At 51.6% G+C, this 57,671-nt stretch carries 51 protein-coding genes (1 of these 51 cut by a window edge); 17 read left to right on the top strand and 34 right to left on the bottom strand.

Translation table 11 applies throughout. From position 1 onward, the window contains the following. The first annotated feature begins 176 nt into the window (after positions 1-176). The 4 genes from NHAL_RS09795 to NHAL_RS09780 all read left to right on the top strand — a co-directional run bounded on the left by NHAL_RS09795 (position 177) and on the right by NHAL_RS09780 (position 5,380). Positions 177-500 (top strand): DMT family transporter, encoded by a 324-nt coding sequence (locus NHAL_RS09795; protein ID WP_013032988.1) that lies wholly within the window; start codon positions 177-179, stop codon positions 498-500. Between the two features lie 165 nt (positions 501-665). Next, positions 666-1,142: a hypothetical protein gene (locus NHAL_RS09790; protein WP_013032987.1), complete on the top strand. Its 477-nt coding sequence runs from the start codon at positions 666-668 to the stop codon at positions 1,140-1,142. Between the two features lie 695 nt (positions 1,143-1,837). Then, positions 1,838-2,281: an HU family DNA-binding protein gene (locus NHAL_RS09785; protein WP_013032986.1), complete on the top strand. Its 444-nt coding sequence runs from the start codon at positions 1,838-1,840 to the stop codon at positions 2,279-2,281. Positions 2,282-2,707: 426 nt separating this feature from the next. Further along, positions 2,708-5,380, top strand: coding sequence for a bifunctional acetate--CoA ligase family protein/GNAT family N-acetyltransferase (locus NHAL_RS09780; RefSeq protein WP_013032985.1), 2,673 nt, complete (start codon positions 2,708-2,710; stop codon positions 5,378-5,380). Between the two features lie 68 nt (positions 5,381-5,448). Here NHAL_RS09780 and NHAL_RS09775 read toward each other — a convergent pair whose 3' ends face one another. Continuing rightward, positions 5,449-5,892 (bottom strand): YcgN family cysteine cluster protein, encoded by a 444-nt coding sequence (locus NHAL_RS09775; RefSeq protein WP_013032984.1) that lies wholly within the window; start codon positions 5,890-5,892, stop codon positions 5,449-5,451. Between the two features lie 181 nt (positions 5,893-6,073). Here NHAL_RS09775 and NHAL_RS09770 point away from each other — a divergent pair, with 181 nt between their 5' ends. Genes NHAL_RS09770 through NHAL_RS09760 form a run of 3 tightly spaced genes read left to right on the top strand, consistent with a single transcriptional unit; the run spans position 6,074 to position 8,657 of the window. Then, positions 6,074-6,880 carry a hypothetical protein gene (locus NHAL_RS09770; RefSeq protein ID WP_013032983.1) on the top strand — a complete coding sequence of 269 codons (807 nt, stop codon included), beginning with the start codon at positions 6,074-6,076 and terminating at the stop codon, positions 6,878-6,880. A gap of 36 nt (positions 6,881-6,916) precedes the next feature. Continuing rightward, positions 6,917-8,074 carry a M48 family metalloprotease gene (locus NHAL_RS09765; RefSeq protein ID WP_013032982.1) on the top strand — a complete coding sequence of 386 codons (1,158 nt, stop codon included), beginning with the start codon at positions 6,917-6,919 and terminating at the stop codon, positions 8,072-8,074. 7 nt (positions 8,075-8,081) lie between these two features. Next, complete coding sequence (locus NHAL_RS09760; protein WP_013032981.1) at positions 8,082-8,657, top strand: hypothetical protein; 576 nt, start codon at positions 8,082-8,084, stop codon at positions 8,655-8,657. Between the two features lie 538 nt (positions 8,658-9,195). Here the strand turns inward: NHAL_RS09760 and NHAL_RS09755 are convergent. From NHAL_RS09755 to NHAL_RS09740, 4 genes are all read right to left on the bottom strand, one after another. Then, the gene (locus NHAL_RS09755; RefSeq protein ID WP_013032980.1) at positions 9,196-10,383 is read right to left on the bottom strand and encodes a ChaN family lipoprotein; all 1,188 of its coding nucleotides are present in this window, start codon (positions 10,381-10,383) and stop codon (positions 9,196-9,198) included. Positions 10,384-10,411: 28 nt separating this feature from the next. Next, positions 10,412-11,629 carry a PhoPQ-activated pathogenicity-related family protein gene (locus NHAL_RS09750; protein WP_238985325.1) on the bottom strand — a complete coding sequence of 406 codons (1,218 nt, stop codon included), beginning with the start codon at positions 11,627-11,629 and terminating at the stop codon, positions 10,412-10,414. A 176-nt stretch (positions 11,630-11,805) separates the two neighbouring features. Beyond that, positions 11,806-13,128: a metallopeptidase TldD-related protein gene (locus tag NHAL_RS09745; protein ID WP_013032978.1), complete on the bottom strand. Its 1,323-nt coding sequence runs from the start codon at positions 13,126-13,128 to the stop codon at positions 11,806-11,808. Next, positions 13,129-14,559 (bottom strand): TldD/PmbA family protein, encoded by a 1,431-nt coding sequence (locus NHAL_RS09740; RefSeq protein ID WP_013032977.1) that lies wholly within the window; start codon positions 14,557-14,559, stop codon positions 13,129-13,131. Between the two features lie 97 nt (positions 14,560-14,656). On the opposite strand from NHAL_RS09740, the gene NHAL_RS09735 reads away from it, so the two are divergent. Beyond that, a complete protein-coding gene (locus NHAL_RS09735) occupies positions 14,657-15,802 on the top strand; it encodes a DUF819 family protein (RefSeq protein WP_013032976.1) in 1,146 nt (381 codons plus the stop codon). A 19-nt stretch (positions 15,803-15,821) separates the two neighbouring features. Here the strand turns inward: NHAL_RS09735 and NHAL_RS09730 are convergent, their stop codons facing one another. After that, positions 15,822-16,118 carry a hypothetical protein gene (locus NHAL_RS09730; RefSeq protein ID WP_013032975.1) on the bottom strand — a complete coding sequence of 99 codons (297 nt, stop codon included), beginning with the start codon at positions 16,116-16,118 and terminating at the stop codon, positions 15,822-15,824. A gap of 122 nt (positions 16,119-16,240) precedes the next feature. On the opposite strand from NHAL_RS09730, the gene NHAL_RS09725 reads away from it, so the two are divergent. Beyond that, the gene (locus NHAL_RS09725; RefSeq protein ID WP_013032974.1) at positions 16,241-16,531 is read left to right on the top strand and encodes a hypothetical protein; all 291 of its coding nucleotides are present in this window, start codon (positions 16,241-16,243) and stop codon (positions 16,529-16,531) included. A 69-nt stretch (positions 16,532-16,600) separates the two neighbouring features. Here NHAL_RS09725 and NHAL_RS09720 read toward each other — a convergent pair whose 3' ends face one another. The 3 genes from NHAL_RS09720 to NHAL_RS09705 all read right to left on the bottom strand — a co-directional run bounded on the left by NHAL_RS09720 (position 16,601) and on the right by NHAL_RS09705 (position 19,080). Continuing rightward, a complete protein-coding gene (locus tag NHAL_RS09720; RefSeq protein ID WP_157862540.1) occupies positions 16,601-17,740 on the bottom strand; it encodes an IS4 family transposase in 1,140 nt (379 codons plus the stop codon). Positions 17,741-17,964: 224 nt separating this feature from the next. Further along, the gene (locus NHAL_RS09715; RefSeq protein ID WP_013032972.1) at positions 17,965-18,261 is read right to left on the bottom strand and encodes an Rdx family protein; all 297 of its coding nucleotides are present in this window, start codon (positions 18,259-18,261) and stop codon (positions 17,965-17,967) included. 381 nt (positions 18,262-18,642) lie between these two features. Further along, entirely contained in the window at positions 18,643-19,080 is a 438-nt protein-coding gene (locus NHAL_RS09705) for a hypothetical protein (RefSeq protein ID WP_013032971.1), read from the bottom strand. A 522-nt stretch (positions 19,081-19,602) separates the two neighbouring features. Between NHAL_RS09705 and NHAL_RS21970 the strand changes: the two genes are divergently transcribed. Together NHAL_RS21970 and NHAL_RS21965 are read left to right on the top strand one after the other, a co-directional pair. Continuing rightward, the gene (locus NHAL_RS21970) at positions 19,603-20,172 is read left to right on the top strand and encodes a helix-turn-helix domain-containing protein (RefSeq protein ID WP_083761389.1); all 570 of its coding nucleotides are present in this window, start codon (positions 19,603-19,605) and stop codon (positions 20,170-20,172) included. Next, the gene (locus tag NHAL_RS21965; RefSeq protein ID WP_157862539.1) at positions 20,111-20,671 is read left to right on the top strand and encodes an IS630 family transposase; all 561 of its coding nucleotides are present in this window, start codon (positions 20,111-20,113) and stop codon (positions 20,669-20,671) included. Before NHAL_RS21970 ends, NHAL_RS21965 begins: the two co-directional genes overlap by 62 nt. 157 nt (positions 20,672-20,828) lie before the next feature. Here the strand turns inward: NHAL_RS21965 and NHAL_RS20400 are convergent, their stop codons facing one another. From NHAL_RS20400 to NHAL_RS09665, 6 genes are all read right to left on the bottom strand, one after another. Continuing rightward, a complete protein-coding gene (locus tag NHAL_RS20400; RefSeq protein WP_013032969.1) occupies positions 20,829-21,950 on the bottom strand; it encodes an RNA-guided endonuclease InsQ/TnpB family protein in 1,122 nt (373 codons plus the stop codon). Continuing rightward, entirely contained in the window at positions 21,951-22,346 is a 396-nt protein-coding gene (gene tnpA / locus NHAL_RS20395) for an IS200/IS605 family transposase (RefSeq protein WP_157862538.1), read from the bottom strand. Positions 22,347-22,446: 100 nt separating this feature from the next. Beyond that, positions 22,447-22,590, bottom strand: coding sequence for a hypothetical protein (locus NHAL_RS09680; RefSeq protein WP_013032967.1), 144 nt, complete (start codon positions 22,588-22,590; stop codon positions 22,447-22,449). Beyond that, positions 22,587-22,817 carry an addiction module protein gene (locus tag NHAL_RS09675; protein WP_013032966.1) on the bottom strand — a complete coding sequence of 77 codons (231 nt, stop codon included), beginning with the start codon at positions 22,815-22,817 and terminating at the stop codon, positions 22,587-22,589. Before NHAL_RS09675 ends, NHAL_RS09680 begins: the two co-directional genes overlap by 4 nt. A gap of 222 nt (positions 22,818-23,039) precedes the next feature. After that, positions 23,040-23,492, bottom strand: coding sequence for a hypothetical protein (locus NHAL_RS09670; RefSeq protein WP_013032965.1), 453 nt, complete (start codon positions 23,490-23,492; stop codon positions 23,040-23,042). A gap of 87 nt (positions 23,493-23,579) precedes the next feature. Further along, positions 23,580-24,575 carry a DUF3644 domain-containing protein gene (locus NHAL_RS09665; protein WP_013032964.1) on the bottom strand — a complete coding sequence of 332 codons (996 nt, stop codon included), beginning with the start codon at positions 24,573-24,575 and terminating at the stop codon, positions 23,580-23,582. 601 nt (positions 24,576-25,176) lie between these two features. Between NHAL_RS09665 and NHAL_RS09660 the strand changes: the two genes are divergently transcribed. After that, positions 25,177-25,467 carry a hypothetical protein gene (locus NHAL_RS09660; protein ID WP_013032963.1) on the top strand — a complete coding sequence of 97 codons (291 nt, stop codon included), beginning with the start codon at positions 25,177-25,179 and terminating at the stop codon, positions 25,465-25,467. 263 nt (positions 25,468-25,730) lie between these two features. Here the strand turns inward: NHAL_RS09660 and NHAL_RS09655 are convergent, their stop codons facing one another. The 5 genes from NHAL_RS09655 to NHAL_RS09635 all read right to left on the bottom strand — a co-directional run bounded on the left by NHAL_RS09655 (position 25,731) and on the right by NHAL_RS09635 (position 35,778). Continuing rightward, complete coding sequence (locus NHAL_RS09655; protein WP_013032962.1) at positions 25,731-26,936, bottom strand: IS110 family RNA-guided transposase; 1,206 nt, start codon at positions 26,934-26,936, stop codon at positions 25,731-25,733. Positions 26,937-27,209: 273 nt separating this feature from the next. Continuing rightward, the gene (locus NHAL_RS21385) at positions 27,210-31,019 is read right to left on the bottom strand and encodes an HsdR family type I site-specific deoxyribonuclease (protein WP_013032961.1); all 3,810 of its coding nucleotides are present in this window, start codon (positions 31,017-31,019) and stop codon (positions 27,210-27,212) included. 3 nt (positions 31,020-31,022) lie between these two features. Beyond that, positions 31,023-32,120 (bottom strand): Fic family protein, encoded by a 1,098-nt coding sequence (locus NHAL_RS09645; RefSeq protein WP_013032960.1) that lies wholly within the window; start codon positions 32,118-32,120, stop codon positions 31,023-31,025. A gap of 143 nt (positions 32,121-32,263) precedes the next feature. Beyond that, the gene (locus tag NHAL_RS09640) at positions 32,264-33,619 is read right to left on the bottom strand and encodes a restriction endonuclease subunit S (RefSeq protein WP_013032959.1); all 1,356 of its coding nucleotides are present in this window, start codon (positions 33,617-33,619) and stop codon (positions 32,264-32,266) included. Further along, the gene (locus NHAL_RS09635) at positions 33,616-35,778 is read right to left on the bottom strand and encodes a type I restriction-modification system subunit M (protein WP_013032958.1); all 2,163 of its coding nucleotides are present in this window, start codon (positions 35,776-35,778) and stop codon (positions 33,616-33,618) included. The genes NHAL_RS09640 and NHAL_RS09635 overlap by 4 nt, the downstream gene beginning before the upstream one ends. Before the next feature lie 620 nt (positions 35,779-36,398). On the opposite strand from NHAL_RS09635, the gene NHAL_RS09630 reads away from it, so the two are divergent. Next, complete coding sequence (locus NHAL_RS09630; RefSeq protein WP_013032956.1) at positions 36,399-36,686, top strand: hypothetical protein; 288 nt, start codon at positions 36,399-36,401, stop codon at positions 36,684-36,686. Between the two features lie 65 nt (positions 36,687-36,751). Continuing rightward, positions 36,752-37,021, top strand: coding sequence for a hypothetical protein (locus NHAL_RS09625; protein ID WP_013032955.1), 270 nt, complete (start codon positions 36,752-36,754; stop codon positions 37,019-37,021). A gap of 198 nt (positions 37,022-37,219) precedes the next feature. Here NHAL_RS09625 and NHAL_RS09620 read toward each other — a convergent pair whose 3' ends face one another. The 3 genes from NHAL_RS09620 to sbcD form a co-directional block, all read right to left on the bottom strand. After that, complete coding sequence (locus NHAL_RS09620) at positions 37,220-37,591, bottom strand: hypothetical protein (RefSeq protein WP_013032954.1); 372 nt, start codon at positions 37,589-37,591, stop codon at positions 37,220-37,222. A gap of 66 nt (positions 37,592-37,657) precedes the next feature. Continuing rightward, positions 37,658-41,317: an SbcC/MukB-like Walker B domain-containing protein gene (locus NHAL_RS09615; protein ID WP_013032953.1), complete on the bottom strand. Its 3,660-nt coding sequence runs from the start codon at positions 41,315-41,317 to the stop codon at positions 37,658-37,660. After that, the gene (gene sbcD / locus NHAL_RS09610) at positions 41,314-42,570 is read right to left on the bottom strand and encodes an exonuclease subunit SbcD (RefSeq protein ID WP_041354827.1); all 1,257 of its coding nucleotides are present in this window, start codon (positions 42,568-42,570) and stop codon (positions 41,314-41,316) included. The genes NHAL_RS09615 and sbcD overlap by 4 nt, the downstream gene beginning before the upstream one ends. 77 nt (positions 42,571-42,647) lie before the next feature. Here sbcD and NHAL_RS09605 point away from each other — a divergent pair, with 77 nt between their 5' ends. Further along, entirely contained in the window at positions 42,648-45,014 is a 2,367-nt protein-coding gene (locus NHAL_RS09605) for a hybrid sensor histidine kinase/response regulator (RefSeq protein ID WP_013032951.1), read from the top strand. Here NHAL_RS09605 and NHAL_RS09600 read toward each other — a convergent pair. Together NHAL_RS09600 and NHAL_RS09595 are read right to left on the bottom strand one after the other, a co-directional pair. Beyond that, positions 45,011-46,453 carry an aspartate kinase gene (locus tag NHAL_RS09600; RefSeq protein WP_041355609.1) on the bottom strand — a complete coding sequence of 481 codons (1,443 nt, stop codon included), beginning with the start codon at positions 46,451-46,453 and terminating at the stop codon, positions 45,011-45,013. The two genes, NHAL_RS09605 and NHAL_RS09600, sit on opposite strands and share 4 nt — an antisense overlap. Before the next feature lie 85 nt (positions 46,454-46,538). After that, the gene (locus NHAL_RS09595; RefSeq protein WP_013032949.1) at positions 46,539-46,940 is read right to left on the bottom strand and encodes an ectoine synthase; all 402 of its coding nucleotides are present in this window, start codon (positions 46,938-46,940) and stop codon (positions 46,539-46,541) included. 217 nt (positions 46,941-47,157) lie between these two features. Between NHAL_RS09595 and NHAL_RS09590 the strand changes: the two genes are divergently transcribed. Further along, positions 47,158-47,679 carry a MarR family winged helix-turn-helix transcriptional regulator gene (locus NHAL_RS09590; RefSeq protein ID WP_013032948.1) on the top strand — a complete coding sequence of 174 codons (522 nt, stop codon included), beginning with the start codon at positions 47,158-47,160 and terminating at the stop codon, positions 47,677-47,679. Between the two features lie 47 nt (positions 47,680-47,726). Continuing rightward, entirely contained in the window at positions 47,727-48,458 is a 732-nt protein-coding gene (trmB, locus tag NHAL_RS09585; protein WP_013032947.1) for a tRNA (guanosine(46)-N7)-methyltransferase TrmB, read from the top strand. Between the two features lie 50 nt (positions 48,459-48,508). Here the strand turns inward: trmB and folC are convergent, their stop codons facing one another. From folC to NHAL_RS09540, 9 genes are all read right to left on the bottom strand, one after another. Then, the gene (gene folC / locus NHAL_RS09580) at positions 48,509-49,816 is read right to left on the bottom strand and encodes a bifunctional tetrahydrofolate synthase/dihydrofolate synthase (protein ID WP_013032946.1); all 1,308 of its coding nucleotides are present in this window, start codon (positions 49,814-49,816) and stop codon (positions 48,509-48,511) included. Positions 49,817-50,024: 208 nt separating this feature from the next. Further along, positions 50,025-50,885: an acetyl-CoA carboxylase, carboxyltransferase subunit beta gene (gene accD, locus NHAL_RS09575; RefSeq protein WP_013032945.1), complete on the bottom strand. Its 861-nt coding sequence runs from the start codon at positions 50,883-50,885 to the stop codon at positions 50,025-50,027. A 9-nt stretch (positions 50,886-50,894) separates the two neighbouring features. Continuing rightward, complete coding sequence (trpA, locus tag NHAL_RS09570) at positions 50,895-51,710, bottom strand: tryptophan synthase subunit alpha (RefSeq protein WP_013032944.1); 816 nt, start codon at positions 51,708-51,710, stop codon at positions 50,895-50,897. Next, positions 51,707-52,891: a tryptophan synthase subunit beta gene (gene trpB / locus NHAL_RS09565; protein ID WP_049780719.1), complete on the bottom strand. Its 1,185-nt coding sequence runs from the start codon at positions 52,889-52,891 to the stop codon at positions 51,707-51,709. Before trpB ends, trpA begins: the two co-directional genes overlap by 4 nt. A 37-nt stretch (positions 52,892-52,928) precedes the next feature. Next, the gene (locus NHAL_RS09560) at positions 52,929-53,549 is read right to left on the bottom strand and encodes a phosphoribosylanthranilate isomerase (protein WP_041354825.1); all 621 of its coding nucleotides are present in this window, start codon (positions 53,547-53,549) and stop codon (positions 52,929-52,931) included. Between the two features lie 20 nt (positions 53,550-53,569). Beyond that, the gene (gene truA, locus NHAL_RS09555; RefSeq protein WP_013032941.1) at positions 53,570-54,349 is read right to left on the bottom strand and encodes a tRNA pseudouridine(38-40) synthase TruA; all 780 of its coding nucleotides are present in this window, start codon (positions 54,347-54,349) and stop codon (positions 53,570-53,572) included. Positions 54,350-54,384: 35 nt separating this feature from the next. Then, positions 54,385-54,930 (bottom strand): RNA-guided endonuclease InsQ/TnpB family protein, encoded by a 546-nt coding sequence (locus NHAL_RS09550; protein ID WP_013032940.1) that lies wholly within the window; start codon positions 54,928-54,930, stop codon positions 54,385-54,387. 114 nt (positions 54,931-55,044) lie between these two features. Then, positions 55,045-55,800, bottom strand: coding sequence for a phosphatase PAP2 family protein (locus NHAL_RS09545; RefSeq protein WP_013032939.1), 756 nt, complete (start codon positions 55,798-55,800; stop codon positions 55,045-55,047). 102 nt (positions 55,801-55,902) lie between these two features. Continuing rightward, positions 55,903-57,671 carry the 3' portion of a motility hub landmark protein FimV gene (locus tag NHAL_RS09540; protein ID WP_013032938.1) on the bottom strand. Its footprint extends 925 nt past the window's final position, so 1,769 of the gene's 2,694 nt are visible here — the last part of the coding sequence; its start codon lies beyond the right edge, outside the window; its stop codon occupies positions 55,903-55,905.

Genomic DNA, 57,671 nt, shown 5'->3' with positions numbered 1-57,671 from the left:
AATAGCGCAATTAACCCGGTGCCAACGGGAACATTTCCCTTGCCTCGGTAAGCTTATTTTAAACGGGGAGTATACTTGAGAATGGCTAACGATTGGCCCTATTCCCATATTGCCCTATGTTGACTACAATCCCATCTTACCCAGGAAGGCTATAATCACTTACGAGAGGTAGGGGCATGCATCATAGTTGGCTAATGCTCGCTATTTTATTAGAGGTGGCAGGAACTACCTGCATGAAACTATCTATGGGGTTTTCGCGCTTGACCCCCTCGATTTTGATCTTTGTCTTTTATGGCCTATCTTTTACCGCCTTGACCTATAGCCTCAAAAAGATCGATCTCAGTATTGCCTATGCGTTGTGGTCAGGTATCGGAACAGGCCTTATTGCGATTATCGGCTTCGTTTACTTCAAGGAACAAATCACGTCGCTAAAGCTTGCAAGCATTGCACTTATCATGTTGGGTGTAATTGGAATTAATCTAAGCGATCTGAAACATTGAATTTTAGCCCCCCCTGCAAAAACGGCTTCTATCGTTACCAATCCAAGCTCTACAGAGAGAGTAATTTTAGTGAATTATCGATCGGCCGATAAGTTCTAAAAGCTTGCGATTACCGTTCGTAGAGTCAAAAAATCTTATAAGCACTCCTGTTCCGAGGGAAATATTATGGCAAAATTCAAGCAAAAATTCCTAGCATATCTACTCTGTCTAGCATTTTTCAGTAGCGCAACCAGCTTTCCTCTCCTCGCTAATGCGGCCGACACCTCTATGCAAAGCTATGACCGATCCCGTACTGGGTCATCCTATGCCGAAACTGAAGACGAACCCCGTTACTTCCGGATGATCGGAGATCTCCTTATCGGTCGCCCCTTGCTGTTAGTGGCCACTGGGCTAGGCACGGGTATTTTCCTGGCCAGCCTCCCTTTTAGTCTCCTAGGCGGTAATGTGAAGGAAGCTGCAGATACCCTGGTGGTTGGCCCTGCTCGACAAACATTCGTACGCTGCCTAGGGTGCCGAATGTCTGCTGTAGGATCAGGATCAAACCAACATCCAGAGACCTCTGAAACTTCAATGCAAGAGGGTTCCTCCCGCACACCCGTCAATAAGCACACGCCTTTTCACGGGATTCCCCCCACGGATTGATTGGCCCAAGTCTTGGTTGTTATCTCCAGAAGTTATTGGATAATCCCTTTATAGCTAGAGGAAATTGAATGCAGCGACCGATTTCGCCAGAAGCGAATCGGGTCGTGCGCTGCATGTCCGCAGGGTGCGGGTCAAGGATAGCCTGGGATAAATTCCCCAATTCTCCAGGCGCAAATGGGGACGTTCAAAGAATGCACGCAGGAGATGCGCCAGGGAAGACGCGTCTCCCCCAGTTTGCGGATTTCCATTTCGATGATGCCCATCGGCTATGCACCCTACTCTGATGTGACCCGTGCAAGGGAAACATTTGAAAAAATTATCCTCCCGGTGGCATCAAACACCAGGGACTATTTTTATGGGAGGAAATCGCTAAACCTATAGGGTTTAACTCCTAAGTACCCTAGCGAAAGTTTTGAGGGTTTTGTTTTCCTGGCCTCTCATCCCTCCTCTTCGTGCGCACAGCGCATGCTACTTGTCGGCTTGTAGGGGGGGTGAAAACGACCACATTCCTCCCAAAATTTTTGCCGAAATACTTAGATCACCTCAATCTTTCTCCCCTCTCCGTTACTCTGTGATATTATCTCGCGTTGTTTTAACCTCTCTTTTTTATTTAAACTAAAATTATTGGCCCTAATATTTTAGGCCTATTGTATTTGTCGTAAATATTTTGACGGCTATACCCAGTGGAGAATAATATGGCTAGGAAACCAAGCACCGCTAAAAAAACAACGACAGTTCGCAGCAAAGCAACACCAGCAGCTTCACGCACAACCACACGGGCAACCACTAAAACACTCAATAACACCGAGCGCAAACTCACTGGGCTGCGTGAACCAATGACGAAGACCCAGCTCTATGCCACCATTGCAGAAAATACCAATCTTTCCAAAAAAGACGTTGTCGCTGTGTTTGATGAACTCAATACGCTCATTAACCGCCATATTAAAAAACGTAGTGCAGGGGTATTTACCCTACCGGGACTATTAAAGATCACTACAGTAAAAAAACCTGCACGAAAGGCGCAAAAAAACGTCCCTAATCCCTTTAAACCTGGGGAGACCATGGACGTCGCTGCCAAACCCGCCAGAACCGTCGTCAAAGTACGGCCGTTGAAAAAATTAAAGGATATGGTTGCCTAGTTTTCTAGGCCAAAGCCCTTAATGGACGGCTACGTTTCAACCCCCACACGCGTAGCCGCTCCACTTTGTTAATCTCACCTATCCCTCACAAAAATTCTAAAGACTACACTTACCAAGTGCAGTCATCCAAACACCCTATCCATCCATAAGCACCTATGAATAAAATATGAGGTGTTTTAGGAGCGAGCTGGTGGTGTTCCGCAAACCCGTTTTTCCTCCCTGAAAAAAGGGTTTGCGGGGACTTCCCTGTCCCCTGGCTCGCTCCAGGAATACTTCAAAACTTTTACTGAGATACTTATCAATTTGACCTACCCCTCCCTCACAGAAGCGTTAAAAGTTGCCAAGAAAAGGTTTCCTTGCACACCCACCCATCAACACCTATAAAATCAATCAGGGTCCTCATTGTCGGCAAAGCTCAGAAGAACCATGACCACCCATTTTTTACATTCATTATTTGAACCCCAATCCGTTGCGGTCTTCGGCGCCAGTGATCGCCCTAACTCCGTGGGTATGACAGTATTTAAAAACATGCTGGAGGCCGGGTTCCAGGGTGAAATCCACGCCATTAACCCCAAGCGGGAAACAGTCCAAGGAAAACCCGCTTACCCCTCATTGGAAGCCTTAGGAAAACCCATTGACCTTGCAGTTATCACCACCCCCGCAACCACAGTTCCTGACATTATTGAAGCCTGTGGCAAACATGGCGTGGGGGCGGCCATTATCATTTCCGCAGGTTTTCGGGAAATGGGTCCTATGGGTAGGGAGCTGGAGGAAAAACTCCTATTCCAAGCGCAGAATTATGGAGTTCGACTGTTGGGTCCTAATTGTCTCGGTATTATGCGCCCCCCTCTTGGCCTCAATGCCACTTTCAATAAAGGTATGGCGCTTCCCGGCAAGTTAGCCCTGGTATCCCAATCCGGAGCTCTATGCACGGCAATTTTAGACTGGGCGACTTATAACAAAATCGGCTTCTCCTCGGTGATCTCTACAGGTATTTCTGCCGACTTAGATTTCGGTGAAATCTTGGATTATTTAGTCTTGGATCATCACACCGAAAGCATTCTTCTTTATATAGAAGGGATTCATCATGCCCGGGGGTTCATGAGCGCGCTCCGCGCCGCTGCCCGGGTAAAACCCGTTATTGCGGTAAAAGTGGGTCGGCACGCAGGAGGCTCCCAAGCCGCAGCTTCTCACACTGGAGCACTGGTAGGAGCCGATGATGTCTTTGACGCCGCCTTACGGCGCGCAGGTGTAGTACGGGCCACCACCGTGGTGCAATTATTTTCTATTGCCAGGACTTTGGCCTCAGGTTACCGCACCCGAGGCAACCAACTCGCTATCATCACCAACGGCGGAGGCCCTGGGGTGTTAGCCGCCGATCGGGCTGAGGACCTGGGCATACCACTGGCACGTTTAACCCCTTCAACCACAGAAAAGTTAAATAAAGCCCTCCCCCCTACGTGGTCTCACGCCAATCCCGTGGATGTCATCGGGGATGCTTCAGCGGAACGCTACCGAGAAGCCATTACCCTGTGTTTGCAGGATGATCATGTGGATACCCTTTTAGTCATTTTGACCCCCCAAGCCATGACCCATCCCCAAGAGGTCGCCGAAACCCTCATTAAGCTCGCTTCAGAGGATAGAAGCAAACCCATTCTCGCTTGTTGGATGGGGGAAACTCAGGTGGCTTACGCTCGCGAGGCCTTTAGTAAAGCCCAGATTCCATGGTTTCAAACCCCAGAAGCTGCCGTAGAAGCCTTTGCTTTTCTCGCCGAATATCATCGCAATCAACTGCAATTACTGCAAACACCGGGGCCCTTATCCCGTCGTGAACTCCCAGATGCCAGCGGAGCGCAGCTTATCATCGAAAATGCCCTTGCTGAGCATCGAAAAGAACTCAGCACCATGGAGGCAAGAGCTGTGTTACGGGCCTTCCGTATTCCCGTTGCCACTTGCATGATGGCCCGCTCTCCCAATGAAGCATTGGTTTTGGCGCAAGAAATTGGTTATCCCGTGGCCATGAAAATCGCCTCTGCCCAGATCACCCATAAAAGTGACGTGGATGGGGTTCGGCTTCACCTGGATAATGGGCAAGCGGTGCGGCGCGCCTATCAAGACCTTATCAATAGCGTCAAAAATCATAGACCCGACGCCCCTATTGAAGGGGTCACTATTGAGCCCATGTGTATCAAGCCCAATGGACGGGAATTGATGATCGGCATTATTCGGGATCCCATCTTTGGCCCTGCAATTACTTTTGGCGCCGGCGGCACTACGGTGGAAATACTCAGCGATCGGGTTGTGGCCCTTCCTCCGCTCAACCGAAGTTTGGTGCAAAGTATGATTGCCGGCACCCGTATCTCCCGTCTGCTAGGTCCCTTCCGTAATTTACCCGCGACCAACATGGAAGCCATTGAGCAAATTCTGCTACGCGTTTCTGAAATGGTCTGTGAGCTTCCCTGGCTTAAGGAAATGGACATTAATCCCCTCATTGTGGATGAATGTGATGCGGTGGCTGTAGATGCCCGGATAACCTTCGATTATCCGCCGCCGGCCATGACTCCTTACGCCCATATGGCGATCCACCCCTACCCCCATCATCTTGTCCAGCGCTGGCAATTACCCGACGGCACAGAAATCATGATCCGCCCCATTCGCCCCGAGGATGCGGAAATAGAACAGCGTTTTGTCCGTGGGCTCTCCGCGGAGGCACGAATGTTTCGATTTATGCAGGCTTTAAAGGAACTTCCCCCCGCCTTGCTGGCCCGTTTTACGCAAATTGATTATGACCGTGAAATGGCCTTGATCGTGGTGACCGAACAAGAAGAAGAAGTGGCCGTGGCCCGTTATATTACCCACCCTAATGGAACGAGTTGTGAATTTGCCCTCGTCGTCGCCGATGCTTGGCAACATAAAGGGATTGCCCATAGATTGATGGAAGCGCTCATGGATGTAGCGCGAGAGCGGGGTCTAGAAATCATGGAAGGGGATGTCTTAGAGAATAACTACCGTATGCTAAGCTTATGCCGATCATTGCATTTCACTATCGCACCCCATCCTGAAGATCCTGCGCTCATGCGGGTCTATCGCCGGCTATAGGGACATGGCGGGAGGGACTCTTTACCCTTTCCCCCAGAAATAGCTCAAAAGGAGTTTTCCAAAAGTTTTTAATCCTTAGCAGGCCAATCCACCACATGATCCTCCAAGTCCCGAACTTGGAATTCTAGAACTGTCCGCCCCCGTGCTGACATACCAGCCTGGTGTACGGTTTCCGGATCACCGGAAATCAAGGGATGCCAATCAAATAGTTCTTTGCCCTCGCCTATCAGACGATAAGCGCAGGTGGAAGGCAGCCACTTCAACGCCTCTGTTAACTCCTCCCGCAAGCTTAGACAATCTGATACCTTCTGAGCACGATGCTGGTAATCCGTGCAGCGGCAACTATGCAGATCCAAGAGTCGACAAGCCACATCCGTATAGAAGATCTCTCCAGTCTCTGCATCTTCTAACTTATACAGACAACATTTACCGCAACCATCACACAATGCCTCCCATTCCTCCGCGGACATGGCTTGCAAAGTCTTATATTTCCAGAATTCAGGCTCAATCATCGTATTTTCCCGTAAGGTTTGTCCCTATCCTTGTTGGCTACCGAGCTAATGGGTGACTATGATAAACAAGAACCATCGACTATTCATAGTATCCGCTAGCCTGAGGTGATGCTCACCGGAGAGGGATAACCTGCTAATTTAGCCTTTCTTAAAGGCATATTTTTTGCTTCTAGGGTATTTCATGTCGATATACTGTAGATCATTACTGCCTCCCTTTTTAATTTGGCCCTCTCAAGGTGCGGATGCCGTCCCGCAGGCAACGAACCGCTTTAATTGGATATCTCTTTTTTTTCTTGGGTTTATTGTCTTGGGAGGCTGCACCCAAACCCAAGTGCTGCGGAAAAATGAGGTTTTGGAACAACCGACCGAACCCATCCGGGTGCTCCTCATGCCTCTGGAGGTTGAACTGGGGGAATTAACCGTCGGCGGTCTGGTAGAACCCCGAGCAGATTGGACTCAAGCCGCGCAACAACACCTTACTTTGGCATTAAAAGCATTTTTATCTGCCAAGAATGCCATACTGGTGCCCTATAATCCTCCTGCACACTCTCCCCAAAAGGCGCACCATCACCATCAATTAATAAAGCTTCACCAGGCGATCACTAAGACCATTCTTAACTATAAATATAATAAACAGTCCAATCTTCCTACCAAAGAGGGAAAATTTGATTGGACTCTAGGGGAAGGAGTTAAAGCACTAGGAGAAGATTTTGATGCCGATTATGCACTTTTTATTTTTATCCACGATACTTATACCAGTGCTGAGCGCAATGTGATTAGCTTCCTGTTTTCCGTACTATTTCTTTTTCCCATTCATCCTGGCAGCGTCCAGCAAGGCATTGCCTCATTAGTTGATCTCAACGACGGCGATATTGAATGGTTCAACCGCTTCGTGAGCTATACGGGAGATCTCCGCAATGCCGGAGACGCTCAAACCGTTATTCACCACTTACTCACCGATCTACCCCTGTCAACCACCCCCAATTGAAGTGGGGGACTTCCTGGGGAGAAGCGCTATCAAACTATGCCCAAAATGCCTATCCTTCTGCTTTTGCTTGTCGGGTGCGTTGCCTGCACCTCACCCGCCCCTCGTGAAGAGCTTCCCGACCTCCGCCCTGGGCATGAACCTCCCGTGGAGACTGCCGAAGCGGGATTATGGATGCAAATGGAAAAATTTGAGCAAAACCTCAAGACTTCTGGCTTACGAGTCAGGGATCCCGCATTAAATGAATATATTAAAGATACTGTGTGTAAAATTGCCGGGCCCCATTGTGGTGATATCCGGGTCTATATCCTCCGTATCCCGGAATTTAATGCCTCCATGGCCCCCAACGGCATGATGCAAGTCTGGACCGGGTTGCTGCTACGGGCCACCAATGAAGCGCAGGTTGCCTATGTACTAGGGCATGAAATAGGCCATTTTCTCCGCCGGCATTCACTGCAAATATGGCAAGATACACGACGCAAATCCTCCTTATTCGCCTATTTCAATCTATTGAGCGCCATTATTGGTATTCCGGGCTATGCCTATAACGTAGCACAGCTAGCTACCCTAGGCAGCCTGTTTGAATTTTCCCGCGATGCCGAATGGGAAGCCGACCAACTGGGGTTTGAATTGACAACGAAGGCCGGTTATGAACCCCGAGAGGCCGCCAAGCTCTGGAGGATATTGCTCGAAGAACGAGACGCCGCCGACGAACCAACACCTTGGGTCTTCTTTTCTACTCACCCGCCCACTGAAGAACGGATTAAAAATCTTGAACGCTTAGGGAGAAAGGCAGATCCTGGAATCATTGGTGAGAAACCTTATCGTGCCGCTATTGACCCCTGGCTGGAAACTCTCCTCGACGATGAACTACAACAACGCCGTTTTGCGCGTACCCAAATTGTACTCAATCATCTATTAGAAACAAAACATAGGCAGGGAGAACTCTATTATTTTCAAGGTGAACTTTACCGCCTTCGGGATAAAGAGGGAGATGAAGAAAAAGCCGAACAAGCTTACGCCAAAGCCTTAAATTACCCCGATACCCCTGTAGAGACCTATCGGGAACTGGGGTTATTGTCTTTGAAAAGAGATGAAAACCAACAAGCGCGAATTTACCTGCAACAGTATCTTGAAATGAAACCAGAGGCCGAAGACCGGGAGATGATCCGCGCCTATCTTCAGGAACTTGAGTAAAGTTGCCATGGCTTATCTTGCTGTCACTCTTGCTTTTTTTATTTTTTTTATTATGGGGTGTGGAACTACCTCCCCTATCGCCGGGCCCGATAGAACCCAGGTTGGAGAAATTTATACCGTCGATCCCCAAATAAAATGGAGCCGATTTTATCGAAGGAACATTGAGATTTGGACAGTTGACGGACCCTCTCTGGAAGCCATTTATTTTGTTAAGGGAATCGATCCTGACGAGACATTAGTGGCCACCAATGAAGAGGAAAAATGGCCAAAGTTCGACCCCGATATGACGGCCAATGAGATTATGGAATTGATCATTGATAGCTTAGCGCGTACAGGATATACACAACTGCAACCCCACCATCTCAGACCAGAGATATTTGGTTCCCTAAAGGGATTTCGCTTTGATTTTGATTTTCTTTATCAAGATGGCCTTGAGGGGCAAGGCCTTGTCACCGGCACCATTATTGAAAATAAATTATATTTAATACTTTACATTGGCACACGCCAGCATTACTTTTCCAAATACCTAGATGAGGTTAATAAAATAATAAAGTCTATCCGCCTCTCTCTGGAAAAAAACTAAAAAATAGCTAGACGAGTTTCTTGGACAGCGGCTTCTATCGAAGGAAGGAACGATCACCCTTGCGATCCCGAAAAAAATAAGCTATTTTTTGGGATACGGTCTTCTAAATCACACTCTCTGCAGATATGGTTAACGGACTGTGATGAACAAGAACCCGTCAAATCTACTAGGCCAAATTTTATTAAGTAACAACAGTACGTCGAAATTATCTTCTTTTGTATGAACAATAAATGGATTCTTCTCGCGACGGTGGTGGCCCTCCTTAGCCTCCTGATCTTTCTATCGCCGGCCATTATGCATCTGTTAAAGTAAGACACCGGTTAAGTAGGGTGGGTTAAGGCGCATTAGCGCCGTACCCACCAAATTTTAAGGGCTTGAGGGTGAGACCATCCTTCGGCCCTGATCCACTCTTCGCTGGAAGCAAGGTTTTTTAACAACCTCTTAACCATAAAATCGGACCTTAGGAAAATCGGATATTTGGCTCCGATTTCCCAGTTCTTCTCTCTGGTCATTCCTAAAAAAATTCTTAACAGAGCAATTACCGTAGCTCTACTTTAACCTCTAGTTCCTTATCCTCACCGAAAAAAGCGCTACGGCGCACCTTGACAATCACCTCATCGCCGGGTTTTTTGTCCCACATGATTTCCTTTACATCAGACATATCGGCAACAGGATGACCGTTCAAAGCAAGGAGTTCATCTTTCTCTTTAATTCCAGCCGCCTTAGCTGCGCTAGTCTCAGAAAAAGTCTGGATTTTAAGTTTTCCGTCGGATTCCTTAAGCATCACCCCCAAAAAGCCCGCATTTGGTAGTTCTTTTTTCTCGGAGAGCAATAAATAATCCGCAATTTCCGGTTCAATAAGGCCCTCCCAATCATTCAGCACGATAGCCACACTCACCGTGTCGAGGCGCCGACTGAAGCGCTGGGGGATACCCACGCCATAGGCTAAATGGCCATTGCCTGCAAGGATCACCATGTGAGTATCAGGATGGTCCTTTAAATAGTGGGTCGCCCCCTCCGCCATGGACTCATCCCACACCAATTGAGCTTCATAAAAAGTATCGAAAGTCCCAAAATGCTGGGGATGATTTTCGAACACTTTTTTCAGGCGCTCACGGTAGTCTGCATTGGAGCGGTCAATATCGGCGGGAAGCTGCGCCCTTTCCTCTTTAGAAAGCCCCTCTAGGCCTTCCCGGCCCACCTTTTGAATGAGCTCCGTGGGAACATTGAGGGCCAGTATTGGAATGTTATTCTCTTGGGCAAACTCAAGAATCGGGGCATACAAGCGGAAATCATAGATCCAACGATCATAATATTCGGTTTTATCTAAAAACTCCCCTACACCTAATTCACCCGCAATGTATTGATCCAGATAAGGCTGAAACGGTTGCTGAAAAAACTCAACCCCAATCACCAATTCTGGATGTATGGCGTGAAGGCCACGAATGATGGCAAGCTGATTCAAGTGGTGATCAAAACGGGGATGTTGCTCCCCCACAAAGACAACCTGATAACGTGACAACTCGGGGATAAGACCGTCCAAATCCAGCAACTGCCCCAAATTTACCGCCTTGGTGGAGGGCTCAATTTTAGTGGTTTCTGGAACTTCCCTCTCTTTGACTTCCCCCTCTACGACACCTTCCCTAGGCGAAGATTGCACCAGTGGAGGGAATAAGACAATGAACAACAGCAGCAAGAAAATAGGGGTAGTTACTTGATTTTGCATCTATGGAAATCCACCTTAATAGAATCGTTTATTTAATATCATCTGGTAGGACTCGGGCTTCTGTAGAAAGTTTATACCGATGTCCTGCCGAGGTGGTCATCTCTACTTCAAACAGGTAGGCGCGATACCCCTGCTTTGGAATATCCACCTGGGCTGCCGCATAGCTGCTACCAGGCAGGATTTTTAGATTTCGGCTTGACCAACGCTCATCACGAAAATCCCGATCCGCTGAAGTGGCTGTCCAAAGCCGGATCGCCCGAGCGGTTTGATCGCCAGACACTTTAACACTCGCCTCTCCAGCAGCCCCCGGTTGTAGTTTCCATTCCATCTTCGGCAACTCCTCGCCATCCGCAATCATTTGGAAAAAAGCAGCCAGGGTCTGCATGGCTTCTTCTCCCCCCCCTAAGTGATGTCCCGCATTGGGGGTTTGAAAAACCAATTTGGGTGCCGGCAACTCATTCCAATAGTGCCGTAACGAGTCCACCACCCAATAGGGGTCATTGGTGCCAAGCAACAAGAGCTTAGGCATAGTGTAACGCAACCGGTATTCATAGGGATCGATCCAACTGCGCAGTTTTACCATGGCTGGATCATCTTGATTTTGGTGGAGATTGAGCTCGGTATAATCGCTAATTTCTTCGCTTTGCCTACCGTAGACTTTTGCACTCCAACGCAATTGCTGCTCCATATTCAGCATATCAATGACCATGGGGGCCATCCCTTTTATCCGCGGATCTAGCGCGCCCGTCAACCAAGTAGTCCATCCCCGCTTGGAGGCGCCCGCCACCACAAATCCTTCAATCTGCTGCTGAAATGCCTGTTGGACAAAAGACTGCACGGTATCCATACCCCGGACGGCGCTCTTTACCATGGGAAATAGTAAAGGCCAAGTTTTATCGCCGGTTTTTAAAAATTGAACCAGGGTAAAGGCAATTAAGGCGTCTTCTTTGAGTCCATTATAAAGGGGTTGGTTAGGAACTTGGGTGATGACGGCAGCCACCGCGCCAGCCTGTTGAGCCATCATTTTCAACCGCTCTAGGTATCTCTCACCATCACCCTCACCGGCAATCAGGAGAAGACCAATTTCAGGATTTCGGACTTCATTAGGCCGCGCCACCATCAGATGATGGCTCCAGAACTGATTACGCCAATGTTGAGAAACCAATTCCAGGTGGGCCAGTGTTCCCCAAGAGTCTTGCTTCTTTTCCGTCAGTTTCCAATTGTAATGGGGATCGGGCTGGTTCACATAATCTTCAAGTGCACCTGCAAAAGCTGGTTTTATTGCCAAAAATAGCGACATCGCTAAAAAAATTGCCTTTGAAGGTAAGGAAAAAGGGGGAAATAACATCGTTTTAAGGCCTTTAATATCCTTTAAACCTAGCATCAAAAAATGACACCACAAAAGTTTTGTTCGCCCTCCACCTAGAGGGTCAATGTAAATTGATCAACTAGTGCCCCAGGAAGCCGAAAACTCGATAAGGAACGGCGCTCGTAGGTATTCGGATCCAGGAGAAATTCCCGCTCTGCGGTAAGCCCCAACAGATTCTCACCAAACATTTGATACCAACTTTCATCGAAGCGCATAACGTTGATAGGTGCTTGGGGTTGGTCCCCCTCCACCCAAAAACAAGCATAACGGGTCATGCCCGTAATTCGGGCCTCGTTAAGATCAGAAAAATTGCTATACCATAGATTATTGATATAGATACCCTTCTCTAAGTTCTCGCAGACTTCATCCATCCTTAATCTGCCGGGAGCTAAATCCAAGGACTGGGGGATTTCGCTGCCGGCATTCACCGGAATACCATATTCCTTGCTGCTACGGGGTGAGACCAGGCAATCCTGGTATGCACCCTGGGTAATGAGTCGAACCTGCTCCGGCTTCTGAAAGCCCGCTTCTGTAAAGCAAGGGACAACACCGCCCCGAGGGTACTCGCTCAAGTTTACCAGAGGATGGAGCAGCCTTTTGCCCTGGGCCATTTTCAGGAGCGGAGTTTGTTGGGTTCGATGGTTTTTTAAGCCGAACCCGCTCCAACCCAGTAAGGAGAAAATTTCCATCAACGCCGTGGGGGCAAGATACACCCGATACCGTCCTGGAGTGAGCACCTTAGCCGGACGGTGGAGTAGATCCAACTGCTCACGCACTCCTTGCATTTTCTGCTCTAAATGGGCGGAGTCCCATTCGGTTCCGGCATACTGGGATTTGACAGCCCTATCGCCACAATGGTAACAGCTCCAATCGAAATTGAAATTACTCGTGGAATACCAGTTGCGTTGACCCAGCGAATTGGCAAACCCTCGATACAATCGACCGCCGGCCCAGAGCCCCACCAGATCCAAGCCGGCGGCGGCAGTCGCAACATCCTTGAGGACCACCTCCATCAGGGGAAGGTCATTTTCCTCCATGGTCTCGGTATTGTACCCTCCGGTAGCATAAAAGAGATAAGGATCTTCAGGGATAAAGGGGCGCTGCTCACGCAAAACCGAAAGGAGGGATTGAATGGGCGGCAGATCATGCTTCAAATCTCCCACCAAATGACAACGTCCGGTGGCATGACGATAGCCCGCGATTAGATCCAAGGAGAGTTCTAATTGCTGAGCACTGCCCGCTTGGCGTACCTGGTTCCGGTTAAAACGAATAAAATCAGAGTCTTCTGCCTCGAAGTAAAGCGTCAACACCTCCCCCGAATGCAGACTAGCCGTCAAGGTATCGGCCAGAGTGTAAAAAAACTCCCGCAGAGGCATTCAGACTCCCCCAAAGACATCCACAGCAGTGAATAGGCAGGCGGGAGAGGCATGGCCCACGTAGATGGCCTGGTTAGGTTCCCCCTTGCCACAATTGAGTGTTCCCATCAGCTCAACGGTACCGACATCCCCCACCCCCGAGAGAGCGCGCCAAAAGGTGGCGGAAATGCCACGATAATTAGGGTTCTTGACCACTTCTCCAAGTTCACCATTACGGATCAAACGACCATATTCACAGCCAAACTGGAACTTATTACGGCTATCATCAATGGACCAGGAACGGTTCGTGTCCATAAGTACCCCATACTCGACCTGGCTAATCAGCTGCTCCAGGGTGCTGTCACCCGGTTCTAGATTGAGATTGGCCATGCGGTCGATGGGCGGCCGATTCCAATCACAAGCCCGGGCATTCGCCACCCCTGACAGGTTAGCACGGTTCTGGGATATCAACCCCCCTAGGGGGCGCTTCAAAATACCCTTCTTAATCACATAGGCACGTTCGGCCAGGCTTCCCTCGTCATCGAACCGGTAGCTTGCCAACTGGGTGGCGCAGCGAGGGTCGAAGGTCACATTCAACAGTGCTGAGCCATAGGGATAGGTTCCAAACATATCCAGGGTCACAAAACTGCTTCCGGCATAGTTGCGCTCATCCCCAAGAATCCGATCCAGCTCCAGCGGATGCCCGATACTCTCATGGATCTGCAGCATCATCTGCTCGGGCAACAGCAGTAGCTCCATCCGGCCAGAGGGGCAGTTCGGCGCCAGGAGTAATTGCAACGCCTCTTCCGCCACCCGCTTGGGGGCGTTAAAAAACCCTAAGCGGTCAAGATGTTCCAATCCTCCCTGGCGGGCATGGTCATCGCCATAACTTCGAATCTGGGTCTCACTGCCCGCATTGGCTACCGCTCTAAGCTCAGGCATCAGGTAATAAAAAGACTGGGTGATTTCAGCCCCGGCACTGGTGAGGAACAATACTTCACTGGCTCGGTAACTGAGGGCGGCCGACCAATCCACGATAGCATCCGTGATTTTCAAACGCCGGCAGGTGTCCTGCAACAACTCGATTTTGGCACCCAAGTTCAAGGATTCCCAGGATTGCTCTACCGGCGTGCGGTACTGCCCGGATTGAGGGGGCCAAATGATATGCTCAGGAGATAAAAGACGGGTGTTAGCCGTGCGTTTTGCCCAGGCCGTGGCGCGCCGAAAGGCTTCCGCTAACCCGGTGGCGCTGAGATCGCTGGTCGCGGCATAACCCAGGCCCCCTTGGTCCATGACGGTAATACAAGCGCCTAGGCCATGGCGGTGAGTGATGGGCTGCAACACGTCCTGCCGCACCCCCAACCGCTGATGCCGATCCTCCACTAGGCGCAGGGACCAAAAATCAACCGGAGAGGGAACGCTTTTAAATCGCTTTGCAATCAACTCCAGCATGGCATGTAGGCGTCAAGATCGGTTTGTAGCATCAAGAGAATTTCTTTACAGTAGTTACAAAAATGATTTCGTTAGACAAGCTTAGAACAGTCACTGGATGGATGCCCTAATCACAGCGGATAATACCTGGGCCCTTTGGGCTATCCTGCTCACTGCCGCTGCCCTGGGCACCTGGGGAGAACGCACGGCTCTCGGAGCCCGGTTCTCCGGGGCGGTCATTACCTTGCTCACGACCTTTGCCCTATCCAATTTAAGGGTCATCCCGGCGGCTGCCCCCGTTTACGACACCGTCTGGACCTACCTGGTGCCACTTGCTATTCCCTTGCTGCTGTTTTCCGCCGATCTACGCCGTATCGTCCATGAATCCGGGGCGACCCTAATAGCCTTTGCCCTGGGCGCCTTAGGCACAGTGATGGGCACCATCGCCGCCTTTCATTTGATTCCCTTAGGGGAACAGGGTTGGCAACTGGCGGCTATTTTCAGCGCCACTTATATTGGCGGCTCAATGAACTACATGGGAGCCGCCGAGGCGGTAGGATTACGTACCGGTGACTTGCTCACCGCCGGTATCGCAGCCGACAATCTGATGATGACTCTCTATTTCCTGCTGCTATTTACGTTGCCCTCGCTTCGTTGGCTCCAGACATGGTATCCGACCCCTCTCCTCAGGGACACCTCCTCCCTAGAGGGTGCATTGACTTTGGAGCCTCCCCCGCCCCCCCGCCTGCATCTCTCCTCCCTCATCACTGGGCTTGCTCTTAGCAGCCTAATCTGCGCCATTAGCTTTACCTTGGAAGCAGAACTGGGTGGGTCGGGTAGCGGCATCCTCATCCTGACCGCCCTCACCGTTACGCTGGCGACCTTGCTTCCCCGCCAGATGGCAAAATTGGAAGGTGCCCATGAACTGGGCCTTATACTCATGCAGGTTTTCTTTGCCGCCATTGGCGCCAGTGCCAACATCACCGTCGTTTTAACGGTGGGGCCGGTGTTATTTGGGTTTGCAGGACTGATTCTTGCCATCCACCTGATGACCCTTTTGATTGGCGGCAAACTCTTCAAACTCAGCCTGCCGGAAATGGTGGTCGCCTCCAATGCCAACATGGGAGGCCCGACAACCGCCGTTGCAATGGCGGCAGCCCGCCGTTGGGACCCTTTGGTCATTCCAGCGATCCTTTGCGGCACCCTGGGCTATGCCACTGCCACCTTTATCGGGGTGGCCTTGGGATCCGGGTTAAAACCCTAGCTTCCAAAACGGTACCCGTTTAAGCCGGCCTATTTTTTATCCCACCCCTATCGGCAGTAATTTTACACACCACATGGCCGACCCCACCGGCGACATAGTTTTCCCATTGCAACACCCGGAGGTTAGCGGGCTCCTCGGGCCCCCCCGGAGTGATGTAATCAATCTCCCAGCCAAATTCTGAATCGCGATTTCCATAGTGGTCGCGCCGTACCCAGGCGCCACATTCATCCTTTCGCCACAGATTGGGGTCCTGATCGGAAACGACTCGACTTTTCTGTTCCCACACTGCTTGAACCAACGCTTCACTAAATGCCATTACCTGATCCCCCTTTAACCGAACTATGATTTTTATAGATTTTTACTGAATACTGAAAAAATGCCATCTTTATTTAAAGCTTAATGAACAACCCAACTTTCAATTTAAAGGAGAACACACCCATGAGCAAACTCGTTATCGCTGACTTGGCCGAGAGCAAAACCCTCGACCCTACTGCTATGACTTCCGTCCGCGGCGGTATGCGGGCCTTTGAGAGCCGGAGCCTTTACTGGGGACCCATGGGGGATTGGTTCACCCAGGTAAATCCCACTCAGGCGATTTCTCAGTTCCAGGGCCTTGAAAATGCCGTGGGCAATAACGTGGCTAACTTCGGGGTCGCTAATGTGCACAACACCAACACCCAGAACCAACATGCTCAGAACAATGTAAATGTAGGCGGGTTTATCGTCTAATCCCCTTCAGTGTTCCCTTCCCTCCCTTCTCCCCTAGCGCTGTAGGATAGACGCATAAACAGCCCTGTTTCATGGGGGGCATCCTTCATTTTCGATAGCATCGAAAACCTCACGGAGACTTTGTTCACTTACGATTACCCCTACTTTTCGTCGAATTACTTGGCAGCCTAGATAGAATAGAGAGAGCACGCGCCGATGTTTTATCGAATTGGCCTGAAACTGATAATGTAATTGTTGCCGCTCTGTCAGCCAACCCACGGCCCAGGCCACCATGCCTGCCAAAGCCGCAATCAACAGCAACACCTCAATGCGGTGCGGGTCACGACTATAGGCCAGATTAAAACTGAAGCCATAGGCTGGACTTTTCAAATCCCGGAACCCTTCTTCAATCTGCATCCGCGTACGATAGAGTTTCACCACGCGCTTGGCCGATTGACGACCGCACAAGGAGCTGGCCAACAACCACGGCTCCTTCGCCGCCAGACGGTATTCGGCTATCGACTTGCCATGCCGACCCCGGGCTTTTCCTTTGAACAAATAGAACCTACTCTTTAACGGGTTCTTACGACACATCTCTACCGCTCCGAGTGCCTTCGCTCGGCCACTGGCTTGCGCCCATAATTCTCGGCAGGGCCGCCATTCCCGCTCCCCCACCGGTCGGTAGGATTTTCGCCCCCGGATCCGGCCTACGTAATCCCAGCCATAACTCACAATTTGCTTAAACCAGGGGTTATGAAATCCGGCGTCCGTGATAATCACGGGCCGACTCGCCGCCGGTAACAACGCCTTGAGCGTCTTTAAAAAAGCTCGCTGCACGCGCTCATTCCCCTGCTGCGATTGCGCATGGACCGTCTCATACAGGGTCAACGCCCGTCCCGGCGCCACTAATGCTGCCCGCAATACATACAAGTCTGTGTTCGGTAGATGACTCCAATCTACCAGTATCCACGGCCGCCGTTTGTTTCCCACCAGCTGCTTGACTAACGCCTCATACACCGCTTTGCTTTGGGCTTGGACGTACTTATTCCCCATAAATCGGTCCGACCGCCGTATCCCACTGCGCTCTTGAATCGGTAACTTCAATGACCGACCCAGTTGGGTTACCGATAACCGCTTCGTCTCCAAGACCGTCTCCACCAACAACACCAACGTCCACAAGCGTTTTAAATGCATGATCTCCGACAACATCCGGTGTAAGATCTTTTTCACAGGCACGGGAACAACCTCTCTTCGGTTTTTAATCGTGACCCGTATGAGATCAGATGTCTCCGTGCCTGTCTACTCCTTCTATTCTTGCAACCACTTGTTTCTTAATTAAACAATTCCCTTTTATCCGTCTATACCTCAGCCCCTAGCGGGAGAAGGGAAGATGAGGGGAAAATCTGATGTAAGGGTAGGAGCGTGTAATGTAGGGGCAGCACACGAACCCTAGCTCAATGGGATTGCGAACCTTTCCTATCTGCATGGCCGAGATCCTTATCGGGAGCGATTTGGTCTCGAACCAGTTGCTTGAGCTCGGTAATTTCAGGAAAACGCCCCGCTTCTTTCCGTGACCAAATGAGCTTGCCGTTTGCCAGTATCTCGAAAACGCCACCCGTTACGGGCCGTAACGTTAGTTCTGAAATTTCTTGATCGAAAGTGGTTAATAGCTCCTGGGCCATCCAAGCGGCCCGCAGCAGCCAACGGCATTGAGTGCAGTAGCGAATTTCGACTTTATTATTTTTCCTCACAGCTCTAGCTTCCAATACAGCACACCCGGAAGTGGATTCTGGTAGTATGGCTTCGTTGGGACAAATCCAATCGACTCATAGAGGACTATAGCCGCTTTCAGTCTTTCTAGTGTGTCAAGCAACATAGCAGAATAGCCTAGGCATACCCCTTCTTCAACAAGCCGCATAGCGAGCTGTTTGCCTACAGGGCACCTCTAAAAATTGCTTTTTTAAAATTCTGGTGCTCATTAAATCAACTACTTATGAGAAAAAAGTCTCCGAGTTTTTGGATTTTTAGAGGTGCCCTACACCCAGGCCCCTAGCTTCAGGTCGTGAGCGTAAATGATGTTCATGGTTTTCGAGACCAACGATAAAACTCCACAGCAGCCTTAGAGCATACTACTAGGCAAAACCTGCCTCCTCGACATGACAGCTTGCCCAAATAGCGAGAAAGACATTTCCAGCAAATAGAAGGCACCAAAATCCCCAGCCGTAATATCGAAACTCATGTTTTCCTGCACTTTGGATATGGTACTCCCAGCCAAACCCTTCTAACTCGAACGCAGTTTCTAGCCGTAATAGATATGTCCTGTATGTTTCAAATTTTCTCTCTATGGCACGCCAGCGAAGGAACAGCAAAAAAGTCAGCACAACAGGAACCCACGCGGCGGCAGGGATAAAGCTTCCGCGATCCGGAAACGCCGCCAACCAAGCCCAAAACACACCGCTAGTCACTAAGGCCCACTTCTCGTTAGCGGGTATCTCTTTCAAGGTTTCCAAGACCTCACCCCGTAAGTGCGAGTATTCCTTCAAGAGAAATTCCCGTGTTTGTTTCTTCATGATTTGTCTAGTCGACCTGCTGTATAACGATGAAATTCACTCCCATTAAAAAGCTACCACTCAACAAACATCCCGCCTTTATTGTTGCCATCAAACCAACTTTCTAAACATCCCTCTTCCATTAAGTGAGGAAGAAATATCTTGAAATAAGATATAATCTTTATTAAATCATAACTTAACCAACCCACCCCCTTCTCGATCACCTACTTGGCACGGGAGCTGCAACCTGTTGGGCAAGCACCGAAAAATTTTCGGTTCCAAAATCGTCTAATCCCTTTCAGTGTTCCCTTCCCTCCCTTCTCCCCTGGCGGGAGAAGGGAGGATAAGGGGGAATGATGGAAGGATCTATCACTACCAGCGCCGACGAAGGAGGCATCCGAATTGAGCGCCGAGTTAGGTGCGTGATTTCCAATAACCCGGCCGCTGCCTAAGATGCATGACCGCAATGATACCAATTCGTACTGACCCCGCATGTTATAATGAGGAGGTTTGAAAGCGAGTTTATGGGGAGGAGCGAGGTTGATGAGTCGCCGCCTAGAGCTAGAAATCACGGAGAGTGCCGAGGAATTAAAAGCGCTGCTTCACCAGCAGAGCGAGGTGAAACTCAAAGAACGAGTTCAGGCGTTATATTTGCTCAAGAGCGAGCAGGTCACCGAACTCAAAGCTTTGGGGAAAGTGCTAGGGCGCAATCCCTCCACCCTTTATCGCTGGTTTGAGGGGTATCGGGCCCGCGGGTTAGTAGGCTTGCTTGAGCTTGGGACGGCGCATAATGGGCGTGCCCGAGCTATACCGCCGGCGGTGGAGCAGGCCTTAAAGCAGCGTTTGAAAGAACCGCCGGGTTTTAAGAGCTATGGGGCGATTCAACAGTGGCTGAGGGAAGAATACGGGTTGCAGATTAAGTACAAAACGGTACATCAGACAGTACGTTACCGGCTCAAAGCCAAGCTCAAAGTGGCGCGCCCGAGCCACCTTCATCGAGAGGAAGCGGCGGGGGTGGACTTTAAAAAAACTCCCGCGGCGCCTAGAAGTTTTGCCGGTCCTCTACGGGGCGGAAGACCCCGCTTTACCGGTGCGGTATTGGTGTTACGATGAGACGCGCTTTGGGCTTAAAACCATCCCTCGGCGACTGATTACGTTGACCGGCACCAAGCCCCTAGCGCCGGTGCAATGGCAATTTAAAGCCTTCTATCTCTATGGGGCAGTGGAGCCGCTGAGCGGGGAAAGCTTCTTTTTGGAGTTCTCTCATCACGATAGCGACTGTTTTCAGATTTATTTGGATCACCTCGCTCAACGCTATCCCCACGCTCTGCATATCGTTCAACTTGATAATGCCAGCTCTCATTGGGCCAAGAAGCTGGAGTTGCCTGAGAATATCGTGCTGATGTTCCAGCCTCCCTATAGCCCCGAGCTCAACCCTATCGAGCGACTTTGGCAACACATGAAAGATCAGCTCAGTTGGGTTCTCTTTAGCACACTGGACTCCCTTCGACAGACTGTCGGGGAAATCCTCCAGGACCTCATTCCACAAACGATTCGTTCTTTAACCGGTTACCCCTTTATCCTCTCCGCTTTAAAGCATGCAAATATTTAAAGAAATGGTATGACTTCTATGCGATCATTGCTGACGCGGTATATGACGCCATAGGGAAAGCGCAGTATCCGACATTTCCTTACTTCCCCTTCGATGCGACGATAGATCAGTGATGAACCGTCAGCAAAAGCAGACGGCTTCTTGCGGCACGCTCGCGCTAATGCGCCACGTTAAGCCACACAGGCTCCATCCGAGCCTGGCCACGCGCCAAGATATTTCTGGCCGCGTTGACATCTCTTTGCAGAGACAAACCGCATTCGGGGCATCTGTGCTGGCGCACGGAGAGCGCCTTTCGCACGACTGCTCCGCAGCCGGAGCACGCTTGCGATGTGCCTTGCGGAGGAACTTCGACAAACACCGACCCGGCGCTTTCAGCCTTGGCACGGAGTATGTTCAGAAACTGGCTCCAGCCAGCATCCGAAATCGACCGACTCAATCGGCGGTTCCTGACCATGTTTTTTACGGTCAGGCTTTCCGCCGCGATGAAAGCGTATCGACTCACGAAATCGCGGGCCACCTTGTGGTGGTGGTCCCGTCTTTTGTTGGACACTCGGGCGTGTATCGAGCGCAGCTTGGAAACCGCTTTACCTCGGTTTCGGCTGCCTTTTTTCTTACGCGAAACAGCGCGCCCAACAACGCGCAGCCGGCGCAATGCTTCTTTTTGGTAGCGCGGATTATCGACCTGCTCGCCTTGATCGGTGGACAGGAAATGCTCCAATCCAATATCAATACCGACAGCCGTATCTTCAGTCCGAGGCGGTGGCGCATCACCGATTTCGCAACTGGCGATGACGAACCACTTTCCGGCTTCAATCTTGATCTGTACGGTTTTGATCGTGCCTTGCGCAGGGCGATGTTGGCGTACCCTAACCACGCCAATGTGCTGAAGGCGCAGTTTGCCATCGAGCAACCGCGCGCCGTCGCCGTGCGCCGGGTATGTCCAGCTATCGAAGCGACCACGCGCCTTGAAGCGCGGATAACCGGGTTTATCGCCTGTCTTAATGCGCCGAAAAAATGCCTGAAACGCCTTGTCGAGGCGCCGCATCGTTGCCTGGGCAGAGGAGAAATTGAGCCTAGCGTACCAGTCGTTCGCGCCGCGGGCGGATTTAAACCAAGCCGATTGCTGCGTGTACTTCACGCTTTCTTGAGCTGTTTCGTAGCGCTCTTTTCGTTGAGCAAGACACTCGTTATACAGGCGTCGGTGCGTTTCAAGCATGATCTCAAGCTCACGCACCTGGGCGGTGTTCGGATACAGTCGGTATTTGAATGCTTTAATCAACTACTTTCCCGTTTGGTTTTCAATGTAGCGGCGAACGCTCTCTTCGGATACGTGGCCCACCGTGCCAGCGTAGTAACTGCGACTCCAGAGGGTCGGCAAACGGCTACGCAAAACTGGAAATTCGGAACGCAAGATACGACTGCTTCGACCTTTAAAGCGATTGACTATCTCGGCAACGCACCAGCGAGGGTCGGATTCGACGAACAGGTGTACGTGGTCCGGCATGATCTCCATCGCATGCACTGTCATTTCAAATTCGTTTGCGACTTCGCGTATCAACTGATCAAGACGTTTAGCGACGCCATCAACCAACACGCTGCGACGGTATTTGGGGCACCAGACCAAGTGATATTTGAGAGCGAAAACCGCCCCAGAATTCTTGGCGTAACGAGACATGCCATTAATTATACGACCGGCAGACATATACTAGCAACAACCAAACGGAGGGCCGCGCTTCCTCTGCCGCCTAAAGTCGGCACTCCCCGCGCGGTGTAATTTATGGGTTTCTCCTTATTCGGGAAATCGTGTCGTTCAACGCTTCCAGAAAGCGTACCTCAAGAGCAGGCTGTTGCTCTTTATAGAACGCAACCGCCTCATCGGCCTCTGCGAGCGCTTCCGGATGAAACCAGCAGGGTTTCATGAATATTTTTTCTGAAGCTGGGCCAAGGCGTCTTCTGCTGATATGAGTTTTACCTTTCCTTCATCTATTTCACGGCAGCGTTTCTGAATTTCGTTCATCCACTCATCTGAAATCAGAAAATCCTCTTCATAATCCAGACTTTCTAGCAGTAGTTCCGCTAAAGACGCTCTAGCAGGTAATGGGAGATTAAGAGCTTTTTCGGCAATTTCTTCAATCTCGGACTTCATGGCAAAACCTCGCATAGTCAACTTATTAAATGTATCTCGGCCCTACTGCTGCACCTAACGAGGCTGTAGAAAAACCCTAAAATGTTCCATTTTTAGTGATTTCACAAATGAGAAATCAATGGGTTAGAATGCATGATCTCATGCCTCAGGGGCTTTTTCTACAACCTCAACGTCTGGGCTCAGTTGTGCGAGCGATAGCGAGCATCAACTGGATGCCCATGGTTAGATTTTGAACTTTTTTGCATAATTTGATGGATCTTTGAATAATGTTTCTAGAGTCTTCACGTGAGCCACCGGAATTGCAGCCATACCAAAAGTTTCTCCTTTAAACCAGTCAATAAATCCGGTATCTGTTATTAATACAGGTTTATCAAAATACAACCCTTCCGAGGGAATTCCGTACTCTACAGAATTTTTATACTTAAACTTACCTCGCCACAAAGCGACTCCTGGCGCTGCCAATACTGTGCGTGCTTTGTATTTATATCCTAGTAGATAGATTGTATCTCCTTTTACTCGCAGTACTTCAATAACATACACAAAACGCCCTTTTGCTGCCTCATGCGCTTCATACTCTTTACTTGTTAAGGAGTAAGGTTGCTTTTTTGCATTTTTTAATACTGAAGACAAAGCACCATGTTTTTCTTCTATATGTTTAACTGCAAAAGATGTCATTTGATAGCTCTCAAAAAATCTAACGTCATGCTCAGGGGCAGCAAAAAGCAGAGCAAGGAACGAACAGCGCTTTTTGCTGGCCCTGAGCTACTTGCTAGCTGCTTTTGTATAGTGAGCATCGAATTCTTTTACGATATTTGGGTTGTAAAAACACTTCCCAATACCATTTTTTTGAGCTGGGTCGAGAAAACGCTTGTTACAATATTTCGGCTCCGACTCTAAAGGCTTCCGCAAGTCATGGTATTTTTTGTTTTCCTTAAAATCGCTGTAGCGTTTGCGAAGCCTTGTGGTAAGGATTTTGTAATCCCACGGGTATTTTTCCCTAATATCTTCTTCTGTTAGTTTTATTGGGGTTGCATCTGGGTCATTTGAAACACAAACTAGTTCAGCATCCTCGGATTTAGATTTGGTAAACCGAACATTCACTGTTAATGCGACATTGAACTCATCAGGATCTCCGCCATTACTAACATTAGTTTCTTGCTTTAAATATTCTGAGAGGCGTTTTTCCTCTGAATTAAGCGAGACTCCCTGCACGTTCGCCTCTAGGCCGAAAAAGGCTAGAGGCATTAGGAAAAAGTTGTACTTAGATAAATCAATTGCGAACCATCGGCGAATAACGATTATGTAGTTACGCAGGCATGCGGTACCAAGTTGTTGTACTAACAGGGTTAAATCGAAGCCTTTGTTAACAAAGTGAACAGCACTATCTCTTACCTCACATAGCAGTTCGATATTCTTCCTAACTTGAGCCCCCACTTTGTCTCCATACTCTGCCTCTAACATATCTATCGCGCGAAACAAACCAATGGACAGATTAGTCCCCGATCTGTTCTTTACCCGGTACTTTTTCTCGGAAAGGCTTCCGCCAGCTTTTTGGCGTTTTTCATACTTAAGTATTGAGCTTACCTTGTTGTTAGATAGCTGCAATATTCTGGCCTTCAGCAATAATTCCCATGCGTTTATGGCAAGAATGGAAAATGACTCCTCACGGTATGCAAAGCTTGGCTTATTATATATCTCAATTGCTGCCAGCATGGCATCAATCGATTTATCAGCTAAGTTTCGTGATCTCGATTTCATATTCAGCTAACATCGGGTAGATATAAAAATTCTACTTTATAACAGAAACTTTCTATAGCGTTTCCCGAATAAATGAGATACGAATATCGACTTAGTCGGGCCTTAAGTTCTCAATCCAACCGTATCTCTCCTCTTTGGGAAACGCTATAGCTATAAGAAGTTGATACTTTATTCAATATGGTCTTAGTTATCCAGTAACAACAACAAGTTATAGATAAAACCCCAATTTCTTGGGGATTGTCATGGATAAGTAAGCCCCCCTCCAAGAGGCGGGCACTTACCTCCTTGTAATCCCACACCCATAACCCCTTTCCATTTTTCTTTACCTTTTACCCCAAGAGCAACCTTCCAACAAACACCCTGTTTTTATTGTTGCTATTAAACCAACTTTTTAAACATCCCTCTCCCTTTAAGTCGTCAGGAATGCCCTGTAGAGAAAATATAATATCTTTCAAATTATAACCTTAAAACATCACACCCCCCGTCAACCCCCTACTTGGCACGGGAGCTGCAATCTGTTGGGCAAGCACCGAAAAATTTTCGGTTCCAAATTTGAAGTTTAATGAACAACCCAACATTCAATTCAAAGGAGAACACACCCATGAGCAAACTCGTTATCGCTGACTTGGCCGAGAGCAAAACCCTCGACTCTACTGCTATGACTTCCATATGCGGCGGTATGCGTGCCTTTGAGAGCCGGAGTCTTTACTGGGGACCCATGGGAGATCGGTTCACCCAGGTAAATCCCACTCAGGCGATTTCTCAGTTCCAGGGCCTTGAAAATGCCGTGGGCAATAACGTCGCCAACTTCGGGGTTGCTAATGTGCACAACACCAACACCCAGAACCAACATGCTCAGAACAATGTCAATGTAGGTGGGTTTATCGTCTAATCCCTTTCAGTGTTCCCTTCCCTCCCTTCTCCCCTGGCGGGAGAAGGCGAGGATGAGGGGGAAAAACCTGATACAGTAACCTCTACCACCTCACCAATATCCACTTTGGGGAATAATTTCTTAATCCCAAAAGAGCAATGATAAGGCGAAAATCTGTCCCAAACGTCGGCATTTTAAGTGATAGCTCAAGGACAATACGCCAAATTAAACCTACCCACTAAAGCATTATACAAGACCTGAACATCCCGCTGGAATTTTCAAGCCTATACGTCCGTTGATGATCGAATTTCATAAGCTCGATTCTGTTTGAGCATTTTGAATATAATACGGCAGAGTTGTCGTCCAAGTGCGCGGATGGCCTGGTTATGAGATTTGCCTTCTGCCCGTTTTTTTTCATAGTAACGTTGTGATTCGGGCACACACTTGCGATGCCTATCCACCCCGGTCATCATGGCGCCTTTAGCCCGTTTATTGACGTGCTTGGGCGCCTTTGAACCGTGGAATTTTCCAGAGCTATGATCGAGATTGGCCATGCCCAGATAAAGGGCTAGGCTACGCTCGCTAGCAAAGCGGTCAATGGTGCCAATTTCGCCGGCCAGCTCCGAGGAACAAACGAGAGCAAACCCTGGAATGGAGTCGGTCAAGGGGGCGATCGTGGAGTGATTCATCACCGCCTTACAGCGTGCTTCTAGCGCTTTGATTTTGTCCCTGAGATCCAAAATGCGTCGGGCATCTTCAATGATCATCTCGCCCACCCAGTCCACTTCATGGCTAAATGAGGCATTTTTCTGCCATTGTTGGATAATCGAAGCGTATTGGCGTCCCACGCCGGGGATCTTCATCAGGGTGGAGGGACGCAGGCGTGAGAGTTTGGTCAGCTCTGTTGAGCAGGTGAGAAAGCGCAAAAACCAGAGGTTTTCGGCCTCCTGAGTGATGGCCAGAAGGCCTGGGCAAACGGCCTGCAGATCACTTTGCAGGCGGCTCAACACGCGGGTTTTCTCCTCCACCAAGGCGCGGCGCCGGCGGCTAAGACGTTTGAGCTTATCGTTCTCCTGCGGCGTGGGCATGACCTCTTGGAGCACGTCCTTGGCCACCGCCAGGTGATCTCGCAGCTGAAACAGCTCTAAGCCCTTACGGGCATCGATACGATCGCTTTTGGCCGCCGCGGGAAAGATCTCCTTGAACCGGGCCAGCTTTAGATTATTGATGTGGTAAAGTGGATAGCCTCGAACCCTTATCAAGCTATCCAAAGGTCTGGCAAAACCGTTGTATCCCTCCATCGCCACCGCCACCTCCCCGCCATGGCGTTGGCAATGAGGCTCGATGCGTTCAAAAAACTGTTTGAACCCTTCCGGGCGGTGGAGAATATCAAATTCTTCCAGCACCTCGCCGCCAGCTAAACCAATCGCAATGCTGTGCTGAGGGCAACCGATATCTACACTCACACGGATCTGCGCCGCTACCGTCATAAAATTGTGCTCTCCATAAGGTCAGATTAAACCGAAAAAAATCATCCGTCGGTCTCGTCTACCTACAGAGCCACAATCTAAAATCGGCACCATCCCGAACGACCCACCGGATGACGCAGGAGGACGGGAACGGCATTTCAAGTCTAGTGAACTGCCATCACAGCCACTGACCCCAAGAGCCACATCCCCATCCTAAACCTAGGCTAACCTTTTTAAAGCTCGCCCGCTACCTGCAAAATCCGAGGGTAGACCCTTATACAGGCATTGTGAGCGCTATGCCGCCCAGCGCTGGTGGTTGATCGCCAGATCAAGCGTCAGCTCAAACACCCTGTCACGCTTGAGTAAGAACAGCTCTTTGTCATAGCTGTCTTCGGGAAGGTACTCATCCAGTACCGCACCCACTTCATCGCGCACAGCAAGCCGTGTCTGGCTGTCTTTGTACCAGTCCTGCACCAACACTTTTGGCTTTTCTTCGGTCAAGCGTTTCAATAAGGCTCTGGCTGCCAAACGCACTTTCTTTTCCTCCGCCTTGGTCATGTTTTCCTTACATAACAAATCGTAGATTTCCAGCTCGTCCTCGCTCAAACCTTCACGGATATGTCGATCTTCTTCTTGCTTGAGTGATTCGGCGAATTTAACCAGCTCGGTAAAGTCACTGTCCGCAGAATTACTGCCCGCGTTATAGTTGTCGATGATTTCCTGTAGCCGTTCGGCAAAATCTCGTCGGGTGCGGTTTTTATTGAGCATGTCCTGCAGTTTCTTTTCCAGAAAGGCGCGCAAGTCGGCAATTTCGATGTTTTTGTACTTGGCCTGTTTGAAGTCTTCTTTCAGTTTGTCGAAGTCGATTTTGCTCAGATCCCATGTCTGGCCTTTCTGTTCAATCTTCCATCCGCCCGACTCCTCTTTGACCTGGCTGAATTTCTGATCATCCACAATCAGGCTTTCATCGAGCAACTCGTTAATTTTTTTGGTAGCAAGATCAATGTCCTGCTGCTGAATAATGCTGTCAAGCACGCCGCGTAGATATTGAAATAAAGCCACCTTGCGCACGACCGGATCGCCCAGAATCTCCGGCTTGCAGGCTTCATAAAGCGCGGTAATAGTATTCTCTAACACCTTGAAGGATTGCCGCCATTCATCTTTCGAGAGCAAGGTGTCTGCCCATTCTTCAAACAGGCTGACCTGCTTGAACACATCGTCTGCTGCCAACGCCGTGTCGATAACAATCTCGCGCTCGGCACAGAAGAGGCGCGCCTGCTCAAGGGCATCGGCCAGCAAGCAAAACAGCTCGTCCTTATCCTTGACTGGTGGTTCATCTAGCCCGTCACCACCCTGGCCGTAATCCTTGATTGCTTTCCTGAGGCGGCCGATCACGCCGTAATAATCGACGATTTCGCCGTTGGTCTTCTCCACACCGTTGATGCGATGCGAGCTCACCCGGTTGGCACGGGCAATGGTTTGCATCAGAGTATGATCTTTCTGTGGCTTGTCGAGGTAGAGCGTTGAGACTGTCGGCGCATCAAATCCGGTCAACCACATGGCGCACACGAACACCAGTTGCAGCGGGTGCTCCGGGTCTTTGTAGTTGTATTCCAGATCGTGGCCGTGGGCGTCCAGTTGATCCATGCGTTTGCGATGCGGGCGGATGTCCAGGCCCTGGGCGTCGAATTTTTCTTCCTCGCCGTTCTCGGCACTGACCACCACCGCCATTTCCACCTTGCGCATCCAGTCGAGCTGCCTCTGCAAGCGCGCCTTGTGCACCTCGTCTACGCTTTTCTTGATCTCCCCGCGCAGCGATTTGATGTCCTCTTTCCACAGCCGTTGTACCTTGTCGTACATCTTCACGGCGGTGAACTTGTCCACGGCGATCAGCATGCCCTTGCCAAGATAACCACGGCGCGGGAAGTGGTAGACCAGATCCCGGGCGATGGTCTCCAGCCGGTCATCGCGTTTGATCACTTGCAGTTCCGTGGCAAAACGACGCTCCAGCTTTTCCTGCTGCGCTTCGTCGAGGTTTTCGTCCTCCAGAATCTCGTAAAACTCGTCGCTTAGTTCCTCGTTCTGGTTCAAGACCTCCGGCACGCGTTTTTTGTAGAACAGCGGTACGGTGGCGCCGTCGTCCATGGACTGGCTGAAGTTGTATTCCGATACATAATCGCCAAACCATTCGTTGGTCTTGCGCTCGCGCCCCAGCAGGGGCGTGCCGGTGAAGGCCAGATACTGGGCATGGGGCAGACCCGCGCGCATGTTTTCCGCCAGGGATTTGTACTGGGTGCGGTGGGCCTCATCCACAATCACAATAATGTCGTCGCGCTCAGACAGCACCGGGTAGCGCTTGCCCTTGGGCCAGCGGAACTTCTGAATCAGGGTAAACACCAGCTTCTTGTTCTGGCCGAGAAAGGCGCGCATCTGCTCGCTGTTTTTGGGCTGGGCGGCATCGGCTTTCTTGACGGTTTCGGTATTGAGGAAGTTGCGGTAAATCTGCCCGTCCAGATCTTCGCGGTCGGTCACCACCACAAAGCTGTAATTGCCCGGCACCTTGCGGATGATCTTGCGCGCATAAAAGATCATGGAAAAACTCTTGCCCGAGCCCTGGGTATGCCAAAAGACGCCCAGCCTGTTGGCCTTGAACGGCGTCTTACCCTCACCCCCAGCCCCTCTCCCAGAGGGAGAGGGGCGGTTTTGCGGTTGGGGTTTGTTCGGCGTCGTGCGCTCGTCGGCCGCGCTTTCATCAGGAAGGGGGAGCTTTGCGGCGATTGATTCAAGTGCTGCTTCGGGATTATTGAGGATTAATTCGTTGGAGAGTTGGATAACCTGGAAACCCTGCCCTTCGAGTATCAATTGACGAGTTCTGTCATGCTGTGTTTTTTCTACCGTTGCATGGATACTGCCGTCCACTTCAACAACCAGCTTGTGCTCATCGCAGTAGAAATCGGCAATGAAATCTCCAAGCTGATGCTGTCTGCGAAATTTCAGGCCGAGGAATTGCCGGTTTCTCAGCAACTGCCATAGAACGTCCTCAGCAGGTGTCTGTTGTTGACGGAGTTCCCGGGCACGAGTTACCAGACCCGAAAAGTCATACCCTGCCCGATAGTGAGCGCCTGTTTTCTCCCTCTCCCCCTGGGAGAGGGCCGGGGTGAGGGGTTCCTTGTCTGCTAAACCCTTCTGCTGTTCAAGCCACCCTCGCCGCTCAACAAATACCCTGAAAGCCCGATTAACGCCAAGGAACTGGTGGTTCTGGGCAATGATTTTCTGCGAACCCTTGTGGTAGATGACGAAGTTTTCCACATAATCCAGCAGCTTGTCTTTGGCAGCCAGGCCCTGCAGGAAGCGTTCGGCACTGGTGCCTTGCTCGCGAATCTGGTCCCGGCGTATCTTTTCCTTCTCGTCCTCGGGGCGCAACCAATGGAAAAAGTGCTCCCACTCGGCGCTCAAGCTGCCCAGGCGCGTTTCGAGACCGTTGCTGAACACACAAAACACATTGGTCAGGAACAACTGGGGAATGTCGGCTTTGTAGTGGGTCAGGTTGTCGTCGTAGGCGCTGCGCAGTTTGACGTTGGAATTCTTCAGCTCAATGAATACCAGCGGCAGGCCGTTGATATAGAGCAGAATATCCGGTCGGCGATAGCCCGCCTTGGCCGCCGCGCCGGTGCTTTGAATCCATAGCTGGGTGGCGGCGAGAAAGTGGTTGTTTTCAGGCGTATCAAAGTCAATCAGCTTTATCCGCTCCTTGCGGGTGCGGCCATGGTTATTCTGCTTATCCTTGAACTCCACCCGCACTCCGTCGCGGATCAGGCTGTCCAGCTCGCGGTTGGCCACCATGGTGGCCATGGCCTGGCGTCGGTCGCATACCTGGTCCACCGCATCGTCAATGGCGGCTTCGGGAATCTCCGGATTGAGGCGCACCGCTGCGGCTTTCAGACGATCACGCAAAATCACCTCGCGCTTGTCCGCGCGCTGTGAGCCGTCATTCAGATCCGCCGCATCACTGGTGTAGCAATCCAGCACATCGTAGCCATACAGATGCTGCAAACGCTGCACCATGGCCTGTTCGATGTTGTCTTCAGACAGGAAGCTAGGCATTGGCTAGTGCTCTGTGTTCATGTCCAAGGGCGGCAGGTTGAACAGCAGTTGCACCAGCTCCCGGTTGATATAGTAGTTTTCGCGTCCCAGTCGATGCTTGTCGAGAATACCGCCCCGGGCAAGCTCATCCAGATAACGGCTGGCGGTGGCGCGCGATACGCCCAGATCGTGCTCGACAAAAGCCACCTTGGTATAGGGGTGATAAAAAATATTGTTGATCAGGTCCTGGCTGTAAAACCGATAATGGGCGCGAATGTCATGCTTTTGCTTTTGCAGCAAACGGGCGATGTGCTCCACCAGCGCGGTGGTGTGGCGGGCAGTCACCGCGACTCCGCGCAGCAGGTAGAGCAGCCAGTCTTCCCATTCGCCGCTGTCGCGCACCTTCTGCAACTGGTTGTAATAATCCGCCTTGGTCTGGCTGATGTAGCGGCTCAGATACAGGATGGGCGAGTCCAGCAGCCCGGCGCGCACCAGAAACAGGATATTGAGAATGCGCCCGGTGCGGCCATTGCCGTCGTAGAAAGGATGGATGGTCTCGAATTGATGGTGCATCACGGCCATGCGCACCAGCGGGTCCAGCTCCTTTCCGGCATCGGTATCGGCATGAATCCAGCTCACCAGCTCGTCCATCAGGGCGGGCAACCGCTCCGGCGAAGGCGGTTCATACACCACCTCACCGCTGCGTTCGTTCTTCAGCACGGTACCGGGGGTGCGACGCAAGCCGGCGTCGTTGCCCTCCAACGTGGCCTGCACCTTGAGAATGGTGCTCAAGCGCAACAGCCCGGACGCGCGCACTTCCTGAAAACCGACCTCCAGGCTCTGGGCATACCAGGCCACCTCCTTGCTAGCCGGGTCCACCGAGCCGGGTTGGACCTGATAGCGGTACAGCGCGTCCTGGGTGGTGATGATGTTCTCGATTTCCGAGCTGCTTTGCGCCTCCTGCAGTGACAGGGTGGACACCAGCAACCGCTCGTTGGGGATGCTGCGCGCCACGCCTTTCAGCTCGGCCAGATGACGATGCGCGGCAACCAGCGCCCGCAGCACCGCCGGGGTCTCCAGTGGCCCCTGAGGAGGAAAGTGTTCCCGGATCTTCAGCACCATGGCAAAGGTCCCTGCGGGTTGATGGGCGGACCTGCTCAAAAATAGCGATTTTTGAGCAGGTCATCCGGCATCTTCTCAGATTTGCGCTGTTTTGAACAGTCGCCGGGAACCTGGCGGCGTTCCGGCTATTGTTTATTGGCGCTTCAGGCATAGCGGGTCTCTGGTAAGGCCTCCTGTTCGGCCGGGGCGGCTGGCGTGTCTTCCTGCATGCTGGGCGGAAACTGGATATCCAGGTCTTCCACTGAGAGCTTGCCGGAGATCAGCCGGGGGAGGAGGAGGTCTCTTGAAGAACATAAAATATGGTTCATCGATATTAGGGTATTTCTTTGTTCAAAAAACTTGGATACAGTCTTTCCAAATTCCTCGAGTATGATTGAGTTTGGTTTGAGTATATTAAAGCTTCTTGCTGTACCGAGACCGATAAATTGTTGTGAAGCTCCAGAAGCCATTGCAAGTAGATGCTCAGATATCGCAGGATTCTTAAGCACATGAAACAGAAATAACGAATCATGAGCATTTCGTGGTCTAAAAATAATTACGTTTTTCACACTATAGTCGGGTTTCGCTCCTACAATAGCGGTTTGGCCTATCGTCCCAATGTTTGAATACAGAATGTCCCCTTCTCTTAAGCCACTACGTTTCGAAATTTCTCTGTGGTCTTGTTCGCTAATAAAATATGCTCCAGTAAAGTCGATTTGATTGCTCTTTATATTTTTTCCGGTAACTAAAAGATGCCCAGAATCAACAGGTTTGGGAGTGTCATGAGTTCCGTCAGTAATAGTTTCACAGAAATTTTCTAACGAAACCACATCCCACCCCTCCGGCACACCTTTTACAAAACGGGTGTCCTGATAACCGGGAAAGCGCAGGCGCACAAACCATTCGCGGTAGAGTTCCTCGGCCATTTTTTCCAGCAGCGCGATGCGGCGCTTGTTGACTTCGATCAGATCGTCGTAGGCCGTCAGGATGGCGGCGATTTTCTCCTGCATTCGTAGTGGTGGTAGTGGTACTAGCTCGCGCCTCAAAATCCCTAAGTTGATCCCTGGAACAGCTGACCCGATAGCTACATCGTTGAAACGTTTACGCAGCGTTGGGGAGGAGAAATAGTAGTACAAGAACTCGGAAGAGGCGATATCAGGGTCGGGTCTCAATTTTAATTGCTTATTAGATATTACGTAAGAATCGTATGGGCCGTCTCGTGGAATCAGCCCAACCTGTCCTAATGTTCCCCAGCAGGTAAATACTAGATCTCCGCTTTTAACGTGAGCGCCTTTGAATTCTTTCGCCTTATCACGGGTAATAAAAGCAAACCCGCTAGGAATGAAGCGTTGCTTCCCTTCGCTCAGATTAGCACCCCGTATTACAGGCACCCCTTCGTTTACAAAGTACCTGGAGCTTATGCTCGATCCGAATGGCCCAGCTGCAAGTGAACGTGCTTCCGCAGATTTCAGTTTCTCTACTGAGACGAATCTCCACCCATGGGGCAATACCTGATTCACTTTTTGGGCTCCACCAGAGTATCATCAGCAACAAGCTGTGCAACGTTTTTTGAGATAGTATCTTCCAGTCTTCGTGCTTTGTTACTCATACCTTGCAGTTGAGTCTGCAACTCAGCTATCTCGTTCATAAACTCCTCCTCCGTCTTCCCATCCTCCTCAATCACCACGCCCACATAACGCCCCGGATTCAGCGAATAATCCTGCTCTTTCACTTCGGCCAGATCAGCCAGTTTGCACAGGCCGGTGACATCCTCGTATTTCGCTTCGGGGAAGCGTTCCTGTAACCAATGGATATGGCCGAAGCTGCTTTCGGCGTTTTTCACTTCTTTGTGCAGTTCTTCCAGCGTGGCTTTCAGTTGCCGGGTGGCGCGGTCGGCGCTCTGGCGTTTGCCGGCCTGTTTGGAGGCTTCCGCCAATGTTTTTTCGTGGCGGCGCACGGCCTTGTCGATCTGTTTGAGGCTGTCGTGCAGGGCGGTAAAAAACGGATCAAAGCTGGCGCGCAGGGTTTGCTGGGCTTCATTTACCTGATCGATTATTTCTGCTTTGGGCTCTGATGCTCCCTCTCCCGCTGGGAGAGGGCCGGGGTGAGGGTGCACCGCACGGTGCCTGGCCCAGGCTTTTTGCAGGGGCGCGAGGCCTTTCCAGGTATCCACCAGGCTGGCCACGGCTTTTTTTCCGGCCTCATCATCCAGCACCGCCAGCAGTTGTTCGGCCACCGGCTCCACCTGCCGGCGATTTTCCACCAAACGTGCCATGCCCTGCTCGAAATAGCGGTCGATCAGGGCGATGAACTCATCGCGGCGACCCTTGTGCAGGCGGCTGATGATGGCGATGTTCTGGATCTGCTCTTCCGAGAATTCGCGGTGGGCGCGGTCGATGGGGGTAAAGATATTGCGCGCGTCGATAAACAGAATGCGCTCGTCCGTCTTGCCCTTGTCGAAGAACCACAATGTGGCGGGCAGGGTGACGGTGTAGAACATATTCGACGGCAGGGTGAGCATGCCGTAGATGAGGTTGTTCTCGATCAGGGTCCGGCGGATGTCGGCCTCGGAGTGGCGCGCATCGGAGGCGGAGTTGGCCATGACCAACGCGGCGCGCCCGCCGGGATGCTTGTCGTCGGGCTCCCGGAGCGAGGTGGCGAACAGGTTGATCCACAGGTAGTTGGCGTTGGGCACCGTCTCCTTGCCCTGTTCGGATTTCTTCGCCTTGGTCTTTTTGCGCGGGATGCCGTAGGTGTTGAAGCGCGGGTCTTTTTCCACCCCGGAGAGCGACACTTCATCCACGTTGAACGGCGGATTGGCCAGCACATAGTCGAACTTGCCGAAAGAGCCGAAGTGATCGTCGTAGTAGGAAATGCCCTGCAGGATCTGCCCGCGCAGGCCGTTGACGGCCAGGTTCATGCGGGCCAGCTTGACCGTTTCCGAGCTTTTTTCCTGCCCGGAGACGAATACGCTGGTGTCTTCGCCCTGGGCTTCAAACTCTTCACGGTGTCTTTCGATAAACTGCGCGGATTGCACGAACATGCCGCCGGAACCGCAGGCGGGATCGAACACCGTGCCGCCGTGGGGCTCGATGATCTCCACCATCAGCCGCACCACCGAGCGCGGGGTAAAGAACTCCCCGCCGCCCTGGCCTTCGGCAAGGGCGAATTTGCCAAGAAAATACTCGTAGATCTGGCCGAACACATCGCCGCTGGCGTCGTCCGGGATGTTGTCAAACTGACGCAGCAAGTCGAACGGGAGCTGTTCTGTCTCGCCGGTGCGGGTGAGGCGGTAATACCCGTCCTTGGGCAGGCTGCCCTGGAGCTCGGGCTTATACTCCTCGATGGCTTCCATTGCCTTTTCAATGGCCTTGGCGATGTCCTGGCTTTCGGGCAGGTTCAGCAGGTGGCTGTAACGGGCGTGATCCGGCAGGTAAAAGCCGCACCTGGCCACCGCGATTTCATTCAGCGATTTTTCCCGGCGGCCGCCTTTGAGCTTCTGGTATTCCTTAAGAATAGCTGCCTCGTGTCGCCGGTAATTAATGTCGGCAAACTTGAGGAAAATCAGCCCCAGCACCGGGGTACTGTATTCAGAGGCTTTGAGGTCAGAATTGGCGCGCAGATTATCGGCGGCTGACCAAAGATCGTCTTCCAGTTGTTTCAGTTGTTCTCTGTTCAATGATTGATCTGCTTTTCTGGTTTTGGGGGATTGCCAAGCATAGGATAGATATAAAAAATCTACTTTATAACAGAAACTTTCTATAGCGTTTCCCGAATAAATGAGATACGAATATCGACTTAGTCGGGCCTTAAGTTCTCAATCCAACCGTATCTCTCCTCTTTGGGAAACGCTATAGCTATAAGAAGTTGATACTTTACTCAATATGGTCTTAATTACCTAATAACAACAACAAGTTATACCAATCTCTTGGGGATTGTCATGGATAAGTAAGCCCCCCTCCAAGAGGCGGGTACTTACTTCCCCCTAATCCCCCACCCACAACACCTTTCCGTTTTTCTTTATGCTTTATCCACAAAAGCAACTCGCCAACAAACACCTCGTCTTTATTGTTGCCATCAAGCCAACTTTCTAAACATCCCTCTTCCAGTGAGTCGTCAGGCATATCCCGGAGTAAAAATATAATACCTTTTAAATCATAATCTTAATAATATCACACCCCCTCAACTACCCACTTGGCACGGCATCTGCAATCTGTTGGGCAAGCACCGAAAAAACTTTCGGTTCCAAATTTAAAGCTTAATGAACGACTTAACTTTCAATTTAAAGGAGAACACACCATGAGCACACTCTTTATCGCTGACCTAGCCGAGAGCAAAACCCTGGACCATGACGCCATGACTTCCGTCCGCGGCGGTATGCGCGCCCTTGAGAGCCGGAAGCTTTACTGGGGACCTATGGGGGACCGCTTCGTTTCCGTCAACCCAGTCCAGTCCATTGACCAGTTCCAGGGCATTAATAATGCGGTAGGCAACAATGTGGCTAACTTCGGCTTCTTTGATGTGCACAACACCAACACTCAGAACCAGCATGCCCAGAATAATGTGAATGTGGGAGGACTTCTCTAAGCTCAATTTGGCCTAAATGAACAAGGGGGGCCAAAGGCCCCCCCACTTGAAAGGAGGAAAGTAACATGACGTCCATTACCATTGCCGATTTAGCTGAAAGTAAAACCCTGGACTCCCGGCAGATGACCACCCTGCGGGGCGGTAAAGCCCTCGGGCTTCCCGGCTTGAGTTTTGCCAATGTGGCCGTTGATATCGATCTAAATCAGGAGATTAATCAGTTCCAATCCCTGAATATCAACGCGGCTAATAATGTTTCCAACTTTGGCTTGTTTGCTCCCAACATCAGTCCCACGCTGAACCAGAATGCCCGGTTGGATGCAAACTTATTTACCTAAACTTCTCTACCACTAAGCCCCCTTCTGGGGGCTGGTGTTTTCAACTGTTCTGAAAGGGCAAGTAGAGGAGGAAAAGCTTAGCAATAAGCTCTATTCCCCCTCATCCTACCCTTCTCCCGCCAGGGGAGAAGGAATGGAAAGAAACTCTTCTTGGGACTTTATAACCGGATCATTTTACTAGCGTTGTTAATGATCCTTTCACACCGCACACCAAATAATCAGCCCGCCAAAGGCCATGGCGGCAAGCGCCCATAGTCTCAAGATGCTATTAGATTGGGTAAGCCACCACGCCGCCAGCCGATCAATCCGCTCCTTTCCAAGGAACAGGATCGTTATTCCCGCCGCAATGAACAGCACGCCCAAAGTGAGGATCAAGGTCGGCATTCGAGTTTCCGGGGCGGCAAGGATAAAGACCCCGCCGGTGATAATACGAATGGCGGCAACCCAGTAGAAATTTTTACGCTCTAGAAACCAATCCAGCAGCCACCGCAGCCGGGCCGGTGAGATCAAAACAGCCACCCCCATACCGGTGATGAGTATCCCTATCAGCAAAACAATCATGATCATCATAATCCCTCCCCCCACAGTTAGATCATTTCTTTCTGCGGCGTTTTTTTCTCTTGCCCAAAAAAGGCCTCACCCAATTACAGCAAAACGTTTATCCAGTGTGCTATAGCCTAAGCCGTTTCCTTTTTTCACATTAATCTGGGTGGGAATACGCTCTTTAAGGGCCTCAATGTGGGAGATCACCCCAATCATCTTGCCACTGGCGTTCAGGTGGTCCAAAGCATCTAAGGCCGTTTCCAGGGTTTCCCCATCCAAGGTGCCAAAACCCTCGTCCAGGAATAAAGAATCAATACTGGTTTTATGACTGACCAGATCCGAGAGAGCCAAGGCCAAGGCCAGACTCACCAGAAAGCTTTCCCCCCCGGATAAGGTCTTGGTGTCCCGCACCACATCCGCTTGCCAAGTATCCACCACCTCCAAGGCCAGTTCTTCGCCCGCTTTACGGTTCAGCAAATAGCGGCCATGTAGCCGTTCCAGTTGGCGATTAGCCAGATACACCAAGTGGTCCAGGGTCAATCCCTGGGCAAAGCGGCGGAATTTATCTCCTTTTTGGGAGCCAATCAAACTGCTTAACTGAGTCCAGAGATCATAGGTCTCTTGCTGTCGCTCAATCTCCATGAAATTTTTTTTCTGCGCCTCCCGTCGTTCCCGATCAGCGGTTAAGGTTTGTTTGATCTCCCCCTGGCGCTTCATCAATTGGTGCAACTGCTGTTGGCGCTCCTCCAAATTTTCCCGGACCTGAGCCAGCGGTTGCGGGGTAAGCGGCGTTTGGCGTAATAGCTGGAGTGTTTTTTCCGCTTTCTGATATAAGGCTTCAGCTTGGCTGGATTCCCGGTTGAGTTGTTCTTTGAGTTGTGTGAGTCGATCATATTCCTCCGGCGGCAACAGGGCCTGCTCGAAACTTTCCTGATCGGGAAAGTGGCTTGCCTGCAAGGCCGCCTGCCATTCCTGCCGCGCTTTCTGGTAGTGGGTCTGTTGGGTTTGAATAGTGTGTTTGAGGGTTTCAAGCGCTCCCTGTAATTGATTCATCTCAGCCTGTGCCCTTTCTTGCTGCTGCTTGCTCTGGGACAGCGCTTGTTCGGCAGTTGCTAGGGCTTCACGCCCTCGGCTTCTTTCTTCCGTCACGGTGCGATTGCCCAATAATTGGTGACGTTGCTTGGTGTATTGGGCAAGCTGGGTCTCCATCTGACTGAGTTGTTCCGACAATTGATTTTTTTCTTTCTGATTCTGGTTTTGCTCCCGTTCCAGTTGGGTTTGTTCCATTTGAAATTGAGTCAGCTCGGTTTGCCGCTCCTGCCGTTGTTGCGCCATCCCCTGATAGGCCTGCCATAACCCTTGCTGCCGCGCTAGCCATTGGGTTTGAGTGTCCAAGGCAGGCAGCTCTCCCAAAGTGCCGGACAGTTTATTTTCCAGTTCTTGGAATTCTTTTTGTCTCTCCTCTAGATGCTGCTGCTGTTCTTGGCAAGATTTCATCTGAGCGGTTTTTTGTTGCTCGGCTAAAGCCTGCTGGTGTTGGACATCGGAAAGGGATTGGCGGGCCTGGATAAGGGCCTCCTTTTGCTCCCTCAATTGCTGATCAAAATCATCGAGCTGGCCGATCAGTTGCTTAATCTGCACCGCTTCCTGCTCCCTCTGTGCTAACCAACGGACAATTTCCTGGGGATGGTGGAGGCTCAGAGAGACTCCCAACGGGGCGGTGGTTTGCGTCCATTCTCCGTGTAGATTTTCCAGTACCTGATGACCTTCCTTTAAAGCCTGTTCCAAATGGCGGCATTCATTTTCCCACTGTATAACGGCGGCCTTTTGCTGTTCCTCTTGGGCACGCAGGGATTCCAATTGTTGTTCCTGTTGCTGCTGGCGCTGTTGAGTAGCGGAAAGATCGATCTCCTGATAGGCCGCCACTGCTGGATGTTCTTTGGAGCCGCATAGGGGACAGGCTTCCCCTTCTTGTAATTGGTCCCGGTGCTGCTCTAGGCTCACAATGCGTTGTTCCAGTTCCAGCACGCGATGCAAATCATTGAGACATTGTTGTTCCCGGCGATAACACCGTTGTGTTCCTTCCAAGGCCGTTTGCTGAGTCTTTAGTTTCTGCTGACTCTCAACCAAGGCGGCTGCCTGCTCTCTTTGGCGTTCTTGTCTTTCCTGGTATTGGGAGTGAAGGGTGGTGAGCTTGAAACGTTGGGGGGCGGCCTCCATCAATTGTTGCTGACGCTCCCGCCACTGGGTTTCGGGAGTATGATTTAAGATCCTGTTTTTATCCGCCAAGGTTTTTTGGTATTGAGCTTCTAGGGCTTTTAAGGCTTGTTCTCCTTGTTTTATCGCTTCGGTCTGTTGTTGGATACGGGCATCACTTTTTAAAATTTCTTCTTGCTGTGTTTCAAGGGCGGCTTGAAGTTGTTGCTGTTGTTGAAACAACTGCTGCCGGCGCTCGAATTGTTCCCACCATAAGGGGAGCTGTTCTCCCAATTTCTCCTGGGAGGCGTGGGCTTGCAAATATTCTATCGCCGTTTTTAAAGCCCTTTGGGTTTGGGCCTGTTGTTGCTGGAGTTTTTGGGCTTGTTCATCCAGGGCTACTTGCCGGTCCGAGGTTTCTTTTATTCTAGAGCAAAGTTTATTCTTCTCCCGGTGAAGCTCTGCAATCTGGTTATCCAGGGGCACCACCTGTTCATTGAGCAAGTTTTCCGTTTTTTCCCATGCCTCCCGCTGTTGTGCAAACCAGGTCTGTTGTTGCTGGACGTGTTGTTTAATTGCAGCCAGTGCTCTGTCCTTTTCTGCCGCCTGTTGTTGTTCAACTTCCCGGTTATGCTCTGCTTCCGCCAAGGCTTTTTGGCTGGCTTGCACTTCCAAGTAGTGAGGTCTTAGCTTCAGGGCCGGCAGTGCCTGCTCCAACTTTTGCAATGCCCCTTGCTGGGCTTTGATCTTCTCCTGCACCCTTTGCCAATGGCTCCGGGCTTGGGCCTGTTGGGTTTCTGCCTCTTCTATTTTCTCTAGCCATTGTTTTTGCTGAGTCAATTGCTGCAAATCTTGCTTCAGTGTTTTTTCCTTCTCCTCGAGGGTGTGTTGCTCCCGCCTTAGGGTAGTTAAGGTTTCCTCCTCTAGTAGTTCCACCCCCTCGACCCGGGCTTTTAGCACATTAAACCGCACTTCCTCCTGACGCTTACGCTCATAAACCCGGCGGGAAATTTCACCATAGATCTCGGTGCCGGTAAGTTCTTCCAAAAGTTCCGCCCGCTCATTGGGAACAGCGTTGAGAAAGGCGGCAAAGCCCCCCTGGGCGAGCAACATGGATTTGGTGAAGCGGCCAAAATCCAATCCCGTAAGCTCGCTGATGAGATGAAGCTTTTCCCCGATTTTATCGGCAATAATGGTCCCGTCGGCTTTGGCCAACTCCACTTGGGGAGATTGCAATTTGCCTTCCGATTTATAGCGGGCCCGGCGCTGGCTCCAAAAAGCCCGATAGGCTTCCCCCTTGACTTCAAATTCCACTTCGGCGAGGGCTTCCCCCGTATGGCGGGTCATCAGTTCATTACTTTCTCCTGATACCTTAAGGCGGGGGGTTTGATGATAAAGGGCCAAGCAAATAGCATCCAACAGGCTGGATTTCCCTGCCCCCGTCGGTCCGGTAATAGCAAAGAGGCCGTTGGCGGCAAATTCCGGTACCGTGAAATCGATTTTCCATTCCCCTTTGAGAGAATTAATATTTTTCAACCGCAGGCTCAGGATTTTCATGGGCGGCCCCACTCCTGGGAGTCTTCCTCAGCGGCTTGGCCGGGTTTTAGTTCCGCCGCGATCTGTTGGAACGCGGTTTTCAAATTGGCGACCAAGGCCTCATCCTGAAAATCTTCCAAGGATAACCGCCGCTCAAAAACCTCCTCGACCGTTAGCTCTGTTAAAGTCTCCCTGGCCTCTCGCCTCAGGGCCGTCGGCCGCCCCCGGCGCTGACGCCGCACCCTGAGCAACTCCACGGGCTTGCCCTCGCACAAAGCCTGAACCCGATTTTGCAGATCACTGAGGTAATCATCCCCCGCCACCTCCACTTCCAGCCACAGGATTTCCTGGGGGGGCACCGAAGTCATGAGTTCATGAACCTGCGCTTCAATCTCCGACAAGCTCCCTTGCAGGGTTTGCAGCCCCTGGAAGCGGGGCACCGGCAGCGATTCCACTTGTTGCAGCCGCCCCTGGGCAAAGTCTGCCAAAAGCACCTGTTTAGGGCTTGCTGCCTCGTCAAAGCTGAGGGGAATGGGAGAGCCGGAATAACGGATATGATCCTGCCGCCCTACCCTTTGGGCTTGGTGCAAATGTCCCAGGGCAATATAATCGGCCGGGGGAAAGGCGCTAGCGGGAAAGGCCTCCAAAGTCCCGATATAAATCTCCCGCACCGATTCCGATATTTCCCCTCCTACCGTGGTGAGATGCCCGGTGGCAATAATGGGTAGCTTTTCCCCCACGTTATCTTGCTGTTCGCAAGCCAATTGATAAACACGGTCATAATGGGCCTGAATGGCGCTCTGCAGGACTTGCCGCTTATCTTGTCCACTTTCCCCGGCCTGGCTGGTTAACACCTCCCGTGGGCGGAGATAGGGAACAGCGCACAGCACGGCTCCCGGCTGACCATCACGCCGCTTCAAGACCTTCACCTGCTGCGCCAAGGACCCCTCTATCCCCCCGACCACCCAGGTATTGAGGCACGCCAACAACTGCCGGGATTCATGCAGGGTAGCCACGGAATCATGATTACCGCCGATGACCACCAACTGACAGCCCGTGGGTTGCAAGGAGACCACAAAATTATTGTACAGGGCCCGAGCATAACTGGGCGGCGTGCCCGTATCGAAAATATCTCCGGCCACGATCAGGGCATCGACCCCCTGTTCTTTGATTTGCACCAGTAACCAATCCAGAAAGGCCTGATGTTCTCGTTCTCGGCTCTTTCCCATAAAATATTGCCCTAAGTGCCAGTCGGAAGTGTGCATAATGCGCATTGCTGAACCCATTTCCCCCTTAGGTTAATATCAGAATTCGAAGTGGTCTCAGAGGCAGTACCCAAAAAGGCATAACTATGACCAATACTACTAAACCGGGCTCGCCGAATTGGAGTCAATCCTTTTTTCAGGGGGAGGACTATCGCACTGCTTTTGCTGCCTCAGAAATAGGCGTCTTTCGCTGGCATTTTCAAAGTGATCGGATGGAGTGGGATGAGACCCTCTATCAGCTCTTCGGGATCCCAAAGGGACAACGCATTCACCGCCTGGAAGAAGCCCTTAAATTTGTTCATCCCCAAGATCAAGACAAAGTGCTGGCCACCACCCAAGCGGCAAAGCAAGCTAAGGAAAGGGTGGAAATACGGTTCCGCTGCCGTTGGCCGGACGGTTCCATCCACTGGCTCCTAGCCCGGGGGAAGACCTTTTACCATCCGAGCGGCGCGCCCTGGTTTGTCGCTGGCACCTGCCAAGAAATCACCCAGCTAGTGAAAGCTGAAGAAGCACTCCGTCGCAGCGAGGAAATGTTACAGCGGGTTACTGACGCCGCCTCGGTCCTGATCTCCTACCTGGATCGGAAGCTACGCTTTCAATACGTCAGCTCCGGCTATGAAAAACGATTTCAACGGCCCTTGGAAGACATCCAGGGCCGATATATGTGGGAAATACTCGGGAAAAACGCCTTCGCTGCCGTAGAAGAATATGTGCAACGAGCCTTAAAGGGTGAAGTGGTGGTCTATAACAAGGAACTTCCCTATGATGAAATCGGACCCCGCTATGTGCATGTCCAATATATCCCGGATATTACTGACGGCCATGTCCTGGGTTTCTCCGCTATCACTATTGACCTCACCGAATCTAGAAAACTCTCCGAGCGCGCAGCACAGCTATCGGCTATCGTCGAATCCTCTACCGATGCCATTCTCAGCCAGGATCTCAACGGCATCATTCAGAGCTGGAACCAAGGTGCCGAGCACCTATTCGGCTATAAGGCCGAGGAGATGATTGGCCAACCAATCGCCCCCCTCATTCCCTCCCATCGCAAGAAAGAAGAGATTCAGATGCGGAAGCGTATCAAGCGTGGTGAGCGAGTTGCTCCCTACGAGACGGTGCGCCTACACAAGGACGGCAGTGAAGTCACCATCTCGCTCACTATCTCCCCCCTCCAAGATAGCCAAGGCCGGCTCATCGGCGCCTCGAAGATCGCCCGTGACATCACCGAATACAAGCACCAACAAGAACAACTGCGCCGACAGGCGGAACTGCTTACGGAAACCGACCGACGCAAGGATGAATTTCTCGCTACTCTAGCCCATGAACTCCGCAACCCCCTCGCCCCCATTGCCAACTCCCTCCAAATCCTCAAGCAGGTGGGCAATAATCCCGAGGCCCTCGAGAAAGCGGTGTCCATTTCCGAACGACAACTCCAGCATTTGGTGCATTTGGTGGAGGATCTACTAGATGTCTCCCGCATCACCCGGGGCAAGATCCAACTCCGCAAAGAACCGGTGACATTGGACACTATTATTAAAAGCGCCCTCGAGATCAGCCGCTCCCATATCAAAGCTGGCGAACATACCCTGTGTGTGGAGGTGCCTGAAACCCAAGTATTACTCCAGGCGGATTTGACTCGACTAGCGCAGGCAGTTTCAAACCTGCTTATCAATGCTGCCAAATACACCCCGCCAGGGGGGCACATTAAGCTTACGGCCCGGTGCGAAAACCAACAAGTGGTGATTGCCGTGCAAGATGATGGCATTGGCATCGCCCAAGAACTACTTCCTCGAATTTTTGACATGTTTGTCCAGGCTGAGCGCCCAGGAGGATATGCGCCAGGTGGCTTGGGGATCGGTCTACCGCTGGTAAAAGGCCTAGTAGAGTTGCATGGCGGCCAGGCTGAAGCGGCTAGCCCGGGCCTCGATCAGGGCTGTACTTTTACGATACGGCTTCCCCTAGATTCAGAGGAAATTACCAGGACTCCCCTGGAAAACCAGCAAACGGAAGCGGTAGAAGAAACCCCAGCACACCGGATCTTGGTGGTAGACGACAATGTGGATGCCGCCGATTCCATGGCAGAAGTGCTGCGGACTTTAGGCCATCAGGTGCGCACGGCTTATCATGGGGAGGCTGCCCTGGAGGCAGTCCGTGAATATGGACCCACCGTCATTCTGCTGGATCTGGGGATGCCGGGGATGAATGGTTATGAAGTGGCAAAGCGGCTGCAGCAATTACCTAGGGGGGAAAGACCGGTACTTATTGCCCTAACCGGCTGGGGCCAAGAGGCTGATCGGCAACGCAGCCGCGAAGCAGGCTTCGATAATCACCTGGTCAAACCCGTTGAACTCCAGACTTTAATCCAGGTGTTAGGTGCCCATCAGCCATTTGCCGGCCACCCGAAGACGACTTCAAGCCCAGACGAAACAGCCTCTAACTCCTCTCTTCCCTAAGCGACCCCAAGGGAAACAGGAAGAGGTTGGGAACGGCGCTCAATGAGATGCTCATGGAGATAAATGATCGCCGATTCGTAGTCCTTCTCCTCCACCACAAACTGCATATCCACCTGCCGCATGGACTGGTGCAACGCCAATATATTAATACTCGCTTTGGCCAAAGCGCTGGCAGCATTAGACAACAATCCAGGCACATCCATGTTAGAACCAATGGCCGAGATAAAGGCTACCTTGCGCACCGAAACCGTTGCCGAAGGAAATTGCTCTTCCATCGCCTGGGTCGTGCGTTTGATTAATTTCAATGAACCCGCCACAAAATGGGTGATGGTATTGGCATTGGTGTCCTTAGCCAGAATCTTAAGCTTAAATTTATCCAGGATGTTGAGCAATTGGGCATCATAACCGTAGCTCCCCACCATGTCCTGCTCAAAAAATTCAATGGCAAAAACGCCTTTGCGGCCGGCAATAATTTCCACGCAAGGGGTATCACTCTTATAGTTGCCGTCAATGAGGGTACCCTCATGCTCCGGCTCAAAAGCATTTTTGACTCTGAGCGGAATATCCCGTTGTCGTAAGCCCTTGGCAGCCCGAGGGTGAATCGCTTCCATGCCTAGATTGGAGAGCTGGTCAGCCACATCGTAGTTGGTGCGGCCGATGGGCTCGACCTTATCCCTGCCCACGACCTTGGGATCAGCGCTGGAGAGATGGTATTCCTTATGGATAATCGCCTCCCGGGCCTCAGTCAGCACCGCAACTTTGGAGAAGGTGATCTCCGAGTAGCCCCGGTCATAGGTCTGCATAGTGCCTTCCTTGCATCGAGGGTAGCCCGTGACGATAGGCAATTCCCGCTCTAAGTCAATGGAGCTGAAGGCCTGCTTGATACGCTCATCTAAAGTTAGATTGTCTAGTTCACGCCAACCGGTAAGGTCAATGAAGTGAGCGTTAACACCCTGCTGCTGCAACCGTAACGCCGTATTAAAAGCGCTATGGGCCTCACCAATAGCGGCGAGCATCTCCCGTACCGTGATCAGATGCTCATCCAACTGGAAATGGCCATAAGAGCACAGCCGGTGCAAATCAATCAAGCAAGAGCGGACACCTTCGATACGCTCTCTGACAAACTGGTCGGCTTTTTGGCGGTTAAGATCATCCTCGAAGATGTCTGTATTGATCTCGCACATACGCTCGCCAACCTTATTCAGCAAGTCGCCCCAAGCCCAGTCCGTCTCGGCACCGGTGTAAAGTCCATAAACCCCCGGAGAGCCGGACTTTTTATGCTCTAGCAACATATCGGTGACACCGCCGTAGGCGGACACCACAAAAATTCGGTTATAGAGTTCCTGCCCCTTACGGTGACCAACCAGGATATTATCCATCACCTCTTGGAAACGGGACATGGAAGTCCCGCCAATCTTTTCTACTGTATGCCTACTCATGTCTCGATTATCAATCATTGTCTGGTCAGTGTTGTGGAAATATTGCTGAAATCCTTGGGAGCCATCCAACCTTTTTCTATAGCCCCTAGTCGGCAGTAATCGCCTCGGCTTCCAGGGGATAGGCGCCGGAAGAATCATGTACTTCTTTACCAGTCAGCGGCGGATTGAATACGCAGGCCATCTGCATTTCGGTTTTAGCGCGCAAAATATGCCTATCATTTTGGTCGAGAATGTAAATCACCCCTGGTCGGATGGGGTAAACTTTACCATCAGCCAAGGTCTCGACTTCCCCTTCGCCAGAGAGACAATAAACCGACTCCAAATGGTGCTGATAGTGCATGGGAATCTCAGCACCTTCATAAATGGTAGTGATATGAAAGGAGAAGCCCATGTTATCGTGCTTGAGCAACAACCGTACGCTCTCCCACTGAGCCGACACTACCCGCCGGTCCGTTTCTTTGGCTTTGTTATAGTCTCTGACGATCATTCATTGAACCTCTCAAATCTCTCGTTGATGCTCAGGTCGACCTATTTTCGATTTATAAAGCTTAGTGTACTAAATATATTTTTATTTGTAAAATAGCTTAACTTTCTAATTAAGGATAATTTATACTAACAAAAAGGTATTAAATGCTTTAGTGTTATAAGTAATTAAGTCTCTCTAAAACGATGAAATTTTTAACCCAACTGCGGCAATAGTCGTAATGAAAGATACCAATGAAGTCCTCATCGCACTGCGGCGAATCATCCGAGCCACGGACCTCCACTCCAAAAAACTGAGTAAGGTTTCGGGACTGACGGCGCCTCAGCTTCTTATCATGCAAACTATCCGGCGGATCGGAGAAGTCGCGATTGGCACCTTGGCCAAGGAGGTCAGTCTGAGCCAAGCCACGGTCACCACCATTTTGGATCGTTTGGAAAAACGGGACCTGATCTACCGCCAACGGGGCGAAACAGACAAGCGTAAGGTATACGCCCAACTCACACCTACTGGTGAGGCGTTGATCCGAAAGTCCCCCGCGCCACTCCAGGCCAGCTTTATCAAACAATTCGAGAATTTGCAGGATTGGGAGCAACACATGATTATCTCGGCATTGCAGCGGGTCGCCGAGATGATGAACGCTACCGATATAGAAGCCTCTCCCTATTTGGAAATCGGTGAATTGGGCGATCTCCAACAGGTGGAGGCCAACAAAGAACCTTATAAAACCCGTGCCGCCGGTTGACCCTACCGGCACCGATAAGGACAATCCCACTTTTCCCTTTAAATTCCATGCCCACTTCAGCAAAAACTCAGCCAGAGAACCCTCCTCAACTTCGTTCAATCACAAGCTTTGTGCGCCGGGAAGGCCGTATCACCCCAGCTCAGAAAAAGGCCTTGGCGCAACTATGGCCTCGCTATGGCATAAGCCTGGGAGCTGAACCCATGGATCTAGAGGCAATCTTCAACCGGAAAGCGGAACGAATCCTGGAAATCGGGTTTGGTAATGGGGACTCCCTCGTCGAGCAGGCCCGCGCTGCTCCCGAGAAGGACTTTCTAGGCATTGAGGTCCATCGGCCGGGGGTAGGTCATCTGCTGCTACGCCTTGAAGCAGAGGGAGTGGACAATATCCGGGTCATTTGTGACGATGCCTGGAAAGTCCTGCAACACCACCTTCCAGAGCAATCCCTGCAGGGAGTCCAAATCTTCTTTCCCGATCCCTGGCCCAAAAAGCGCCATCACAAGCGAAGATTGATTCAACCCCCATTTGTGGATCTACTATGGCATAAACTCAAGCCCGACGGCTGGGTCCATCTCGCTACCGACTGGCAAAATTATGCCGCTCAAATGATGGCAGTGTTGAGCCAACACCCTGGCTTTGGCAATCTAGCCGGTGAAGGCCGCTTTGCCCAGGGCCCCGGCGAAAGACCTTCGACGAAGTTTGAACGCCGAGGCCAACAGCGGGGATACCAGGTGTGGGACTTAAAGCTTAAGAAACTGCTGGAAAACTCTTTTTGTAAGTAGGGGGGGTTAAGGCGTGTTAGTGCCGCACCCACCAAAATTTAAACGCTTAGTCAAGCCGAGGCATTGATGCAAAACTCAGAGTCAGGAGAAGAATCCAATCCCTCTAACCGCATCACGGCCTCCACCGTGTGGAAGGAACCCAAAGCAAGCACCCGATCACCGGGTTGGGCGGCGTCTATAGCAACCCGATAAGCTTCAGCCACAGTTTGATAAATGTGCATGGCAAAGGGGTTCACATTGCCCATTTGCTCGGCCAAAGCCTTGCCGGATAGTCCCCGCTCACCTTCAAGCCCGCCCACGAACCAAATATCGATAGCGTTCTCCAGACTGCCCACCACGCCTGCCACATCCTTGTCTGCCAACATCCCTAAAACCGCGTAGGTCCGCCCACCACAAGGCCTTTGGGCTAGGGACTGGGCCAACCAGCGGGCACCCTGGGGATTATGGGCCACATCAAAAATCCGCTCCACCGGACCTTGGAGACACTGGAAACGCCCCGGCAAACAGACGGAGTGCAAACCGTCTCGGATCGCGGCCTCCGAAACGGGCAGCCGCTCCCCCATCAGCTTCAGCACCATCAATGCAGTGGCCGCATTCTGATGCTGGTAAATCCCCTTAAGGGCTGGGTAGGGTAAATCCGCGTAATGAGTCGCGCCACTTTGCCAGGACCACCTCCCATCGTTCATCTGATAATGGAAATCGCGGCCTATTTGATAAAGGGGCGTTACTAATCGCCCGGCATGGGCCGCCACGCTTGCGGGAGGGTCCAAATCACCACAAACGGCGGGACGATGGGAGCGGAAAATACCAGCCTTCTCAAATCCGATAGCCTCGCGATTATGCCCCAGTAGGTGGACATGATCCATATCCACCGTGGTAATGGCGGCCACATCCGCATCCAAGGCATTCACTGCATCAAGGCGTCCTCCCAAGCCGACCTCTAGCAGGGCAATGTCCAATTCCGCCTGATGAAAAATATCGATAGCCGCTAAGGTGCCAAATTCAAAATAGGTCAGGGAAATCTCTTGGCGAGCGGTATCGATACGGGCAAAGGACTGGCAAATGGCATCATCCTCCACCGCTTCTCCCTGCACTTTAATCCGCTCGTTATAGCGCAAGAGGTGGGGGGAAGTATAGCTACCGACCCGGTAACCGGCAGCTAACAGGACGGCTTCTAGCATCGCCACCGTAGAGCCTTTCCCATTGGTACCCGCCACAGTCACCACCGGGAAAGGCGACTGGTGGAGCGCCATGCGCTGGAGCACGGTACTCGCCCGTATTAAGCCGGGATCGATCCGGGGCCAGTGGGCGCTTTCCTGCCACGCCAGCCAGTCTGTAAGTCGGGAGAAACGGGCCACTCTAGAGCCTGTTAATCTTAAATGAGCGGCAACCAAAGCCGAGTGGCGCTTTTTTAGTCGCAACCCCCAGGGCCGGGATCATTTTTCCGTCCAACGGCGTCATCAGCCGCTCATGTAGACTCACTACGCATCACTCCTTCTGCCTTGCTGGCCGAAAAAATGGCCGTCGGCAATCATGATTCAATTAGTGTTAACAGGCCCTAGGTCGTCAGATGGAGGGTCGGTGGGTCAATATAGCCAGTATCCTAGCTATGCGGTCCGGGAGGTCACGCCGATCGACAATCATATCGATGGCACCATGTTCTAGCAAAAACTCGCTCCGTTGAAAGCCCTCGGGCAATTTTTGGCGCACGGTCTGCTCAATCACGCGGGGGCCAGCAAAACCAATCAAAGCACCCGGTTCGGCAATATTGATATCCCCCAACATGGCCAGACTGGCACTCACTCCCCCCATCGTCGGATCGGTGAGCACCGAAATAAAAGGAAGGCCTTGCTTGCTTAGACGGGCAAGGGCAGCACTCGTCTTGCTCATTTGCATGAGTGAGAATAAGCCTTCTTGCATCCGTGCGCCCCCACTGGCGGAAAAACATACCATCGGTATCCGTTGCTCAATGGCGGCCTCTACCCCCCGCACAAAGCGTTCCCCCACCACGGACCCCATGGACCCCCCCATAAAACTAAATTCAAAGGCGGCGGCCACTACCGGCAGTTCCCTGACCTGTCCTTCCATGACCACCAGAGAATCGTTTTCCTGAACCGCCTTTTGGGTTTGGGACAATCGGTCCTTATACTTCTTGCTATCCTTAAATTTGAGGGCATCCACCGGTTGCAAATTAGCACCGATCTCTTTCCGATACCCTTTGTCAAGGAAAACATCCAAGCGCCGGCGGGCGCTAATTCGTTTATGGGCGCCACACTTAGGACACACATCCATGTTACGTTCCAATTCCACGCGGTACAGGATGGCATCACAAGCGTTGCACTTAGTCCACAAACCCTCCGGTACCGATTTACGTTTGGGTCCTTCGGTGCGGATTTTGGAGGGAAGAAGTTTACCAAGCCAACTCATAGTTTTCGATCAAGCGCTCCCAGTGGCATCAATGGCCTCACGCATTGCCCGCAATAGGGCGCCAATTTCCTCTGGAATCGCCTCCGGCTTGTCCTGGCATTGCTCAATGCGCTTGACCAGGGCACTGCCCACCACCACGGCATCGGCGATAGTTGCTACTTTGGAGGCCGATTCGGCATCCCGAATGCCAAACCCCACTCCTACCGGCAGAGGAGTATGACGCCGGATCATAGCCACATGCTGACCCACATCATCCACATCCAGGGTAAGGGCCCCCGTCACCCCTTTTAAAGAGACGTAGTAGACAAAACCACTGCCCAACGCACAGATTTGTTCCATGCGCTCCGGGGAGCTGGTGGGCGCCAACAAAAAAATCCGGTCCAGTCCTTGCTCCTGACAGGCCATCACTAACGGTTCGGCCTCCTCCGGTGGCATATCCACCGTCAGAACCCCATCAACGCCTTGGGCAGCCGCTTGCTGGGCAAAAGTTTGATAGCCCATGATTTCAATGGGATTAAGGTAGCCCATCAACACCACCGGGGTATTCTGATCCCTTTGACGAAACTCAGCCACCATGGCTAAGACATCCCCTAAGGAAGTCCCCCCAGCCAGTGCCCGTTCGCAGGCCTTTTGAATAACCGGACCATCAGCCATCGGATCGGAAAAAGGAACTCCCAGCTCCAGAATATCGGCTCCAGCCGCCACCATGGCATGCATTAAAGGGACGGTGACCTGGGGGTTGGGATCACCGGCGGTGATATAAGGCACCAGTGCTTTTCTCCCTTGCTCCTGAAGCGCAGCAAAACACTCAGCAATCCGACTCACAACGAGATCCCCTCAATCCGGGCGACCGTGTTGATATCTTTATCTCCTCGTCCTGAAAGATTCACGATAATTCCCTGGTCCTGGGCCAGAGTCGGCGCCAGTTGCATAGCGTAGGCCAAGGCATGGCAGCTTTCCAAGGCGGGAATAATGCCTTCAATTCGGGTCAGAGCACGGAATGCCGCCAAAGCCTCCTCGTCCCCGACCGCCACATAGGTGGCCCGCCCCGCATCCCTTAACCAGGCGTGTTCGGGACCTACCCCGGGGTAATCAAGGCCGGCCGACAGGGAATGGGTATCTAAAATCTGGCCATGCTTATCTTCCATCAGATAAGTCCGATTGCCATGAAGAACACCCGGCTTACCAGCGCAGAGGGGAGCGGCATGCTGGCCGGTCTCCAAACCTAACCCTGCCGCCTCAACCCCATAGAGGGCGACTTGCTCATCTTTGAGAAAAGGATGGAATAAACCAATCGCGTTGGAACCTCCCCCCACGCAAGCCACTAAAGCATGGGGAAGGGCCCCCGTCTGCTCCAGAATCTGGGCCCGGGCCTCCCGCCCGATAATGGTCTGAAAATCCCGTACCATGGCGGGGTAGGGATGGGGACCCGCCACCGTCCCGATGACATAAAAGGTGTTATCCACATGGGTGACCCAGTCCCGCATGGCCTCATTGAGGGCATCCTTCAAAGTCTGAGAACCCGAGGTCACGGGCACCACCTCTGCTCCCAATAGGCGCATTCGATAGACATTGGGGGCTTGCCGTTCCATATCCTCGGCCCCCATGTAAATCACGCATTCCAGCCCAAAACGGGCGGCTACCGTGGCCGTGGCGACCCCATGTTGCCCTGCTCCCGTTTCGGCAATCAAGCGGGTCTTTCCCATCCGCCGAGCCAGCAGGGCCTGCCCCACTGTGTTATTAATCTTGTGGGCCCCAGTATGGTTAAGGTCCTCTCGCTTCAAAAAGATGCGGGCACCTCCCAACTGCTCACTCCAACGCTTGGCAAAATACAGCGGCGTCGGCCGGCCCACATAATGGGCGAGATCAGCTTCCAGTTCGGCCTGGAAGCCGGAATCATTACGGTACCGTTCATAGGCTTGACGGAGCTCTTCAATGGGCCCCATCAAAGTTTCTGCCACAAAACGACCACCATAGGGACCAAAATGCCCCCTTTCATCAGGCATCTGGTCGTAGTTTTTGCCGGCTGCTAAAGCCTGGGCTTCAATTGACACTGTCTACACCTCGCATAAAGGCCGCCATCTTGGCGGCATCTTTCACGCCTTTGTTTTGTTCGACTCCGCCACTGACATCTACAGCATAGGGCCGTACCTTCATCACCGCTTGGGCGACATTTTCGGGAGTCAAGCCCCCGGCCAAGATAATCCCTTTGGAAAGTCCCTCAGGAACGCGGCTCCAATCAAAAACCTGCCCCGTCCCTCCGGCCACGCCTATCTGATAGGTATCCAATAACAAGGCTGAGGCACTCCCATAGGCCTGCTCCAACCCCAGAAGATCCACTCCCTCCGCCATCCGGATGGCCTTCACATAGGGCCTGCCATAACGGTTACACTCCTCAGGAGATTCCTCACCGTGGAACTGGAGGATATCGATCGGGACTCTATCCAATACCTGGTGAAGATAGCGAGCAGCGGCGTTTACGAACAACCCGACTACCGTCACAAAAGGCGGCAATCCCCGCACAATTTGACAAGCCTGCTGGGGACTCACCGCCCGTGGACTTTTGGGATAAAAAACCAAGCCAATGGCATCCGCACCCAGGCGAGCGGCATGGATAGCATCCTCTCTGCGCGTAATGCCACAAAATTTTACCCGCGTACGCATTCCCATCAAAACCTAAAAGATTACCAAACAGTGACGGGACGTGAAAGCCTAGGGAGGTTGAAATGGTCCGGGTAATCCACGCCCATCAAGTACAAACCATCGGGCCGAGCAGTAACGCTTCCCAAAGCCCGGCAACGGGCCTGCAAAACCTCCTCTACCCAACAAGGCGGCTGTTCCCCCTTCCCTACGGCCATTAACACCCCGGCGATATTACGCACCATGTGGTGCAGAAAAGCATTGGCTGAGATATCGATCACGACAAAATCCTCTTGTCGTCTCACTTCCAGGCGGTGGACGTTCCTTATCGGGCTCTTGGCCTGGCAAGCCTTGGCCCGAAAGGAGGAGAAATCATGCTCGCCAATCAGGTGGGCACCCCCTTCTCTCATCCTCGAGACAGACAAAGGATGACAATACCATGTTACGCGGCGATTCGCGATAGCCGGCCGCACCCTGCGATTGAGGATAACATACCGATAGTGTCGCGCTACCGCCGAAAAGCGGGCATGAAAAGTCTCATCCACCGGTTGGGCCCATAACACTACCACCTCCGGCGGCAGATTCATATTGCACCCAAAAATCCAGTTATGCTCTAAACGGGAGGCCGTAGTATCAAAATGAACGACCTGTGCCGCGGCATGTACCCCTGCATCGGTGCGCCCCGCAGTAATCACAGTGATCGGCTGATTGGCCACTTTGGAAACGGCCTCCTCCAAGGTGGCCTGAACCGTAGGCACTCCCCTTTGTGACTGCCAACCACAAAAGCTGGAGCCTTCATACTCGACACCAAACGCAATTCTCATCAAATTTAAATGGGAAAGTTGACATCCTTCCCGCCCTAAAGGACGGGAATTCCTTCCGCAAGACGGCGATGCCCCGCCGCGAGAATGTTCATGGCTGCGTTCACGTCTCTATCGTGATGCACCCCACACCCAGGGCATGACCATTCTCTTATTCCAAGACCTGCCCTACCTCTCGGACTACCGTTGCTGATACAGCCACAGCACGAACAGGCTTGGGTAGTGCACGCTTCGTTGATCTCTACAAACTCGGCTTGCATCGCTTTCGATTTATAATCAAGCTGAGTTTTCAGCATAAACCCGCCCGCATCTAAAACAGATTTAGCCCTTTTAGTTGTAGCAAGGCTGGAACTGCTGACATTGCCCACAACTATTAATGCATTCTCACGAACCACTTGTGTCGTGAATTTATGGAGGGCGTCTAAACGCCTATTTTTGATCTTGGCATGGTAGGAATAATCCGCCGTGATTTCATTAGCCGCATTCCAAACCTGATTGACTTCAAAGGCCATGCGCTCAAGGACTGGCTTATGCTTATCCTTGACTCTGACTTTCAGGGTTTTTATGTTGGCCTTAAGTTTCATCACTTAATATTAACAGAACCGCCCTACGGCCTGAAATTGGCCTAAAGTTCCTTAGAGTACCCTCTCGCCTTAGGCATTGTCTAATATCAAGCAGCGATCAAGTGAGATAAATTTTCAATTATATTCGCTTTCCTCTTCCATTTTCCCTCGCTGTTGCAACCACCTCGCAACTAGCCAGCAACACAATGCCCAGGCCGCCCCAGCAGCCCATCCGGCAAGTACATCAGTGGGCCAATGGACTCCTAGATAAATACGGCTAAGCCCCACAAGGAGCGTAGCCACCAGCGCCACTAAAAGTACATAGGCCTTAATGCGTTTTCGTCGTTGAACACGTGCGAGCAGAGCGGCCATGGTGAGGTAGACCACCGCCGCCATCATAGAATGACCGCTAGGAAAACTCGCAGTATAGGCAATAGAGCCGTGGGGGACTAAATCAGGACGGGGACGGTCAAATAGGTCTTTGAGTAGTAAGCTTAATACCAGACCCGTACTAACGGAGAGCACAATGACCAATGCGGCACGTTGCTTACCGGATAATAATAGGTAACCTATGACAGTCAAGCTAAACAAGGTAAGAATACCTACCCCACCGAGAGCGGTAAGATCGCGCCCCAACTCCTCCAACCATAAGGGGCCAAGGGGATCCGTCAAATCGGTATCGCTACGCATGGCCAGCAGAATAGTCTCATCAAACCACCCTGTCTCCTTCTCCATGACCTCATCCGCCAGTTCTGCAAAAGCCCAGATAGCCGTCACTACGCCCGCTATGAGTATTAACGTACTTAATTCGCGCTTACCAAGCCAATAGAAAAAACGAAGCATGGATGAGCGCTCGTTTTCATCCTGTTTTTGCAACTTTTGCATTGGCATGTTTTAAGCCAACCCTCCTGATTCAGCGGTCATAGATATAGCAAAAGGCGCCCAGGGTAAAAACCTGGGCGCCTAAAACGAGAGGGGGGCTCTAATCAGCTTTTAAGAGGCTTTCGCGAGCTCAGTCAGCAGTTCCTCTCCTGCATTACGTTGCTGTTCATTGCCGGCAGCCACAACTTCCTCGAGGATGCTACGGGCCCCATCGGCATCCCCCATATCCATATATGCCCGCGCCAAGTCCAACTTGATTTCCATCTCGTCTAGATCTTCCATCAACGCCTTTCCAGGGGAGAACTCCTCACTCTCCTCCTCTCCGTCATCCCCTAAAGTCTCTATAGGAGTAAAATCATCCGCCTCCAAAGAGAAAAGGTCCTTCTCGCCACCGTCGGTTTCCAACACCACTGGTCCAAGATTGTTTTCTTGGGACTCAAATTCAGGGGAAAAAGACTCCAACGATTTTTCTAAGTTTGCTGTTTCTCCTAAATTCTCCTCTGCTCCAGGTTGGGAAGGAAAGTCCTCAAGCGTAAACGCCATGCCGCCCTCTTCCTCCCCAATGTCCACAGGCTTATCGGCTATGCCATCGGCGGGAATATTGGGCTCGGCTAAAGCCATCCCCCCTAAGTCAAATTCCAGACCTACATCTTCTGGGTAAGGTGCTTCATCCTCGGCTTGAGAGGTCTGCACCTCTGCTGCCTTTTCCTCAGGAGGTGAAAATAACGCTGTCATGTCGTCATCGGAGGTGAGAGACCATGGATTCTCCGATGAATCCTCACCGGAAGTAATCTCCAGGGCCTCATGGTTTCCTTCATCGTCTTGCTGTGAGCCGGCAAAAAGGGGATGGCTAGGATTTAGATCCCTTCCCATCGCCACCAAATTTGCCCACAGGGGATCGTCTTTATTTTGGCTCGGGGCCCATTCCTCAACTAGGGCCACAAAGGCGCTTCCATTACCTGCCGCATGGTAAACTTCGGCCAACTTCAACTTTAAGTCCTGTCGATGGGGTTCCTGGCTCAAGGCCTCCTTGAGCACCTTGGCTGCCTTGTGATGGCGCCCGGAAGCAAGGTATCCCTCAGCCTCGGCCATAGCCCCGTCCTTTTCCGCCGGCATTGGATCTGAGGAAGCCGAGACCTCAACCCTATCGGCCGCTTCCTGCTCCAACGGAGACGCCTGCTCCATTTTTTCAGCAAAGACTTGGACAGGTTCAGCCTCCCCCCCTTCCTGTCCAGCCATGGCAGGAGTCGGCTCTTCACTGGTTTTACGCTTGCGCAAGCGTAAAATAGCCAAGGCTAAGAGCAGCACGCTGCCTCCACCAAGCAAGAGGAAATTTTTCAGATTCATAAAGGTGCCAAGGGCACCTTCAGGCTTGCTTTCCTTTTCCTCAGAAGGGACTTCCCCAGCAGGCTCGGCCTGCTGAGGCGTTTGGTTGACCGCCGCCACCTCCCCGGCCAGTAGAGAAGCAGAAGAAACGGAAGGCACCTTCGCGGGGGCCTCTTCCCCAGGGGAAGAAGACGCTGCATCTCCTGAAGAGGGCAAAGTTGAACGCTCTAATTCCTCGGCTGAAAGGGTCAAGGCATCCACCAGCTCAAGCTCTCCCCCTTGTTCCTCTAGGACTCCCATGTCCTGGGGCACTTCAGCTGAAACTCCCTCCAGCTCCGCTAGTTGAGCATCCTTCGCTGCTAACAGTTGCTGTAGGGTTTTCACCTGGGCTTCCAATTCCTGGAGACGAGCCTGCAATCCTTCGTTTTCCTGGATCCGAGTCTCAAGAGTTTCCTGGGCTAAAGACAGCTGTGTCTGCAGCTTAGCAATCTCACCGCCTTCTTTGGTTTCAGGTACTGCTTCCTGGAGCTGAAGAGGAGACTCCTGGGCGACTA

Source organism: Nitrosococcus halophilus Nc 4, from assembly GCF_000024725.1.
GTDB lineage: Bacteria > Pseudomonadota > Gammaproteobacteria > Nitrosococcales > Nitrosococcaceae > Nitrosococcus > Nitrosococcus halophilus.
This window is presented reverse-complemented; position numbering and strand designations above follow the sequence as displayed.

Excerpts from the sequence above, each read along its gene's own strand:
- NHAL_RS09675 (WP_013032966.1), bottom strand. The coding sequence starts at position 22,817 with ATGAAGTCCGAGATTGAAGAAATTGCCGAAAAAGCTCTTAATCTCCCA.
- NHAL_RS09780 (WP_013032985.1), top strand. The coding sequence starts at position 2,708 with ATGACCACCCATTTTTTACATTCATTATTTGAACCCCAATCCGTTGCG.
- NHAL_RS09645 (WP_013032960.1), bottom strand. The coding sequence starts at position 32,120 with ATGGTGCTGAAGATCCGGGAACACTTTCCTCCTCAGGGGCCACTGGAG.
- NHAL_RS09680 (WP_013032967.1), bottom strand. The coding sequence starts at position 22,590 with ATGAAACCCTGCTGGTTTCATCCGGAAGCGCTCGCAGAGGCCGATGAG.
- NHAL_RS09730 (WP_013032975.1), bottom strand. The coding sequence starts at position 16,118 with ATGGCATTTAGTGAAGCGTTGGTTCAAGCAGTGTGGGAACAGAAAAGT.
- NHAL_RS09760 (WP_013032981.1), top strand. The coding sequence starts at position 8,082 with ATGGCTTATCTTGCTGTCACTCTTGCTTTTTTTATTTTTTTTATTATG.
- NHAL_RS09600 (WP_041355609.1), bottom strand. The coding sequence starts at position 46,453 with ATGAGTAGGCATACAGTAGAAAAGATTGGCGGGACTTCCATGTCCCGT.
- NHAL_RS09655 (WP_013032962.1), bottom strand. The coding sequence starts at position 26,936 with ATGACGGTAGCGGCGCAGATCCGTGTGAGTGTAGATATCGGTTGCCCT.
- NHAL_RS09785 (WP_013032986.1), top strand. The coding sequence starts at position 1,838 with ATGGCTAGGAAACCAAGCACCGCTAAAAAAACAACGACAGTTCGCAGC.
- NHAL_RS09670 (WP_013032965.1), bottom strand. The coding sequence starts at position 23,492 with ATGACATCTTTTGCAGTTAAACATATAGAAGAAAAACATGGTGCTTTG.
- NHAL_RS09625 (WP_013032955.1), top strand. The coding sequence starts at position 36,752 with ATGACGTCCATTACCATTGCCGATTTAGCTGAAAGTAAAACCCTGGAC.
- NHAL_RS09550 (WP_013032940.1), bottom strand. The coding sequence starts at position 54,930 with ATGAAACTTAAGGCCAACATAAAAACCCTGAAAGTCAGAGTCAAGGAT.
- sbcD (WP_041354827.1), bottom strand. The coding sequence starts at position 42,570 with ATGCGCATTATGCACACTTCCGACTGGCACTTAGGGCAATATTTTATG.
- NHAL_RS09620 (WP_013032954.1), bottom strand. The coding sequence starts at position 37,591 with ATGATGATCATGATTGTTTTGCTGATAGGGATACTCATCACCGGTATG.
- trmB (WP_013032947.1), top strand. The coding sequence starts at position 47,727 with ATGCCCACTTCAGCAAAAACTCAGCCAGAGAACCCTCCTCAACTTCGT.
- NHAL_RS09615 (WP_013032953.1), bottom strand. The coding sequence starts at position 41,317 with ATGAAAATCCTGAGCCTGCGGTTGAAAAATATTAATTCTCTCAAAGGG.
- NHAL_RS09765 (WP_013032982.1), top strand. The coding sequence starts at position 6,917 with ATGCCCAAAATGCCTATCCTTCTGCTTTTGCTTGTCGGGTGCGTTGCC.
- NHAL_RS09665 (WP_013032964.1), bottom strand. The coding sequence starts at position 24,575 with ATGAAATCGAGATCACGAAACTTAGCTGATAAATCGATTGATGCCATG.
- NHAL_RS09755 (WP_013032980.1), bottom strand. The coding sequence starts at position 10,383 with ATGCAAAATCAAGTAACTACCCCTATTTTCTTGCTGCTGTTGTTCATT.
- NHAL_RS09545 (WP_013032939.1), bottom strand. The coding sequence starts at position 55,800 with ATGCCAATGCAAAAGTTGCAAAAACAGGATGAAAACGAGCGCTCATCC.
- tnpA (WP_157862538.1), bottom strand. The coding sequence starts at position 22,346 with ATGTCTCGTTACGCCAAGAATTCTGGGGCGGTTTTCGCTCTCAAATAT.
- NHAL_RS09590 (WP_013032948.1), top strand. The coding sequence starts at position 47,158 with ATGAAAGATACCAATGAAGTCCTCATCGCACTGCGGCGAATCATCCGA.
- NHAL_RS09795 (WP_013032988.1), top strand. The coding sequence starts at position 177 with ATGCATCATAGTTGGCTAATGCTCGCTATTTTATTAGAGGTGGCAGGA.
- NHAL_RS09630 (WP_013032956.1), top strand. The coding sequence starts at position 36,399 with ATGAGCACACTCTTTATCGCTGACCTAGCCGAGAGCAAAACCCTGGAC.
- trpB (WP_049780719.1), bottom strand. The coding sequence starts at position 52,891 with ATGCCTGATGAAAGGGGGCATTTTGGTCCCTATGGTGGTCGTTTTGTG.
- NHAL_RS09605 (WP_013032951.1), top strand. The coding sequence starts at position 42,648 with ATGACCAATACTACTAAACCGGGCTCGCCGAATTGGAGTCAATCCTTT.
- NHAL_RS09560 (WP_041354825.1), bottom strand. The coding sequence starts at position 53,549 with ATGCGTACGCGGGTAAAATTTTGTGGCATTACGCGCAGAGAGGATGCT.
- NHAL_RS09775 (WP_013032984.1), bottom strand. The coding sequence starts at position 5,892 with ATGATTGAGCCTGAATTCTGGAAATATAAGACTTTGCAAGCCATGTCC.
- NHAL_RS09745 (WP_013032978.1), bottom strand. The coding sequence starts at position 13,128 with ATGCCTCTGCGGGAGTTTTTTTACACTCTGGCCGATACCTTGACGGCT.
- NHAL_RS09735 (WP_013032976.1), top strand. The coding sequence starts at position 14,657 with ATGGATGCCCTAATCACAGCGGATAATACCTGGGCCCTTTGGGCTATC.
- NHAL_RS09740 (WP_013032977.1), bottom strand. The coding sequence starts at position 14,559 with ATGCTGGAGTTGATTGCAAAGCGATTTAAAAGCGTTCCCTCTCCGGTT.
- NHAL_RS09790 (WP_013032987.1), top strand. The coding sequence starts at position 666 with ATGGCAAAATTCAAGCAAAAATTCCTAGCATATCTACTCTGTCTAGCA.
- NHAL_RS09595 (WP_013032949.1), bottom strand. The coding sequence starts at position 46,940 with ATGATCGTCAGAGACTATAACAAAGCCAAAGAAACGGACCGGCGGGTA.
- NHAL_RS09770 (WP_013032983.1), top strand. The coding sequence starts at position 6,074 with ATGTCGATATACTGTAGATCATTACTGCCTCCCTTTTTAATTTGGCCC.
- NHAL_RS09660 (WP_013032963.1), top strand. The coding sequence starts at position 25,177 with ATGAGCAAACTCGTTATCGCTGACTTGGCCGAGAGCAAAACCCTCGAC.
- accD (WP_013032945.1), bottom strand. The coding sequence starts at position 50,885 with ATGAGTTGGCTTGGTAAACTTCTTCCCTCCAAAATCCGCACCGAAGGA.
- NHAL_RS09705 (WP_013032971.1), bottom strand. The coding sequence starts at position 19,080 with ATGAAGAAACAAACACGGGAATTTCTCTTGAAGGAATACTCGCACTTA.
- NHAL_RS21385 (WP_013032961.1), bottom strand. The coding sequence starts at position 31,019 with ATGCCTAGCTTCCTGTCTGAAGACAACATCGAACAGGCCATGGTGCAG.
- truA (WP_013032941.1), bottom strand. The coding sequence starts at position 54,349 with ATGAGAATTGCGTTTGGTGTCGAGTATGAAGGCTCCAGCTTTTGTGGT.
- NHAL_RS09725 (WP_013032974.1), top strand. The coding sequence starts at position 16,241 with ATGAGCAAACTCGTTATCGCTGACTTGGCCGAGAGCAAAACCCTCGAC.
- NHAL_RS21970 (WP_083761389.1), top strand. The coding sequence starts at position 19,603 with ATGAGTCGCCGCCTAGAGCTAGAAATCACGGAGAGTGCCGAGGAATTA.